This is a genomic window from Agromyces sp. LHK192, from assembly GCF_004006235.1.
In the GTDB taxonomy this organism is placed as follows: Bacteria; Actinomycetota; Actinomycetes; order Actinomycetales; family Microbacteriaceae; genus Agromyces.
In genome coordinates this window covers 169,443-224,624 of sequence record NZ_CP034753.1, presented here as the reverse complement: position 1 = coordinate 224,624, position 55,182 = coordinate 169,443, and the positions used below count along the sequence as shown (strand labels likewise).

Annotated in this window: 57 protein-coding genes (2 of these 57 running past the window's edge); 24 read left to right on the top strand and 33 right to left on the bottom strand. The window is 72.2% G+C overall.

Annotated elements, in window-relative coordinates:
- The 3 genes from ELQ40_RS01075 to ELQ40_RS01065 all read right to left on the bottom strand — a co-directional run.
- Positions 1–848, bottom strand: partial view of an MmgE/PrpD family protein gene (locus tag ELQ40_RS01075; RefSeq protein ID WP_127792008.1) — the 5' portion only. 691 nt of this gene lie to the left of the window's left edge; 848 of the gene's 1,539 nt are visible here — the first part of the coding sequence; the start codon lies at positions 846–848; the stop codon falls past the left edge of the window.
- A gap of 26 nt (positions 849–874) precedes the next feature.
- Complete coding sequence (locus ELQ40_RS01070) at positions 875–1,525, bottom strand: GntR family transcriptional regulator (protein ID WP_127792007.1); 651 nt, start codon at positions 1,523–1,525, stop codon at positions 875–877.
- A 117-nt stretch (positions 1,526–1,642) separates the two neighbouring features.
- On the bottom strand, positions 1,643–2,704 hold the full coding sequence (locus ELQ40_RS01065; protein WP_240665885.1) for an enoyl-CoA hydratase/isomerase family protein: 1,062 nt from the start codon (positions 2,702–2,704) through the stop codon (positions 1,643–1,645).
- Between the two features lie 79 nt (positions 2,705–2,783).
- On the opposite strand from ELQ40_RS01065, the gene ELQ40_RS01060 reads away from it, so the two are divergent.
- Complete coding sequence (locus ELQ40_RS01060; RefSeq protein ID WP_205649402.1) at positions 2,784–3,173, top strand: glyoxalase/bleomycin resistance/extradiol dioxygenase family protein; 390 nt, start codon at positions 2,784–2,786, stop codon at positions 3,171–3,173.
- A 66-nt stretch (positions 3,174–3,239) separates the two neighbouring features.
- Positions 3,240–3,878 carry a LysE family translocator gene (locus ELQ40_RS01055; RefSeq protein WP_127792004.1) on the top strand — a complete coding sequence of 213 codons (639 nt, stop codon included), beginning with the start codon at positions 3,240–3,242 and terminating at the stop codon, positions 3,876–3,878.
- Between the two features lie 30 nt (positions 3,879–3,908).
- Here ELQ40_RS01055 and ELQ40_RS01050 read toward each other — a convergent pair whose 3' ends face one another.
- Positions 3,909–4,445, bottom strand: a complete 537-nt coding sequence (locus tag ELQ40_RS01050; protein WP_127792003.1) for a YbhB/YbcL family Raf kinase inhibitor-like protein — start codon at positions 4,443–4,445, stop codon at positions 3,909–3,911.
- A 131-nt stretch (positions 4,446–4,576) separates the two neighbouring features.
- On the opposite strand from ELQ40_RS01050, the gene ELQ40_RS01045 reads away from it, so the two are divergent.
- Entirely contained in the window at positions 4,577–5,473 is an 897-nt protein-coding gene (locus tag ELQ40_RS01045; protein WP_127792002.1) for a rhodanese-related sulfurtransferase, read from the top strand.
- A 42-nt stretch (positions 5,474–5,515) separates the two neighbouring features.
- Here the strand turns inward: ELQ40_RS01045 and ELQ40_RS01040 are convergent, their stop codons facing one another.
- From ELQ40_RS01040 to ELQ40_RS01030, 3 genes are all read right to left on the bottom strand, one after another.
- Positions 5,516–6,991: an aminobutyraldehyde dehydrogenase gene (locus ELQ40_RS01040; RefSeq protein ID WP_127792001.1), complete on the bottom strand. Its 1,476-nt coding sequence runs from the start codon at positions 6,989–6,991 to the stop codon at positions 5,516–5,518.
- Positions 6,992–7,052: 61 nt separating this feature from the next.
- Entirely contained in the window at positions 7,053–8,477 is a 1,425-nt protein-coding gene (locus ELQ40_RS01035; protein ID WP_240665884.1) for an FAD-binding oxidoreductase, read from the bottom strand.
- Positions 8,474–9,802 (bottom strand): glycosyltransferase, encoded by a 1,329-nt coding sequence (locus ELQ40_RS01030; RefSeq protein WP_127792000.1) that lies wholly within the window; start codon positions 9,800–9,802, stop codon positions 8,474–8,476. Before ELQ40_RS01030 ends, ELQ40_RS01035 begins: the two co-directional genes overlap by 4 nt.
- Before the next feature lie 142 nt (positions 9,803–9,944).
- Between ELQ40_RS01030 and ELQ40_RS01025 the strand changes: the two genes are divergently transcribed.
- Positions 9,945–10,553, top strand: coding sequence for a TetR/AcrR family transcriptional regulator (locus ELQ40_RS01025; RefSeq protein WP_127791999.1), 609 nt, complete (start codon positions 9,945–9,947; stop codon positions 10,551–10,553).
- On the opposite strand, the gene ELQ40_RS01020 is transcribed toward ELQ40_RS01025, so the two are convergent.
- Genes ELQ40_RS01020 through ELQ40_RS01005 form a run of 4 tightly spaced genes read right to left on the bottom strand, consistent with a single transcriptional unit; the run spans position 10,535 to position 14,612 of the window.
- Positions 10,535–11,716 carry an ABC transporter ATP-binding protein gene (locus ELQ40_RS01020; protein WP_127791998.1) on the bottom strand — a complete coding sequence of 394 codons (1,182 nt, stop codon included), beginning with the start codon at positions 11,714–11,716 and terminating at the stop codon, positions 10,535–10,537. The two genes, ELQ40_RS01025 and ELQ40_RS01020, sit on opposite strands and share 19 nt — an antisense overlap.
- Positions 11,713–12,591 carry an ABC transporter permease gene (locus tag ELQ40_RS01015; RefSeq protein ID WP_205649401.1) on the bottom strand — a complete coding sequence of 293 codons (879 nt, stop codon included), beginning with the start codon at positions 12,589–12,591 and terminating at the stop codon, positions 11,713–11,715. Before ELQ40_RS01015 ends, ELQ40_RS01020 begins: the two co-directional genes overlap by 4 nt.
- Positions 12,584–13,486 (bottom strand): ABC transporter permease, encoded by a 903-nt coding sequence (locus ELQ40_RS01010; protein WP_205649400.1) that lies wholly within the window; start codon positions 13,484–13,486, stop codon positions 12,584–12,586. Before ELQ40_RS01010 ends, ELQ40_RS01015 begins: the two co-directional genes overlap by 8 nt.
- A gap of 25 nt (positions 13,487–13,511) precedes the next feature.
- Positions 13,512–14,612 carry a spermidine/putrescine ABC transporter substrate-binding protein gene (locus ELQ40_RS01005; protein WP_127791997.1) on the bottom strand — a complete coding sequence of 367 codons (1,101 nt, stop codon included), beginning with the start codon at positions 14,610–14,612 and terminating at the stop codon, positions 13,512–13,514.
- A gap of 116 nt (positions 14,613–14,728) precedes the next feature.
- Here ELQ40_RS01005 and ELQ40_RS01000 point away from each other — a divergent pair, with 116 nt between their 5' ends.
- Positions 14,729–15,910 (top strand): hypothetical protein, encoded by a 1,182-nt coding sequence (locus ELQ40_RS01000; RefSeq protein WP_127791996.1) that lies wholly within the window; start codon positions 14,729–14,731, stop codon positions 15,908–15,910.
- The gene (locus tag ELQ40_RS00995) at positions 15,874–16,842 is read left to right on the top strand and encodes an SIS domain-containing protein (RefSeq protein ID WP_127791995.1); all 969 of its coding nucleotides are present in this window, start codon (positions 15,874–15,876) and stop codon (positions 16,840–16,842) included. Before ELQ40_RS01000 ends, ELQ40_RS00995 begins: the two co-directional genes overlap by 37 nt.
- Here ELQ40_RS00995 and ELQ40_RS00990 read toward each other — a convergent pair.
- Together ELQ40_RS00990 and ELQ40_RS00985 are read right to left on the bottom strand one after the other, a co-directional pair.
- Positions 16,839–17,405, bottom strand: a complete 567-nt coding sequence (locus ELQ40_RS00990) for a hypothetical protein (protein WP_127791994.1) — start codon at positions 17,403–17,405, stop codon at positions 16,839–16,841. The two genes, ELQ40_RS00995 and ELQ40_RS00990, sit on opposite strands and share 4 nt — an antisense overlap.
- Positions 17,402–18,346 (bottom strand): LssY C-terminal domain-containing protein, encoded by a 945-nt coding sequence (locus ELQ40_RS00985; RefSeq protein ID WP_127791993.1) that lies wholly within the window; start codon positions 18,344–18,346, stop codon positions 17,402–17,404. The genes ELQ40_RS00990 and ELQ40_RS00985 overlap by 4 nt, the downstream gene beginning before the upstream one ends.
- Before the next feature lie 59 nt (positions 18,347–18,405).
- Here ELQ40_RS00985 and ELQ40_RS00980 point away from each other — a divergent pair, with 59 nt between their 5' ends.
- From ELQ40_RS00980 to ELQ40_RS00960, 5 genes are all read left to right on the top strand, one after another.
- Positions 18,406–19,200 (top strand): isocitrate lyase/phosphoenolpyruvate mutase family protein, encoded by a 795-nt coding sequence (locus ELQ40_RS00980; protein WP_127791992.1) that lies wholly within the window; start codon positions 18,406–18,408, stop codon positions 19,198–19,200.
- A gap of 99 nt (positions 19,201–19,299) precedes the next feature.
- Positions 19,300–20,196 carry an ATP-binding cassette domain-containing protein gene (locus tag ELQ40_RS00975; protein ID WP_127791991.1) on the top strand — a complete coding sequence of 299 codons (897 nt, stop codon included), beginning with the start codon at positions 19,300–19,302 and terminating at the stop codon, positions 20,194–20,196.
- The gene (locus ELQ40_RS00970; protein WP_127791990.1) at positions 20,196–21,032 is read left to right on the top strand and encodes an ABC transporter permease subunit; all 837 of its coding nucleotides are present in this window, start codon (positions 20,196–20,198) and stop codon (positions 21,030–21,032) included. The genes ELQ40_RS00975 and ELQ40_RS00970 overlap by 1 nt, the downstream gene beginning before the upstream one ends.
- On the top strand, positions 21,032–22,228 hold the full coding sequence (locus tag ELQ40_RS00965; protein ID WP_127791989.1) for a winged helix DNA-binding domain-containing protein: 1,197 nt from the start codon (positions 21,032–21,034) through the stop codon (positions 22,226–22,228). Before ELQ40_RS00970 ends, ELQ40_RS00965 begins: the two co-directional genes overlap by 1 nt.
- Positions 22,229–22,237: 9 nt before the next feature.
- A complete protein-coding gene (locus tag ELQ40_RS00960; protein WP_127791988.1) occupies positions 22,238–22,627 on the top strand; it encodes a DUF1304 domain-containing protein in 390 nt (129 codons plus the stop codon).
- A 24-nt stretch (positions 22,628–22,651) separates the two neighbouring features.
- On the opposite strand, the gene ELQ40_RS00955 is transcribed toward ELQ40_RS00960, so the two are convergent.
- From ELQ40_RS00955 to ELQ40_RS00895, 13 genes are all read right to left on the bottom strand, one after another.
- Entirely contained in the window at positions 22,652–23,038 is a 387-nt protein-coding gene (locus ELQ40_RS00955) for a hypothetical protein (protein WP_127791987.1), read from the bottom strand.
- 201 nt (positions 23,039–23,239) lie between these two features.
- Complete coding sequence (gene hemL / locus ELQ40_RS00950; RefSeq protein ID WP_127791986.1) at positions 23,240–24,559, bottom strand: glutamate-1-semialdehyde 2,1-aminomutase; 1,320 nt, start codon at positions 24,557–24,559, stop codon at positions 23,240–23,242.
- Positions 24,556–25,551 (bottom strand): porphobilinogen synthase, encoded by a 996-nt coding sequence (gene hemB / locus ELQ40_RS00945; RefSeq protein ID WP_127791985.1) that lies wholly within the window; start codon positions 25,549–25,551, stop codon positions 24,556–24,558. Before hemB ends, hemL begins: the two co-directional genes overlap by 4 nt.
- A gap of 32 nt (positions 25,552–25,583) precedes the next feature.
- Positions 25,584–26,564, bottom strand: coding sequence for a carbohydrate ABC transporter permease (locus ELQ40_RS00940; RefSeq protein WP_240665883.1), 981 nt, complete (start codon positions 26,562–26,564; stop codon positions 25,584–25,586).
- A complete protein-coding gene (locus ELQ40_RS00935) occupies positions 26,554–27,522 on the bottom strand; it encodes a carbohydrate ABC transporter permease (RefSeq protein ID WP_127791984.1) in 969 nt (322 codons plus the stop codon). The genes ELQ40_RS00940 and ELQ40_RS00935 overlap by 11 nt, the downstream gene beginning before the upstream one ends.
- 14 nt (positions 27,523–27,536) lie before the next feature.
- On the bottom strand, positions 27,537–28,820 hold the full coding sequence (locus ELQ40_RS00930; RefSeq protein WP_127791983.1) for an ABC transporter substrate-binding protein: 1,284 nt from the start codon (positions 28,818–28,820) through the stop codon (positions 27,537–27,539).
- Between the two features lie 10 nt (positions 28,821–28,830).
- Positions 28,831–30,468 (bottom strand): FAD-dependent oxidoreductase, encoded by a 1,638-nt coding sequence (locus ELQ40_RS00925; protein WP_205649399.1) that lies wholly within the window; start codon positions 30,466–30,468, stop codon positions 28,831–28,833.
- Entirely contained in the window at positions 30,465–31,526 is a 1,062-nt protein-coding gene (locus ELQ40_RS00920) for a LacI family DNA-binding transcriptional regulator (RefSeq protein ID WP_127791982.1), read from the bottom strand. Before ELQ40_RS00920 ends, ELQ40_RS00925 begins: the two co-directional genes overlap by 4 nt.
- A gap of 185 nt (positions 31,527–31,711) precedes the next feature.
- Complete coding sequence (locus ELQ40_RS00915; protein WP_127795060.1) at positions 31,712–32,509, bottom strand: uroporphyrinogen-III synthase; 798 nt, start codon at positions 32,507–32,509, stop codon at positions 31,712–31,714.
- Between the two features lie 14 nt (positions 32,510–32,523).
- The gene (hemC, locus tag ELQ40_RS00910; protein WP_127791981.1) at positions 32,524–33,537 is read right to left on the bottom strand and encodes a hydroxymethylbilane synthase; all 1,014 of its coding nucleotides are present in this window, start codon (positions 33,535–33,537) and stop codon (positions 32,524–32,526) included.
- Positions 33,480–34,748, bottom strand: coding sequence for a ferrochelatase (locus tag ELQ40_RS00905; RefSeq protein ID WP_127791980.1), 1,269 nt, complete (start codon positions 34,746–34,748; stop codon positions 33,480–33,482). The genes hemC and ELQ40_RS00905 overlap by 58 nt, the downstream gene beginning before the upstream one ends.
- Complete coding sequence (hemQ, locus tag ELQ40_RS00900; protein ID WP_127791979.1) at positions 34,748–35,485, bottom strand: hydrogen peroxide-dependent heme synthase; 738 nt, start codon at positions 35,483–35,485, stop codon at positions 34,748–34,750. Before hemQ ends, ELQ40_RS00905 begins: the two co-directional genes overlap by 1 nt.
- Positions 35,486–35,540: 55 nt before the next feature.
- Positions 35,541–36,056 (bottom strand): MarR family winged helix-turn-helix transcriptional regulator, encoded by a 516-nt coding sequence (locus ELQ40_RS00895; RefSeq protein WP_127791978.1) that lies wholly within the window; start codon positions 36,054–36,056, stop codon positions 35,541–35,543.
- A gap of 142 nt (positions 36,057–36,198) precedes the next feature.
- On the opposite strand from ELQ40_RS00895, the gene idi reads away from it, so the two are divergent.
- Genes idi through ELQ40_RS00860 form a run of 7 tightly spaced genes read left to right on the top strand, consistent with a single transcriptional unit; the run spans position 36,199 to position 42,281 of the window.
- On the top strand, positions 36,199–36,819 hold the full coding sequence (gene idi / locus ELQ40_RS00890) for an isopentenyl-diphosphate Delta-isomerase (protein ID WP_127791977.1): 621 nt from the start codon (positions 36,199–36,201) through the stop codon (positions 36,817–36,819).
- The gene (locus tag ELQ40_RS00885) at positions 36,816–37,952 is read left to right on the top strand and encodes a polyprenyl synthetase family protein (RefSeq protein ID WP_127791976.1); all 1,137 of its coding nucleotides are present in this window, start codon (positions 36,816–36,818) and stop codon (positions 37,950–37,952) included. The genes idi and ELQ40_RS00885 overlap by 4 nt, the downstream gene beginning before the upstream one ends.
- The gene (locus ELQ40_RS18675; RefSeq protein WP_164863434.1) at positions 37,949–38,872 is read left to right on the top strand and encodes a squalene/phytoene synthase family protein; all 924 of its coding nucleotides are present in this window, start codon (positions 37,949–37,951) and stop codon (positions 38,870–38,872) included. Before ELQ40_RS00885 ends, ELQ40_RS18675 begins: the two co-directional genes overlap by 4 nt.
- A 40-nt stretch (positions 38,873–38,912) precedes the next feature.
- Entirely contained in the window at positions 38,913–40,508 is a 1,596-nt protein-coding gene (gene crtI / locus ELQ40_RS18670; RefSeq protein ID WP_205649398.1) for a phytoene desaturase family protein, read from the top strand.
- Positions 40,505–40,924 (top strand): lycopene cyclase domain-containing protein, encoded by a 420-nt coding sequence (locus tag ELQ40_RS00875; RefSeq protein ID WP_127791975.1) that lies wholly within the window; start codon positions 40,505–40,507, stop codon positions 40,922–40,924. Before crtI ends, ELQ40_RS00875 begins: the two co-directional genes overlap by 4 nt.
- Positions 40,921–41,385: a lycopene cyclase domain-containing protein gene (locus ELQ40_RS19010; RefSeq protein WP_240665881.1), complete on the top strand. Its 465-nt coding sequence runs from the start codon at positions 40,921–40,923 to the stop codon at positions 41,383–41,385. The genes ELQ40_RS00875 and ELQ40_RS19010 overlap by 4 nt, the downstream gene beginning before the upstream one ends.
- On the top strand, positions 41,382–42,281 hold the full coding sequence (locus ELQ40_RS00860) for a prenyltransferase (protein WP_127791974.1): 900 nt from the start codon (positions 41,382–41,384) through the stop codon (positions 42,279–42,281). The genes ELQ40_RS19010 and ELQ40_RS00860 overlap by 4 nt, the downstream gene beginning before the upstream one ends.
- Positions 42,282–42,341: 60 nt before the next feature.
- On the opposite strand, the gene ELQ40_RS00855 is transcribed toward ELQ40_RS00860, so the two are convergent.
- From ELQ40_RS00855 to hemE, 6 genes are all read right to left on the bottom strand, one after another.
- The gene (locus tag ELQ40_RS00855) at positions 42,342–43,034 is read right to left on the bottom strand and encodes a GntR family transcriptional regulator (RefSeq protein WP_127791973.1); all 693 of its coding nucleotides are present in this window, start codon (positions 43,032–43,034) and stop codon (positions 42,342–42,344) included.
- Between the two features lie 7 nt (positions 43,035–43,041).
- A complete protein-coding gene (locus tag ELQ40_RS00850; protein WP_240665880.1) occupies positions 43,042–43,362 on the bottom strand; it encodes a hypothetical protein in 321 nt (106 codons plus the stop codon).
- Complete coding sequence (locus ELQ40_RS00845) at positions 43,349–43,747, bottom strand: phage holin family protein (protein WP_127791972.1); 399 nt, start codon at positions 43,745–43,747, stop codon at positions 43,349–43,351. Before ELQ40_RS00845 ends, ELQ40_RS00850 begins: the two co-directional genes overlap by 14 nt.
- Positions 43,748–43,768: 21 nt before the next feature.
- A complete protein-coding gene (locus ELQ40_RS00840; protein ID WP_127791971.1) occupies positions 43,769–44,242 on the bottom strand; it encodes a hypothetical protein in 474 nt (157 codons plus the stop codon).
- A 112-nt stretch (positions 44,243–44,354) separates the two neighbouring features.
- Complete coding sequence (gene hemG / locus ELQ40_RS00835; RefSeq protein WP_240665879.1) at positions 44,355–45,881, bottom strand: protoporphyrinogen oxidase; 1,527 nt, start codon at positions 45,879–45,881, stop codon at positions 44,355–44,357.
- Positions 45,878–47,023, bottom strand: a complete 1,146-nt coding sequence (gene hemE / locus ELQ40_RS00830; protein ID WP_127791970.1) for a uroporphyrinogen decarboxylase — start codon at positions 47,021–47,023, stop codon at positions 45,878–45,880. Before hemE ends, hemG begins: the two co-directional genes overlap by 4 nt.
- 312 nt (positions 47,024–47,335) lie before the next feature.
- Between hemE and ELQ40_RS00825 the strand changes: the two genes are divergently transcribed.
- The 5 genes from ELQ40_RS00825 (at position 47,336) to ELQ40_RS00805 (ending at position 53,573) form a co-directional block, all read left to right on the top strand.
- The gene (locus ELQ40_RS00825; RefSeq protein ID WP_127791969.1) at positions 47,336–49,786 is read left to right on the top strand and encodes an Ig-like domain-containing protein; all 2,451 of its coding nucleotides are present in this window, start codon (positions 47,336–47,338) and stop codon (positions 49,784–49,786) included.
- 190 nt (positions 49,787–49,976) lie between these two features.
- Entirely contained in the window at positions 49,977–50,699 is a 723-nt protein-coding gene (locus ELQ40_RS00820) for a hypothetical protein (RefSeq protein WP_127791968.1), read from the top strand.
- Between the two features lie 67 nt (positions 50,700–50,766).
- Positions 50,767–52,149, top strand: coding sequence for a glutamyl-tRNA reductase (locus ELQ40_RS00815; RefSeq protein WP_127791967.1), 1,383 nt, complete (start codon positions 50,767–50,769; stop codon positions 52,147–52,149).
- Entirely contained in the window at positions 52,146–52,823 is a 678-nt protein-coding gene (locus tag ELQ40_RS00810) for a GNAT family N-acetyltransferase (RefSeq protein WP_127791966.1), read from the top strand. Before ELQ40_RS00815 ends, ELQ40_RS00810 begins: the two co-directional genes overlap by 4 nt.
- Positions 52,824–53,069: 246 nt before the next feature.
- Positions 53,070–53,573, top strand: coding sequence for an FBP domain-containing protein (locus tag ELQ40_RS00805; RefSeq protein ID WP_127791965.1), 504 nt, complete (start codon positions 53,070–53,072; stop codon positions 53,571–53,573).
- A gap of 33 nt (positions 53,574–53,606) precedes the next feature.
- Here ELQ40_RS00805 and ELQ40_RS00800 read toward each other — a convergent pair whose 3' ends face one another.
- Positions 53,607–54,992 (bottom strand): glycine--tRNA ligase, encoded by a 1,386-nt coding sequence (locus ELQ40_RS00800; protein WP_127791964.1) that lies wholly within the window; start codon positions 54,990–54,992, stop codon positions 53,607–53,609.
- A 142-nt stretch (positions 54,993–55,134) separates the two neighbouring features.
- Here ELQ40_RS00800 and ELQ40_RS00795 point away from each other — a divergent pair, with 142 nt between their 5' ends.
- On the top strand, positions 55,135–55,182 hold the 5' portion of the coding sequence (locus tag ELQ40_RS00795; protein WP_164863433.1) for an esterase family protein. 1,260 nt of this gene lie beyond the right edge of the window; the window shows 48 of its 1,308 coding nt (coding positions 1–48); the start codon lies at positions 55,135–55,137; its stop codon lies off the right edge, out of view.

Below are 55,182 nucleotides of genomic sequence, written 5' to 3'. Positions count from 1 at the left end.
CGCTTGGCCTCGCCCGGCTCGGGCAGCGGCACCTCGTAGGCGCCCTCGGGGCCGTCGAGGAGCCAGGCGATGACGCCGTCCTCGCCCTCGTAGATCGGCACGGGGCTGGTCTGGCCGCGCATCGCGCGGTCGACCGCTTCGATCGCCATCTTCCCGGCGAAGGCGGGGGCGTGCGCCTTCCACGTCGAGATCTCGCCCTTGCGGGACTGGCGGGTGGCGGTCGTGGTGTGCAGTGCCTGCCCGATGGCCTGGAAGATCGTCTCCTGGTCGAGGCCGAGCAGCGTGCCGATGCCCGCGGCCGCCGACGGGCCGAGGTGCGCGACGTGGTCGATCTTGTGCTTGTGCAGCGAGATCGCCTTCACGAGGTCGACCTGGATCTCGTAGCCGGTGGCGATGCCGCGGACGACGTCGAGGCCCGTGAGTCCGCGCCCGGCGCCGGCGTGCTGGGCGACCGCGACGATCGGGGGGATGTTGTCGCCGGGGTGCGAGTACTCGGCGGCGAGGAACGTGTCGTGGTAGTCGAGCTCGCGTACTGCGACGCCGTTCGCCCACGCGGCCCACTCGGGCGACGTGCGGCGTGCGGGATCGACGCCGAACACGGTCGCGCCGTCGCCGCCGATCGAGACCGGGTGCGAGAGCGCCTGGCTGCGCGCCGCGACGACGGGCTTGCGGGCGATCGAGGCCGCGGCGACCGCGGCGTTGTCGATGACGCGGTTGACGACCATCTCGACGACCTCGTCGTCGAGCTCGACGGGATCGGTCGCGACCCGGGCGAGCTGCCAGGCGAGCTGGCCCTCTCGAGCGAGGTTCTCGTCGCTGCGGTGCGTGCGCAGGTGGTGGGTCAGCATCGGTTCCCTTTCGTGGTGCGGCTGGTTCAGGCTACGCGCCGGGCCTCGATCGAGGCGAGGGCGTGGCGCAGGCTCATGTGGAGGTGGACGTGGGTGGCGTGGGCCGCCAGGGCCTGATCGCCGGCGACGATCGCCTCGGCGATGAGCAGGTGCTCGGATGCCGCGGCGCGGAGCCGGTCGGGATCGTGGCGGGCGAGACGGCGCACGCGCGACGAGTGCAGGCGCACGCTCCGCAGCGCGGAGCCGAGGTGGTCGTTGCCGACGGCCTCGTCGACGGCGCGGTCGAAGTCGGCGATGACGGCGTAGTACTCGGCGAGGCCGCGCTCGCCGCCGTCGACGAGTTCGCCTGCCGCGCGGAACCGCTCGGCGAGGTCGGCGAATCGCCGGGGTTCGCGTCGGCCGGCGGCGAGCCGCGCCGCCTGTTCCTCGAGCGCCTCGCGGAGTTCGTACAGTTCGGCGATGGAGTCGCTGGAGAGTTCGGCGACGACGAGCATGCGGGCCGACTGCGCGGCGACGAGTCCGTCGGCGACGAGCCGGGCGAGCGCTTCGCGAACCGGGGTGCGCGAGACGCCGAGGCGGGCGGCCTGCTCGACCTCGGCGAGCACGCTGCCCGGCGCGAGGGAGCCGTCGAGGATCTCCTCGCGGAGCACGGCGTAGGCGCGTTCACTCGCTCGCATCAGCCCCACCCCTCGCAACTCGTGTGATTTATGTATACACAGATACGGCACACGCCGCAATTCGGGGGCGATTCCGCGTCGCATGCATACACAAGGCGATCTGGCCGCGCGCCCGGTTCATCCCCGGTCGAACACGCCCGGCTCCACGACCGTATCGAGCACCCGGTCGCCCAGGTCGGCCGGCAGGTCGGCGAGGCTCGCCGGCCGCCACGTGGGATCGCGATCCTTGTCGATGACCTGCGCGCGGATGCCCTCCAACAGGTCGGGCTGCTCGAGGAACCACGACACCGTTCGGAACTCCTGCTCGAGGGCGTCTTCGAGGCTCGCGAGCGTCCGCGCGCGGCGCACCGCCGCGAGCGTGACCGTCAGCGCCGTCGGCGACAGCCCGTCGAGCTCGGATGCAGCCGCGGCCGCGGCCTCGTGCCCGTCGTCGGCGAGCGCGCGCAGCCGAGCGAGGATCTCGGCGACGGTCGGCGCGGAATAGCAGTCGTCGACCCACGAGCGGTCGCGCGCGAGCGCGGAGGCATCCGGCGTCTCGTCGAACAGCAGCGCGATCTCCGACGGCGTCCCCGGGTCGGCACGCTCCCCGAGTGCCTGCAGCAGGTGCGGGAGGCGCTCGGACGGCACGAAGTAGTCGGCGAATCCTGCGTGGATCGCGTCGGCGGCGTCCATCGTGCGCGAGTTGAGCGCGAGGTGCACGCCGAGTTCGCCGGGGGCGTTCGCGAGCAACCACGTGCCGCCGACGTCGGGCGTGAACCCGATGCGGGTCTCGGGCATCGCGAGCCTCGACCGCTCGGTGACGATGCGGATCGACGCGTGCCCGGCCAGGCCGATGCCGCCGCCCATCGTGATGCCGTCCAGGATCGCGACCACCGGCTTCGGGTAGCGCGCGATCGCCCGGTCGAGCCGGTACTCCGTGCGGAAGAACGTCTGCGCGTCGCCGATGCGGCCTTCCGCGATGAAGGAGCGGAGTTCCCGGATGTCGCCGCCGGCGCAGAACCCCCGCTCCCCCGCGCCATCGAGCACGACGAGGCCGACCTCGGAGTCGTGACGCCAGGCCTCGAAGACCTCGGTCAGCGCGACGACCATGTCGTAGCTCAGCGCGTTCAGCGCGTTCGGACGGTTCAGCGTGACGTGGCCGACGCCGTCGGCCACGGTTGCGGAGAGGTGCTCGATCACCCGTCCCACGCTAGCGACCTCGCTCGGGGCGGCGTACCGTCGGAGTGCCGATGGAGTCGCCGTACCGATGGAGGCCGACGTGATCGAGTCCGCATTCCCGATCCTCGAGGTGCCCGACATGGAACGGGCCCTCGCCTTCTACCGCGATGCGTTCGGGGGCGACGTGACCTACGCGTTCCCGCCCGAGGGCGGTGATCCGGTGTACGTGGCGCTCGCCGTCGGCCGGTCGTCCCTCGGGATCGGGCTCGCCGAGTCCCCGCTCCCGCCCGGCAACGTCCTGCTCTGGTTCTACGTCGACGACGTCGACCGGGTGACCGGCGAGCTGGCCGCTCACGGTGCCGAGGTACTCGAGGACCCGGTCGACCAGCCGTGGGGCGAGCGCACGTCGCTGGTGACCGACCCGTTCGGCACGCGGATCCGGCTGGGCGCGCCGGCCGCAGGGTCGGGCGCCGCAGCCGACCCGACGTGACCTGACCCCGACCCGACGTGACCCCGGCCCGACCCCGACGATGCGCGTGGGGGCTAGCATGCACGGATGGTCCCCCTCGAGAACCTCTGGGCATTCGTGATCGCGTCGGTGGTGCTGATCGCCGTCCCCGGTCCGAGCGTGCTGTTCGTGATCGGACGATCGCTCGCGCTCGGGCGCCTCGGTGGACTGCTCAGCGTCGTGGGCAACGCGGCCGGGATGATCCCGCTCGTCGCCGCAGTGGCGCTCGGCGTGGGCGCGATCGTCGCCGAGTCGGTCGTGCTCTTCACCGTCATCAAGTTCGCCGGCGCGGCATACCTGGTCTACCTCGGCATCCAGGCGATCCGTCACCGGGCCGACGCCGCGGCCGCCGTCGAGGGTGGCGCGGCACCGCGATCGCACCTGCGCCAGCTCGCCGAGGGGTTCGTCGTCGGCATCTCGAACCCGAAGACGATCGCGTTCTTCGTGGCCGTGCTGCCGCAGTTCGTCGACTTCCACGCCGGGTCGATCCCCCTGCAGCTCCTCGAACTCGGCATCGTCTTCATCGTGCTGGCGCTCGTGTTCGACTCCGTGTGGGCGCTCGCGGCCAGCTCGGCCCGCGACTGGTTCGGGCGATCGCCGAAGCGCGCCGCCCGCCTCGCGGCCACCGGCGGGGTCATGATGATCGGGCTCGGCGGCGTGCTCGCCCTCACGGGCAACAAGCACTGACTCGCGCTCCCGCTCGACGCACGAAGCGCGTCAGTCGCGAGACGCCGTGGCGGTGAGGATGCCGCGCGCGAGCGCGTGGAAGTAGCACCGGGCGCCGAGGTTGGCCGGAGTGGCATCCGGATCGAGGTCGAGGCTCGGCACGTCGAGCGCGTGCACGACGAACTGATAGCGGTGCGGCCCCGTGCCCCTCGGCGGCGCGGCACCGGTGAAGCCGCGCTCGCCGTCCTCGTTGCGCAGTACGATCGCGTCCTCCGGCAGCGGCGGTCCGGTCGGCGAGCCGGCGCCGGCCTCGAGGCTCGTGACCGACAGCGGCAGGTTCGCGACCGCCCAGTGCCACCAGCCGGAGCCGCTCGGGGCATCCGGGTCGAAGCAGGTGATCGCGAAGCCGCGCGTGCGCTCGGGGAACCCCGACCAGCTCAGCTGCGGAGACCGGTCTGCGCCGCCGGCCGGCACGCTCCACTGCGCCCGCGCGAGCGGGGCGCCCTCCGCGACATCCGTGCTCGTGACCGGGAACGAGTCGACCGGTCGCGCTCGCTGCAGGGCTCCGTACGGGTCGACGTCGAGCATGGCGCTCCTCCTCGGTGTGCGCGGGTCTCGCGGTCAGACTACGACGCGGCCCCCGGACTGGGGGCGACCCGCGCGCGAGTCGGGGCATCCCGACCGTCCCGGCTCCCAGCGCGGCCGCGTAAACTCGCCCGGTGCCGCTCGCCAAGATCCTGCTCTTCTACGCGTTCGCGCCGCTCGCCGATCCCGACGCGATCCGGCTCTGGCAGCGCGACCTCTGCGAGTCCCTCGGCCTGCGCGGACGCATCCTCATCTCGAAGGACGGCGTCAACGGCACCCTCGGCGGAGAGATGTCGGCGCTCAAGCGGTACATCCGGAAGACCCGCGACCACGCCGCGTTGCAGGCCGCGGACTTCAAGTGGAGCGAGGGCACCGGGCTCGACGCCGACGGGCGCAGCCTCGACTTCCCCAAGCTGAGCGTCAAGGTGCGCGACGAGATCGTGAGCTTCGGGGCCCCCGGCGAACTCGCCGTCGACGCGGACGGCGTCGTCGGCGGCGGCGCACGCCTCACGCCCGACGCCCTGCACGACCTCGTCGACGAGCGCGGCGACGAGGTCGTGTTCTTCGACGGCCGCAACGCGCTCGAAGCCGCCATCGGCCGGTTCCGCGACGCGATCGTTCCACCGACCGAGACCACCCGCGACTTCGTCGACCTGCTCGACTCCGGGGCCTACGACCACCTCAAGGGGCGCCCGGTCGTGACCTACTGCACCGGCGGCATCCGCTGCGAGGTGCTGTCGAGCCTCATGGCCTCGCGCGGGTTCGGCGAGGTCTACCAGCTCGAAGGCGGCATCGTGCGGTACGGCGAACGCTACGGCGACGACGGCCTGTGGGACGGCTCGCTCTACGTGTTCGACGGGCGCGGCTCGGTCGACTTCAGCGACCACACGGCCGTGATCGGCCGCTGCGCCGGCTGCGGCGCGCCGACGAAGCGCACCGCGAACTGCCCGGATGCCTCGTGCCGCCGCCAGTTCGTGGCGTGCGAGTCGTGCGACGCGGTGCCCTGCGGGGAGCACGCGGCGGCCGGCTGACCGGGCCGGCGCGCCGCTCGGCACGCCGACCGGGCCGGCGGCTCAGGCCGGTCGGAACCCCGTCGTCTCCGGCGGTGCGGCGTGCCGGATCATCAGGTGGCGCGTGACCGAGTAGTCGAGCAGCGGCTCGATCGACATGTCCTTGCCGAAGCCCGAGCCCTTGACGCCGCCGTGCGGCGCCTCGGACGCGATCGGCAGGTGGTCGTTGACCCAGGTGACACCGACGTCGAGCGACTGGCTGACGCGCAGCGCGCGCGAGACATCGCTCGTCCAGACCGACGACGCGAGCCCGTATGCGCTGTCGTTGGCGAGCGCGATGCCCTCGGCCTCGCCGTCGAACGGCAGCACGACGAGCACCGGGCCGAAGACCTCGCCCTGCACGATCTCCGACGACTGCGCGGCGCCGACCAGCAGGGTGGGTGCGAAGTACGAGCCGACGCGGTCGATCGCGTGACCGCCGACGAGCGCCTCGGCACCCTCCGCCACCGCGCGCGACACGAAGCCCTCGACGCGCGAGCGGTGCGCCTTCGAGACGAGCGGGCCGATGTGGCTCTCGGCGTCCATGGGGTCGCCCGCGACGACCTGCGAGATCGCGTCGCGCAGCGCGGCGACGCCGTCGTCGTAGATCGACCGTTCGAGGTACACCCGGGTCGCGGCCGTGCAGTCCTGTCCCGAGTTGTACGTGGCGCCCATGGTGACCGCGTGGGCCATCGACGCGAGATCGGCGTCGGCGAAGACGACGACCGGGGCCTTGCCGCCGAGTTCGAGGTGCACGCGCTTGACGCCCTCGACCGCCCCGCGCATCACGGCCTTGCCGGTCTGGGTCGACCCGGTCACGCTCACCATGTCGACCTCGCGGTGGGTGACGAGCGCCTGCCCGACCTCGGCGTCGCCCGTGACGACGTTGAGCAGGCCCTCGGGGAGCCCGGCCTGCACGGCCAGCTCGGCCAGGCGGAGGGTGGTCCGCGGCGTGGCCGGCGCGGGCTTCAGGATCACCGCGTTGCCCGCGGCGAGCGCGGGCCCGGCCTTCCAGATCGCCATGATGAGCGGGAAGTTCCACGGTGTGATGCCGGCGACGACGCCGACCGGGCGACGCGTGAGGATCGACGTGTAGCCGTTCGAGAACGACCCCGCGCCGGTGCCGTCGAGCGAGCGGGCGGCGCCCGCGAAGAACCGCAGGTTGTCCACGCCGAAGGGCAGTTCGCCGTCGAACGCGGTGGTCCACGGCTTTCCGGAGTCCTCGACCTCGAGCCTCGCGAGGTGCTCGGCGTCGGCCTCGATCGCGTCGGCGAGCCGCAGCAGCGCGAGCGACCGCTCTCCCGGCGTCTTCGCAGCCCAGTCGGGCTGTGCCGCTCGGGCCGCGGCGGCGGCCTCGCCGACGTCGGCGACGCCCGAGGTGCGGAGCTCGGCGACGACCTGCTCGGTCGCCGGGTTCTCGATCGCCGCGGTCTCGCCGCTGCCGTCGCGGTATCCGCCGATGAACGTGCCGGTGGTGGTCGACGTGCCGGTAGTGGTCATGTGGTGCTGCCTTTCGGATGCGGCGGTGGCCCGCCTGCGGTGCCGGGTACGGATGCCCGGGCTACGAGTTGAAGCCCAAACCGAAGCGGTCGAGGGTCCGGAGCCAGAGATTGCGGCGGCCCTGGTTCGCGTCGGCGGCGAGGATGCTGCGCCGGGTGAACTGGATGATGGGGTTGCGGAACGGCTCCGGCGGGATCGGCATCGGCCTGCGGCGCACGATGTCGTACCGCAGTCGCGAGGTCGGGCGGCCGGCGAGCAGGTCGAGGGCGACGTCGGCCGAGAACCGCGAGGCGCCGACGCCGAGGCCGGTGTGGCCGACGGCGTAGGCGACGGTGCCGCCGATCGCGGTGCCGTACGCGGCCGTGAAGCGGGTCGTCGAGTCGATCGGCCCGGCCCAGCGGTGGGTGAACCGGATGCCCTCGAGCTGCGGGAACGTCTCGAGGAAGTGCCGGGCGAGCAGGGCGTGCGAACCGCCCTGCTGCTCGTACTCCGACCGCACCCTGCCGCCGCGATGGTAGACCGCGTCCCATCCGCCGAAGAGGATCCGGCCGTCGGCGGTCGGGCGGTAGTAGTGGAACTGGTTGCCGGCGTCGGTGAGCCCCTGGCCCTCGATCCACCCGATCGACGCCTGCTGCGCGTCGCTCAGCGGCTCGGTCATGAGCACGTGGTCGTACAGCGGCATCAGGTAGTTCGAGAGCCGCTTGAGGGGTCCCGGGTAGGCGGCCGTCGCGACGATCGCGTGCTTCGCGTCGATCGATCCGCGTTCCGTGCGCACCGTGACCCCGGCGCCGGAGCCCGCGCGGTCGCGTGAGAAGCCGGTCGCGGCCGAGTGCTCGAAGAGGCGCACCCCGCGTCGCTCGAGGTCGGCGGCCATGCCCCACGCCAGCCGCGCGGGGTCGACGAGCACCGTCCCGGTTCGGTCGCGCAGCCCGGCGAGGTAGGTCGGCGAGTGCACGTCGGCCTGTACCTCGTCCTGCGACTGGAACTCGAGGTCGACGCCGTGCCGCGCCCCGAGTTCGCGCGCCGCGCGCAGTCCGTCGACCTGCCACGGCTCGAGGGCGAGCGTCGTCTTGCCCGTCAGCCGGAGGTCGCAGTCGATGCCGGCGTCGCGGATCGTGCCGACCAGCTCGGCGAGGTTGCGGTCGCCCTCCTCCTGGAGCGCCCCGACCTGCTTCGGCCAGACGTGCGTGCCGTGCGTGAGCCCGTGCGTGAGCGATGCGGCGACGAATCCGCCGTTGCGACCCGTCGCGCCGTACGCGACCCGCTCCGCGTCGAGCACGACGACGGATGCCCCGGGCTCGCGCTCGAGGGCTCGCCAGGCGGCCCACAGGCCGGTGAAGCCCGCGCCGACCACGACGAGGTCGGCGGTGTGCCGGCCCTCGAGCCGCGTGCGCGGCTGCGGTGCGTCGGCCTGATCCGTCCAGTACGGGACGGGTGCGGCGTCGGCGAGCGCCGCGGTGGCGGCATCCGTCATGGTGGCGCTCACACGTGCTCCGCGACGCCGACGCGTTCGATGACGTCGGCGGCGGCGGCGACGCCGTTGCGCGAACGGATCTCGACGCCCGCGGCATCGGTCCGGGCGCGGAGCGCCTCGTCGGCGAGCAGGCTCGTCACGGCCCCGCGCAGTTCCTCTGCCGTGAACTCGTACGTGGGCAGGCGCAGGCCGTAGCCCGTCTCGTGCACGCGCTGCGCGTTGTCGTACTGGTCCCAGAAGAGCGGCAGCAGGATCATCGGTTTGCCGAAGTGCAGGGCCTCGGTCGTGGTGTTGTTGCCGCCGTGCGTGATGACGAGGTCGGCGAGCGGGATCAGCTTCGTCTGCGGCAGGAACTCCGCGCCCCACATGTTCTCGGCGAGCTCGAACTCGTCGTGCAGCGGCCCCTTCGAAACGATCACGTTGACGGGCAGCGCGGCGAGCGCATCGATCACGCGGCGCATGAGCGCCACGTCGGCCGAACCGAGCGACCCGAGGCTGAAGTAGACGAGCGGACGCGTGCCGTCGGTGAACGACTCGGGCAGGTCGGCGGGGGCCTGTTCGGTCTCCCGGACGGAGGAGTCGAGGCGGTGCCAGCCCTCGGGCAGCGGGCGCTCGGCGTGGTAGTCGAGCACCTCCGGGTACAGGTAGAGGTTCGCGTCGCCGTGGTGGATGAACTCGAGTTCGGGCAGGGCGGGCGCGCCCTGCTCCTGCACCCAGGCGTCGAAGGCCTCCCAGAGGGGCCGGTGGGTTCGGTCGTACTCGGCGCGGAATGCGGCCCAGCCCTCGCGGTCGTCGGCGGCGAGGCCGGAGAAGACGGGCGCGATGTCGTCGCCGGGCACCTCGAGCGGGTTGCACGAGACGATGCGCACGAACGGCACGCCGGCCGTGACGAGCGCCGGGAACGCGAGGACGTTGTCCTCGATGATCACGTCGGGTTTCGTGCGCTCGATGATGGCCCGCAACTGCGGCTCGCAGTACTTCGCCCCGGCGACGAGTTCCTCCCAGATCGGCAGCACCACGGTCTCGAGCTGCTCGGCCGTCGACTTGCGGAACTCCGGCGAGATGGCCTGGATGTAGTCCTTCCAGAACGCGCCGGCGTCCTGCTCGGCGTCCTCCCCGCCGGCGGCGGCGTCGTCGGATGCCTCGGCGGGCGGCGCGAGGTCGACGAGGTCCTCCTCGAATCCGAGTGCCGCGAGCTTGCCCTCCCACGAACGTTCGGCGGCGAACACGACGCGGTGCCCGCGCTTGCGCAGTTCGTGGCCGATGCCGATGCAGTTGTTCGTGGGCCCATAGGCGCTCTCGGGCATGAACAGGAAGGTGCGGGTTGCTTCGGCCATGAGGGGCTCCGTTCGAGCGAGTTTCTTGAAGGTGAATATAGAGAATTGTTTGCGGGATGCGCTAGATGTTTTCGGGAGAAATCGGCCTAAGATTGCTGCGCAGTGCAGACAATCCGTCCGAGAGGACGACAGGGAGGACGCGATGGCCAGGCCCAAGCGCCAGGAGGAGCGACGCAGCCAGTTGGTGGCGGCCGCCCAGCGTGCGATCGCCGCGCACGGCCCCGACGGCGCCAGGCTCAACCGCGTCGCCGAGGAAGCCGGCCTCACGTCCGGTGCGGTGCTGTACTACTACCCCGACATCGACGAGCTCATGTTCGAGGCCAACCGGGCCGGCATGGAGCGCTTCTACGAGGAGCGCGTCCGCATGCTCGAGTCGCTCGACGACGACCCCGTCGCCCGACTCGTCGCACTCGTGGACTCCGGCCTCCCGCGCGACTCCGACGACACCGAGGTGCGACTGCTGTGCGAGCTCGGGGGCTCGGCCGGACGCAACCCGCTGATGGCGTCGCTGCTGACGACCCTGTTCGACCGTCAGGTCGGCATGTACCAGGTCGTGCTCGAACAGGGCGCCGCGCGCGGACTGTTCACGCTGAGCCAGCCGACGCTGGTGATCGCGCGCAACCTCGTCGCCCTCGAGGACGCCTACGGCTACCGCATGGTCGCCAAGCACCCGACGATCGACCATGTCGCCGCCCGCGAGCTGCTGCTCGCGTACGCGCGGCTGGCGACCGGTCACACGCTCACCGCCTGAGCGCCGGGCGCCGGCTCGGCATCGCCCGGCCCGCCTGCGGACGCATCCGGCTCGCCGGCCGCCGCGACCGGTTCGTCGCGCGCGACGGCGGCGGCTGCGTCGAACCGGAGCACGACCTCGGCGCCGCGGACGAGGGCCGTGGCGCCGGGCGCGGTCGCGAGCACCGGCGCGCCGAGCTCGCGGACGTCGATCGCGATCGTCGAGGCTCCGCCGAGGAAGCTCGTCTCCGCCACGGTGCCGACGAGGCGGGCGGGGTCGGATCCCGCGCCGGCTCGTGCCTCGGGGCGGGCGGGGTCGAACGCGACCGAGGCATCCGTCACGCGGACGTCCTCCGGCCGGATGACGGCGGTCGCCGGCGCATCGGGGGCGAGCTCGTGAGCGGCGGCGACGACACCGATCCCCGCGACATCGACGCCGCCGGGCACCGCCCGGCCGTCGAGCAGGTTGGCGGTGCCGATGAACGAGGCCACGAACCGCGTGGCGGGCTTCGCGTACAGCTCCTGCGGGGTCGCGAGCTGCTCCAGTCTCCCGTCTCGGAGCACCGCGATGCGGTCGGCCATCGACATGGCCTCCTCCTGGTCGTGCGTGACGACGACGAAGGTCAGCCCCACCTCGTGCTGGAGGCGCTTGAGCTCGAGCTGCATCGACGCGCGCACCTGGCGATCGAGCGCCGAGAGCGGCTCGTCGAGCAGGAGGAGCTTGGGCCGCTTCACGATCGCGCGGGCGAGCGCCACGCGCTGCCGCTGCCCGCCCGAGAGCTGACCGGGCCGCCGCTTCGCGAGGTGCGCGAGCCCCACCACGTCCATCACCTCGGCGACGCGCTCGCGGACCTCGGCCTTCGGGAGCCGCTCGGCCTCGAGCCCGTACGCGACGTTCTTCTCGACCGACAGGTGCGGGAACAGCGCATAGCTCTGGAACATGAGGTTCACCGGTCGGCGGTGCGCCGGGAGGGCCAGCAGGTCCTCGCCATCGACCTCGATGCGGCCGGCGGCCGGGTGCTCGAAGCCCGCGATCGACCGCAGCAGCGTCGTCTTGCCGCAGCCCGAGGGGCCCAGCAGCGCGAAGAACTCGTTGTGCGCGATGTCGAGCGAGACGCCGTCGAGGGCGACGGTGTCGCCGTACACGGCGCGCACGCCGTCGACGCGGAGGAGCGGTGCGGTCATCGGGTGGTTCCTGTCAGTCGGGTCAGCCGCTGCGCGGCGATGACGGTCACGATGCTCACGAGGAGCAGCAGGGTCGCAAGGGCGTTGACCTCGGGGGTCACGCCGAACCGGACCATCGAGTAGATGACGATCGGCAGCGTCGGCTGCGTCGGCGCCGTGGTGAAGAAGGCGATCACGAACTCGTCGATCGAGAGGGTGAACGCCAGCAGGGCGCCGGCGACGATCCCGGGGGCGAGCTGCGGCAGCGTCACGCGCGTGAACGTGCGGAAGGGTCCGGCACCGAGGTCGCGGCTCGCCTCCTCGAGGCTCGGGTCGAGGCTCGCCATGCGGGCGAGCACGATCGCGGCGACGAACGCCGTCGCGAACACCGCGTGCGCCAGGATCACCGAGTGCAGCCCGAGCGTCACCGACAGCAGCGAGAAGAAGGTGAGCAGGCCGATGCCGAGCAGCAGGTCGGGCAGGATCGCCGGCGCGATGGCGAAGGCCCGGATGAGCCCGCCGCGGGTGTACTTCTGGATGCCGTAGGCGAGCAGCGTGCCGAGCACCGTCGCGATCGCCGTGGCACCGGTCGCCACGATGAGCGTGTTGCCGAGCCCCTGCATGAGCTGTCCGTCGGCGAAGAGCTCGGGGTACCAGCGCAGCGAGAACCCTCGCCACACGAAGAGGTTCTCGGAGTCGTTGAAGCTCATCACCACGACGATGAGGATCGGCAGGTACAGGAACGCGTACCCGACCCAGAGGGGCACGAGCCCCCAGCGCGGGCGGCGCACCGCTCGCGGGCGCGCCGCGGGCTCCGCAGCGCGGATCGCGGTCGTCGTCGGCGCACCGCCGACCGGGTCCGTCGGCGCCGTCACTGGCGCAGCGGTCTCAGCCACGGCGGCTCCCCTCGTTGAGCCGGCGCGAGACGGCGGACTGCACGAGGATCACGACCACGAGCAGGATCGTCAGCACGAGCGCGAGCGTCGCGCCGAACGGCCAGTCGCGGGCCTCGAAGAACTGGTCGCGCACGAGGTTGCCGATCATGATCGTCTTGCCGCCGCCGATGAGCTCGGGGATCACGAAGTTCGACATCGCCGGCACGAACACGAAGATGCATCCGGTCAGCGCACCCGGAAGCGACAGGGGCAGCGTGACGGTGCGGAACGCCCGCCACGGCGAGGACCCGAGGTTCGTCGCCGCCTCGCGCAACGACGGGTCGAGCTGCTGCAGCGAGGCGTACAACGGCAACACCATGAGCGGCAGGTACATGTAGAGCAGCCCGACGACGATCGCCTGCGGGGTGTAGAGCATCGAGATCGGCTCGCTGGTGAGCCCGAGTCCCTGCAGCCACTGGTTGATCCAGCCGGCGTTGTTGAGCAGGAGGATCCAGGCGTAGGTGCGGATGAGGAAGTTCGTCCAGAACGGCAGCACGATCGCAATGAGGGCGACCGTCCGCCACTTCGGCGAGAGACCGGCGATCGCGTACGCCATCGGATAGCCGATGGCGAGCGCGAGCAGGGTCACCACCAGCGCCAGTCCGATCGACTGGGCGATGATGCCGAGGTAGAGCGGCTCGAACAGCTTGATCCAGTTGTCGAGCGTGAACTCGAACACGATGCCGCCGAAGCGGCCGCGCTCGAAGAACGTGTAGAACGCGAGCAGGCCGACCGGGATCGCCATGAACACGATCAGGAAGAGCATCCCCGGCGCCAGGAACGGCACGGGAGCGAGCCCCCGTCGCGCGCGCTGCGTGCGCGCGACGGGGGCCGCCTCGGAAACGGTGGAGGTCACGACGTGGGGATCCGTTCCGGAGCCGTCAGTTCGTCGCGAGGACTTCGGCGTTCAGGTCGACGTACTTGAGCGAGTCCTCGCCGAGGTCGACGATCACCTCCTGCTCGAACAGCTCGTCGACCGTGATCCCGAGCGTCGGGTACGCCTCGATGATCGACGGGTCGAGGGCCTCCATGGCCGCCTGGTTGGGCACCTTGTAGAGGATGTTCTCGGCGACCCAGGTCTGCACCTCGGGGTCGAGGATGTAGTTGATGAAGGCCATCGCGGCCTCCTTGTTCTTCGACGACTCGAGCACGGTCATGGTGTCGACCCAGAGGTCGGCACCCTCGTCGGGCACCACGAACTTGATCTGCGGGTCCTCGGCGATGCCGTAGTTGCACCAGCCGTCCCACGCCTCGACCATGGCCGCCTCGCCCGAGACGAGCTTCGAGTAGAACGTCGTGTCGTCGTACGCGAGGAGCGTCGACTTCGTCTCGATGAGCTGGGCCTTCGCCTCCTCGAGCTCGGCGTCGTCGGTGGTGTTCACCGAGTGGCCCTGGGCCTTCAGCGCCGGCAGCGCGAGCCAGCGGTCGGTCGAGAGCATCGTGGTCTTGCCGACGAGTTCGGGCTTCGGGTCGAGCAGGTCGTTCCACGACGTCGGGTCGTAGCCGGTCAGGTCGGGTCGGTAGCAGAGGCCGGTGGTGCCCCACGCGTACGGCTCGGAATAGACGTTGCCCTCGTCGTAGGCGAGTTCGAGCGCCTCGGGGTAGAGGTTCTCCTCGTTCGGGATGAGCGACTTGTCGAGCTCGGCGAGCAGGCCCTGCTCGGCGAGCGCCTGGGCGTACTGGCCGGAGACGAACGCGACGTCGATGCCGGGGTCGGCGCTGGCGGTGAGCTTGGCGACGATGTCCTCGTTCGTGGTGTGGTTCACGATCGTGGTCTTGACGCCGGTGGCCTCCTCGAACTGCTCGGCGAGGTCCTCCGGCGAGTAGTCCGCCCAGATCGAGACGGTGAGCGTCTGCTCGCTGAGGTCGGCTTCGGGATCGAGCGCCTCGCCGGATCCGCCGCCCGTGGAGCATGCGGCGGTCATGAGGGCGAGGCTGATCGCGCCGACCGCTGCTGCGGCAGTGCGGCGGGTGGTACGCATGGGTCCTCCTGGGGCTCGGAAAGGTTGAGAGATTGTTACACCGGCCATCAAAGAAACGCAATGGTTCTACGGACGCTCTAGCGGTGAGTTTTCCCAATAGTTACAATCGGCGTTCAATGAATTCGTTGCTGCGCGGGCCGTCGCCCGTCATCGCGGGGCTCCCGCTGGTCGTCGAGGACGGCGCCATCGGCGTCGCCGGCGTTCGCCCCGTGGCGGGCGACGGGGTCGCGCGCGCCCTCGCGCGGCTCGTCGACGACACGGTGGCGGCGGATGCCCGGGAACGCGCGATCGCGGTCGACCAGACCAACACCTCGGTCATCGTCGACGAGCGGCTCGTCGTGAAGATCGTCGGCAGTTGGGCGGCGGCCGACCGCGCGGCCCGCCTCCTCGAACGACTCACCGCGGCGGGTTCGCTCGACGTCGCGCGCACCGTCGGCAGCGTGCGCTGGCGGCATCCCGAACGCGGCGAGTCGACGCTGGCGATCGTGACCGAGTTCCTGCCCGACGCCGAGGACGGCTGGACCTGGGCGGTCGACGACGCGGTCGGCGTACTCGGCGGCGGGTCCGATCCCGGCTGGCCGGCGACCCTCGGCGCCGCCGTCGCACGCGTGCACCTCGCCCTCGCGACGGATGCTGCGGCCGCGGCCGACGACACCCCGACGCGCCGTCGGGCACGTGCCGAAGATGCGCTCGGCCGAGCGGTCGACGCCACCCCGGGGGCCGAGGGGGCACGGCTGCGCAACCGAGCGGTCTCCCTCGCGCGCGACATCCGCTCCCTGTCGGATGCCGCACCCGGGCTCGAGTTCGCGATCCACGGCGACCTGCACGTCGGGCAGGTGCTCCGCTCGCCGGGCGGTGACGGCGCGGGCCCCAGGTACACCGTGATCGACTTCGACGGCGACCCGCAGCTCGACGCCGCCGAACGCGAACGGCCCGACGCCGCAGCGCGCGACGTGGCGCACCTGCTCGTCTCGCTCGACCTCGTCGCCGCGGTCGCGCAGAAGCGGCTGCAACGCGCCGAGCCGGCCGCGTTCGACTGGGCCGACCGGGCTCGCGCCGACCTGCTCGCCGCCTACCTCGCCGAGCTGGGCGGCGCCGGGCGCGCCGACCTGTTCGACGCGGCACTGCTCCCCGGTTTCGAGGCCGAGCAGCTCGTGGCCGAGCTCCGCTACGCTGAACGATTCCTGCCGCGCTGGCGGTACGCGCCCGACGCGGCGATCACCCGCCGCCACCCATCGACCGACGAGCACCCGGAGGACCCGTGGACCCCGCCGCCTTTCGAGCCGACCTCGACCTGATCCCCGACTCGCTCGGCACCCTCGCCGACGCGCTCGACGCCGGCCTCGACGGACTGGACCGGCTCGCGATGCTCGGCGCCGCCCGTGTGCTCGTGCTCGGCATGGGCTCGAGCCGGTACGCCGCCGACGTCGTCGCACGGCGCTACCGCGCGGTCGGCCAGCAGGTGCTCGTCGAGTGGGCGAGCGCCGAACTGCTGCCGCCGGCCGCCCCCGACCTCGTCGTCGTCGCCGTCTCCGCGACCGGCGGCAGCGTCGAGGTGCTGCGCGCGGTCGAGCGGTATCGCGGCACCGGCCGGCTCGTCGCGATCACCAACCGGCCCGACTCCGCGCTCGCGCAGGCGGCCGATGCCGTGGTGCCGCTGCACGCGGGGATCGAGGCATCCGGTGTCGCGTGCCGCACCTTCCGCGCCACGTTCGCCGTGCTCGACGAGGTGCTGGCGGAACTGCTCGGCACCGCGCCCGCCGACCGGTTCGACGCGGCCGCGCTTCGCCGCGCGGCCGGGGCGAACGCGCACCTGCTCGAGGCATCCGGCGAGTGGCTGGCCGACCTCGCCGACCTCGCTGCGGGCCCGATGGGCACGTGGGCGCTCGCCCCCGCCGAACGCCTGTCGAGCGCCCAACAGTCGGCGCTGATGCTGCGCGAGGTTCCGCGCCGATCGGCGTTCGCCTCGGAGACTGGCGACTGGTCGCACGTCGACGTCTACCTCACGAAGACCCAGGACTACCGCGCGATCGTGTTCGGCGGCTCGGCGTGGGACGCGCAGGCGCTCGGGTGGATGGCGCAGCGCGGCTCGCGGTTCGCGGCGATCGGCCGCGACCTGCCCGGCGCGGAGCTCGAGCTGCGCCACCCCGGCGACGACGACGCCTCGGTCGCCGTGCTCGCCGAACTCCTGCCGCTCGAGCTCGTCGCTGCGCGCTGGTTCGCCGCCTAGCGCGAGCCCGGCGCGACCCGCCCTCGCCGCTTCCGCGCCCGCGGCTGCCGCGCATACGCCCGGGCCGGCCGGCTCGACAACGCGAGCATGACGAGGATGTCGAGCGCGAGCGTGACGAGCGTGAAGTCCAGGTGCAGTTCCTGGTCGCCGAGCCACCAGGCCACGAACGATCCGCTGATGCTGAGCGTCGCGAACAGCATCACCACGATGCGCGGCCAGTTGACGCCGAGGTAGATGAGCACGGCGAGCACGACCTCGAACACCAGCACCACGACCCCGGGCACCGCGATGAACAGGAAGGCGACGCCGAGGGTGAAGTCGTCGAGTTCGGCGCCCTCCTCGCCGAGTTCCTCTCGGACCACCTCGTTCCACGACCCCCCGAGCGCGAACAGCCACAGCACGCCGGCGACGATCCGCAGCAGCACCAGCACCGCCCCCACGGTGGTCGCCGCGGGGCGTCGCATCCGCGTCGCCGCGGCCACGTCGGGCACCGCCTCGGCGGCGCCGAGCAGGCGCTCGGCGGGCTCCATCGCCGACCGCTTGCCCACCTCCGAGCCGCTCATCGGGCGACCTCGGCCGTCGCGTCCGCCGCACCGGGCGCCCGTGCGGCTGCGCGCGATCCGTTCGCCGGCGGCACCGTGACGCCGCGGACGTCCACGACCGGCAGGTCGCCGTCGGTGCGGATCGTGTCGCCGCCGCCGTTGCGCGAGTGGTAGCCGGTCGAGAAGTCGCGCAGCACGCGGATCTCGATCAACGCATCCGAGTCGCGCAGGGTGCGCACGATGTGGTCGCGTTCGACATCGGTGTCGGCGTCGATCTTGTGCGTGACCTGCAGGGTGAACAGCGACAGCCCGACCGCCCGGTCGAACGTGCCCGCCGCAAGCCAGTCGACCCGCGCTCCGCCCGGGAGCAGCCAGCCGCCGGGCGTCCGCCAGAACCGCACATGGTGGCGCTTGGCCGGATTGCCCTCGACCTCCTGCTGGAACGCGAAGTCCTGCTTGCGACCGAACAGGAACAGCGGACTCACCGGGGCTTCGTCGTAAGAGCGTCGGGTGACGGTCGACGTGATGATGCGCCAGCTCGTGGCGAGCGTGACCTCGTCGGCGCGGGTCCAGCCAGCGGCCTGCATCGCGGCGAGGAGGCGTGCCTCGTCTCCGGTGACCGCGAGGTTCACGGGATCGCCGAACAGCCCGTCGCTCGTGCGCGTGCGGCCCATGAAGTAGTCGGGCACGTAGATCGTCGTCAGCACCCGATGCAGCCGCGGCAGCACGAGGTAGGCGAGGAGCACCCAGAACAGGACCATCACGAGGATGCCCCACCAGCCGAGCGTGAACGACTCGCTGAAGAGCAGGTAGGCGAGCCACAGCGCGGCGAGGCCGGCGAACACGAAGAAGAACTCGTCGAGCACGGCGTTCACCGAGAACCGGCGACGCGGCACGGGCGGCGGCGACTGCGCCTGCGCCTCCGCCTCGTCGACGGATGCCCCTCCCCCGGGTTCCACCATGCGTGCATGCTACCCGCGGGCCCGCCTCATGACGGCCCGACCCCCTAGGCTCGTTCGTCATGAGCCAGCACGAAGACGACCTGCAGCGTTCCGCCCGCCTCGGCACCGACCTCATCGCCCTGCACCGCGACCCCGAGATCCTCCAGGTCGTGAACGTGTGGGACGTCGTGAGCGCGAAGGTCGTCGCCGGCGTGCCCGGCACGAAGGCCCTCGCGACCGCGGGCCACTCGATCGCGGCGACATTCGGCTACCCCGATGGGGAGATCCCGCTGGACCTCATGCTCGACATGGTCGGTCGCATCGCCGCCGCGGTCGATGTGCCGGTCTCGGCCGACCTCGACGACGGACACGGCGACGCCGGCGAGACGATCCGTCGCGCGATCGGCGTCGGCATCGTCGGCGCGAACATCGAAGACCGGATGCGTCCGTTCGACGAGTCGGTCGCCGTCATGCGCGCGGCCGTCGAAGCCGCCGAGGCCGAGGGGGTGCCGTTCGCGCTCAACGCCCGCACCGACGCGTTCGTGCGGGGCGGCGACCGCCCGATCGAGGAGGTCGTCGCCGACGCCGCCGAGCGCGGCCGCGCGTTCCTCGACGTCGGCGCGACGAGCGTCTTCGTGCCGGGGAACTTCGGCGAGGACGTCGTCGAGGCCCTCGTCGCCGAACTCGGCGAGCAGCGACTGAGCGTCATCGGGTTCCCGCACCTCCCGACGCCCGGGCGGCTCCAGCACCTCGGCGTCGCCCGCATCTCGTACGGCCCGCTGACGCAGCGGCTCGCGCTCGGCACGCTCGAGGACGCCGCGATCCACCTGCTCGCCGGGGGCGCGCTGCCGAGTGGCATCCGCCCGCTGAACTAGGCGCCGCGCTAGGGTGGCCCTTGGCGGCCAGGCCGCCGGGGCCGGGCGGGGGCGCGGCCCGACGCGGCATCGGCTCGCCCCCGGGATGCGGAGCGGTGCATGGCGAGCGGTATCCCCATCGAGATCTCGGGGCTCACGAAGCGGTTCGGCCCGGTCACCGCGGTCGAGGACCTGAGCTTCACGGTGGAACCCGGACGCGTCACCGGGTTCCTCGGGCCCAACGGCGCGGGCAAGACGACGACCCTGCGGACCCTGCTCGGCCTCGTGCGAGCGACGGAGGGGTCCGCGACGTTCGGCGGCACCGCGTACGGCGCCCTCGAACGCCCGCTCGAGACCGTCGGGGCCGCGCTCGACGCGAACTTCCACCCAGGACGCACGGCGCATGCACATCTCGCGGTGTACGCGACCGCTGCGGGCATCGCCGCGTCCCGCGTTCCCGAGGTGCTCGGGACGGTCGGCCTCACCGAGTTCGCCGGGCGCCGCGTCGGCGGCTTCTCGCTCGGCATGCGCCAGCGCCTCTCGCTCGCGTACACGCTGCTCGGCGACCCCGGCGTGCTCGTGCTCGACGAGCCCATCAACGGCCTCGACCCCGAGGGCATCAAGTGGATCCGCGTGTTCCTGCGCAACCTCGCCGCCGAGGGACGCACGGTGCTCGTGAGCTCCCACCTGCTGAGCGAGGTGCAGCAATCGGTCGACGACGTGGTCATCATCTCGAGGGGCCGGCTCGTGAAGACCGGGACGCTGGCGAGCCTGGAGCTCGACGCGGCGCCGCGCACGATCGTCGACTCCCCCGACCGCGACGCACTGCGTGCCGCCCTCGAGACGGCCGGACTCGACGCGACCGAGGGCCGCAACGGGTTCATCGTCGACGAACCCGACCCGGCGAAGGTCGGCCATGCGGCGTTCGTCGGCGGCGTCGAGGTGTCGAGCCTGCATCGCCTGAAATCCGGACTCGAGGAGTCGTTCCTCTCGCTCGTGGGCGGAGGCGAGGAGTGATGCGCGCGATCGCCGCCGAGTTCCAGAAGGTCTTCACCACCCGCATGTGGTGGCTGCTCGCCATCCTGATGTTCGTCTACGTCGCCGCGCTGGCCGGCGGCCTCGGAGCGTTCTTCGGCTGGATCACGGACGACCCCGAGGCTGCGGCGCAGGCGGGCACCACCACCACCGGCCCGGTGCCATCGGGCGCCGACCTCGGCTCGCTGCTCTTCAGCTTCGCCACGTCGATCGGCTACGTGTTCCCGGTGCTGCTGGGCGCGCTCGCGGTGACGGGCGAGTTCCGGCACCAGACGCTGACGCCGACGTTCCTCGCCACCCCGCACCGCAGCACCGTGCTCGGGGCGAAGTTCGTGTCGCAACTCGTGCTCGGCGCCGCGTTCGGCGTCGTCGCGTTCGTCGGCACGGTGGCCGCCGCATCCGGCGCCCTCGCAGCCTGGGGCATCGACGCCGGGCTCGACTCTTCCGACACGTGGGCGCTCATCGGCCGCGGCATCCTCGCGATGGCGCTCTGGGGGGCGATCGGCGTCGGATTGGGCGCCGTCGTTCCCAACCAGGTCGCCGCGATCGTGATCGTCATCGCGTTCACGCAGTTCCTCGAACCGGTGCTGCGGTTCATCGCCGCCCTGTCGGAGCCGACCGCGCAGATCGGCCGGTTCCTGCCCGGGGCGGCGAGCGACGCCCTCGTCGGAGCATCGTTCTACACGCTCGCCGCGTCGGCCGGCGGGTCCGGCGTCGACCCGCTCGAGTGGTGGCAGGGCGGACTCGTGCTCGCCGGCATCGCCGTGGTCCTGACCGTGATCGGCGGCGCGACGACCTGGCGGAGGGACGTGTCGTAGTGGATGCCGCCGAGCTCCGCTCGCGCCGGCTCTTCGCGCAGGGGCTGCGTTCGGGAACGGATGCCCCGGCCGCGGCATCCGGTCCCCCGTCGACCCCCGCCGACGTCGTGCGTCGGTCGCTCGCCGTGCAGGGCCAGGAGTACCTGCCGTCGCAGTGGGGTCTCGCCCAGCGGCTGCCGCTCGCGGACCGGCCCGACGGGGCCTCGGTCGGTGCCGCCATCGACCGCGGTGAGATCCTGCGCACCCACGTCCTGCGCCCGACCTGGCATCACGTCGACCCGGCCGACGCGCGCTGGCTGCTCGAGGCATCCGCTCCTCGTGTCGGCCGCATCCAGGCGACCTACGAACGGCGATACGGCATCGAGGGCGAACGCGCGGCGCGCGCGCTCGACGCGTTCGCCGAAGCCGTCGCCGGTGGACGCCACCGCACGCGCGCTGAACTGGCCGAAGTGCTCGACGGCCAGGGCTGGCCGGGCGGCGCGATGGTGTTCCTGCTCATCCGCGCCGAACTCGACCGCGTGCTCATCTCGGGAGCATCCGTCGGGAAGCAGCGGACCTACGCCGCCTTCGACGAACGCGTGCCGCCGTCGGCGCCGCGCCCACTCGACGACGCACTCGCCGAACTCGCCGAACGATTCCTGCTGACCCGTGGGCCCGCGTCGGCGCGGGACCTGTCGGCCTGGTCGGGGTTCACGCTGCGCGACGTGCGCGCCGCGCTCGCGGACGCGGCCGATCGCACCGGCGGGCGCATCGAACGACTCGCGCTCGACGCCGAGTCCGGGGCCGTCGGCGCCGCTGGTGCGGACGACCTCTGGCACGACGCATCCGTCGCCGCGGCGTGGAGCGCGCGCGAGCGCGACGCCGAGGCATCCGACGACGATCCCGAACGGGTCGACCTGCTCCAGGCGTACGACGAGTACATCATGGGCTACGCCAGCCCTCGCGCGTACCTGCAGCCGCCGGGCATCGAGAGTCCGGTCATCCCCGAGTTCCCGCTGCACGCGATGTTCGCGGGCGGCACGATGATCGGCCGCTGGGCGTGGACCCAGCAGGGTCGGCGCACCACGCTGCGCATCGTGCCGTGGCGCGGGCCGTCCGCCCGAGAACTGGAATCGCGCGACGCGGTGATCGCCGAGGTCGAGGCGTTCCTCGGCGTGCCGGTCGCCGTCGAGGTCGACCCGGTCACGCCGCTGTAGCATCGCGCCATGGCCGTCATCGCCGTCATCGGCACCGTCGTCGTCGCCCTCGCCGCGCTGCTGCACGGGTACATCTTCCTGATGGAGAGCGTCTGGTGGACCCGGCCCTCGACGTGGAAGCGATTCGGCGTCGCCGACCAGTCCGCCGCCGACACGACGCGACCCATGGCGTACAACCAGGGCTTCTACAACCTGTTCCTCGGCATCGGCGCCGCCCTCGGCCTGGTGCTCTTCTGGGCCGGTGCCGCGCCGGTCGGCAAGACGCTCGTGCTCTTCACGACCGCCTGCATGGCGCTCGCGGCCGCGGTGCTGACGACGACCGGCCGCGGATACCTCAGGCCCGCACTCGTACAGGGCACCCTGCCGCTCATCGGGTTCGTGCTCTTCGCGTTCGCCTGAGCGGCGTTCGCCTGGGCGGTCGCGTCAGTCGGACGCCTCCGCGGCATCCGGCCCGTCTGCCGCAGGGTCGACCTTCAGCCGGTCGATCAGTGCACCCGCGTGGTTCGTCGAGATGATGAGCCGCGCGAACTCGCCGCCGGCGAGCTCGAGCACGACGGCCTGCCGCTTGCCCTTCACGATGACGAAGTCGCTGCCCCCGTGGTACTTCCACACGCCGACGGCGACGACGAGCGGCACCTCGGTGCCCCGCCGGCGGATGCCGCGGATCCAGATCCACGGGTCGTCGGTGATGGTGGCGGAGCGGATGTCCTCGCGCTGGATGACGAGATCGTCTCCGCGCAGCGCGAGCGTCTTCTCGGTCGGGGTGAGTTGCACCTCGATCCGGTCGGAGTGGACCCGCAGCTTCGCCATGTCCCCCATCCTGCCTCATCGGCGCGGGCGCAACCTGCACGCCATGCATCCGCATGCACGTAACCGGACGCATTGCCCGGCGCCACGCGCTCTACGCGCGCAAGCCCCGGAGGATCACACGAACCTCGGAGCATCCGCGCTGAATCATCCGAACTCCGCGCGCTCATCCGAACCTGGGCGGGCGGGAGCGGCGAGCGGATGCTAGCGGCGAGCGGATGCCGCGGCGCGCGCGGCCGCGGGCAGCGCGTCGACGATGCGATCGATCGCGAGGTCGTCGTGCGCGGCCGTCACGAACCATGCCTCGAAGACGCTCGGCGGCAGCGAGACGCCCGCGTCGAGCATCGCGTGGAAGAACGGTGCGTAGCGGAACGCCTCTTGGCGCTGCACGCCCGCGTAGTCCGCGACGCCGCCGGAGACCTCCTCGCCGAACACGAAGCTGAACAGGTTGCCCGCGCGCTGCACGGCGTGCGCGACGCCCTCGGCGGCGAGCGCCTCGGACACGGCCTCCGAGACGGCCTCGGCATTGCGGTCGAGCGTGGCGTAGACGGAGGCATCCGCTGCGCGCAGCGTCGCGACGCCGGCCGCGACGGCGACCGGGTTCCCGCTCAGCGTGCCCGCCTGGTAGACGGGGCCGAGCGGCGCGAGCCGGTCCATGACCTCGGCGCGGCCGCCGAGGGCGGCGACGGGCATGCCGCCGCCGATCACCTTCCCGAACGTGAGCAGGTCGGGCGTGTACTCGGATGCCTCGTCGCGGGCCTCGAGCCCCCACCAGCCGGCCTCGGACACCCGGAACCCCGTCAGCACCTCGTCGCTGATGACGAGCGAGCCGTTCGCGCGGGCGAGTTCGACGAGCGCACGGTTGAAGCCCGGCAGCGGCGGCACGACGCCCATGTTCGCCGCCGCGGCCTCGACGATCACGGCGGCGATGCGGTCGCCGTGCTCGGCGAACGCCGCGCGCACGGCGTCGAGGTCGTTGTACGGCAGCACGAGCGTGAGGGCGGCGATGTCGGCGGGCACGCCCGCGGAGCCCGGCAGCGCGAACGTGGCGAGGCCCGACCCGGCCTCGGCGAGCAGGCCGTCGGAGTGCCCGTGGTAGTGCCCGGCGAACTTGACGAGCAGGTCGCGGCCGGTGAACCCGCGGGCCAGGCGGATCGCGCTCATCGTCGCCTCGGTGCCGGTCGACACGAGCCGGAGCTTCTCGACGGGGCCGACGCGCTGCTCGACGAGCTCGGCCAGCTCGGTCTCGGCGGGGGTCGACGCACCGAACGAGAGGCCGCGCGCCGCGGCATCCGTCACCGCCTCGATGACCCGAGCATCGGCGTGCCCGAGGATCGCGGGACCCCACCCGGCGACGAGGTCGACGTACTCGCGCCCCTCGGCGTCGACGACGTACGGTCCGTGCGCCGAGACGAGGAACCGCGGCGTGCCGCCCACCGAGCGGAACGCCCGCACCGGCGAGTTCACCCCGCCGGGGATCGCGGCCTGCGCGCGGGCGAAGAGGTCGGCGTTCGTGGGGGTCATGCGTCGTCTCCGTTGCGGATCCAGCCGGCGAGCTCGGTCGCCCAGTAGGTGAGCACGGCGTCGGCGCCGGCGCGGCGGATGCCGCGGACCGACTCGATGACGGCGCGCTTCCGGTCGATCCACCCGTGGGCCGCGGCGGCTTCGATCATGGCGTACTCGCCCGACACCTGGTACGCCCAGACCGGCACGTCGGATGCCGCGGCCACGTCGGCGAGCACGTCGAGGTAGCTGCCCGCCGGCTTCACCATGACGATGTCGGCACCCTCCTCGATGTCGATGACGGCTTCGCGCAGGCCCTCGCGGCGGTTGCCGGGGTCGAGCTGATAGGTGCGACGGTCGCCCTCGAGCGTCGACTCGACCGCGTCGCGGAAGGGTCCGTAGAACGCGCTCGCGTACTTCGCCGAGTAGGCGAGGATCGCGGTGCGCTCGAACCCGGCGTCGTCGAGCGCCTCGCGCACCGCGGCCACCTGGCCGTCCATCATGCCCGACAGGCCGAGGACCTCGGAGCCCGCGCGGGCCTGCTCGAGGCCCATCGCGACGTAGCGCTCCAGCGTGCGGTCGTTGTCGACACGCCCCACGTCGTCGAGCACCCCGCAGTGGCCGTGGTCGGTGAACTCGTCGAGGCACAGGTCGGTCTGCACCACCAGCCGGCCGGCCGCCGCCTCGACCGCGACCCGGGTCGCGACGTTGAGGATGCCGTCGGGATCGGTGGCCCCGGAGCCGCGCGCATCGCGCCGCTCGGGGACGCCGAACAGCATGACCCCGCCGACGCCGACCGCGGCCGCCTCGTCGATGGCCGTGCGCAGGCTCTCGAGCGAGTGCTGCACGACGCCCGGCATCGACGCGATCGGCAGCGGCTCGGTGATGCCCTCGCGCACGAAGACGGGGAGCACGAGGTCGGCGGCGTGCAGGCGGGTCTCGGAGACCAGGCGGCGCAGGGCCGGGGTCTCGCGCAGACGGCGGGGGCGGACGCGAGGCGCGGAAGTCACCATGACAGCCTACGTCGCGCCGGCTGAGGGCCGCCTCAGCCCTTGAGCCCCGTCTGCGCGAGGCCCTCGACGAACTGCTTCTGTGCGAACACGAACACCACCAGCACGGGCAGCGCGGTGAGCGTCGCGGCGGCCAGCTGCGTGTTCCACATCTCGCCGCCGTAGGCGTCGGTGTATCGGGTCAGCGCCTGCGGCAGCGTGAACAGCTCGGGCGTCTGCAGGTACACGGTCGGCTCGAGGTAGAGGTTCCACACGTGCAGGAACGTGAAGATCGCGACCGCGGCGAGCGCCGACCGGCTCAGCGGCAGCGCGATGCTCCAGAAGATGCGCCAGCGCCCGAGGCCGTCGATGCGGGCCGCCTCCTCGAGCTCGACCGGCAGCGTGATGAAGAACTGCCGCATGATGAAGGTCGCCAGCACGCTCGGGGCGCCGAAGGTGCTGACGAGGATCAGCGGCCAGTGGGTGTCGATCATCCCCCACGCGTTGAACATCTGGAACAGCGGCACGATCGTGACCTCGGACGGGATCAGCAGCCCGGTCAGCACCACCAGGAACAGCACCCCCTGGCCCCGGAACCGGATGCGGGCGAACGCGTACCCGGCCATCGCCGAGCACAGCATCGTGCCCGCGGTCACGAGGATCGCGATGTACATCGAGTTGAAGTACTGCTGCGCGAACGGCTGGGCGGTGAACGCCTCGACGTAGCCGTCGAGCGTCGGGTTCGACGGCCACAGCTCCGGCGGGAACGCGAAGATCTCGTTGATCGGCTTGAGGGACGAGGTGATCATCCACCAGGTCGGGAAGACGAACGGGACCGCGAGCACCGAGAGCGCACCGAAGAAGAGCACCCGCCGCCACGGGCTCCCGGCCGGCCTGCGCCGGCCGACGGGCCGCGGCGCGCGCGGTCGGGCGAGCGCGGCGTCGACCTCGACCACGGGAGGGACGACGACGTCGACCGCGTGCCGGGCGGCGCCCTCGGGACGTTCGGGATTGCGCACCATGGCCTCAGTTCTCATAGAAGACCCACCTCCGACGGAGTTGCCACTGCAGGATCGTCAGCACCAGCACGATCGCGAACAGGAGGAGCGCGAGCGTCGAGCCGTAGCCGAAGTGGTGGAAGTCGAACGCCTGCTGCACCAGGTAGTAGACGAGCACGGTGGTCGAGATCCCCGGCCCTCCCTGCGTGAGCACCGCGATCTGCGCATACACCTGCAGCGACCCGACGATCGTGATGATCGAGGTCAGGAGGATGGTCGGCGAGATCAGCGGGACGGTGATGCGCCAGAACAACTGGCGGTCGGATGCCCCGTCGACGCGCGCGGCCTCCTGCACCTCCTGCGGCACGCCCTGGAGCGCGGCGAGGAAGAGCACCATGTTGAGGCCGACGTTCTTGAACACCTGCACGACGATCACCGCGGCCATCGCCGTCGGGCCCTCGCGCAGCCAGTTCGGGCCGTCGACGCCGATCACCTGGAGCAGTCCGTTGATGCCGCCGTTGTCCTGCAGGAGGAACGACCACACGATGGTCCACGCGACCAGGGACACCACGACCGGCGAGAAGAAGATCGTGCGGAAGACGGTGATCCCGCGCACCCTGCGGTTCAGCATCACGGCGAGGAGAAGGGCGAGGGCGAGGTTGAACACGACCAGGCCGGCGGAGAACACGCCCGTCGCCGACAGCACGGGTGCGAGCTTCGGATCGGCGAGGAGCTTCTCGAAGTTCTCGGTGCCGACGAACCGGAAGGTCCCGGCGAGCACGTTCCACTCGTTGAACGAGTACCAGACGACGAGCGCGAGCGGCACGAGCACGAAGAGCACGATGCCCGCCAATTGGGGCGCGATGAAGAGGTACCCGGTCAGCGCGTCGCGGCGCGCGTACGCCGGCGGTCGCCGTCGGCGCGGCGGCTGCCCGCCGGTTCGGGCGACCCCGGGCCGGGTTGCGGCCCGGCCCGGGATCGTGGTGGCGTCGGCCATGGGGTGGTGCCTTCCTAGCCCAGCAGGGGGTCGATGGCGGTGCAGACGTCGCCGAGGGTGCCCGGGATGTCGGCGTCGGCGACCCAGAGCGCGTCGAGCGCACTGCGCACCTCCTGGCCGATCTCGGCCGAGTCGGTGTGGCTGGGCCGGACGACGCCGGTCTGGATGCCGGGGATCACGACGTCCTCGATCTGCTCGGGCGTGAGCGTCGGGTTGGTCGCAGCGAGCGTCTCGGTGTTCAGCTGCGACTCGCGGGGCGGCGGGAAGTACTGGGCGAGCTGCTCCGAGTTCTCGGGGTTCGTGAAGAACGCGAGGAAGTCGGCAGCGGCCTGGGCGTCGGCGCCGTCGGCGAGGACGCCGATGCCGGCCTGCCCGATCATCGAGTACTCGCCCTCGGGTCCCTCGGGCAGCGGCAGCAGGTTCCACGCGAAGTCGCCCTTCAGCAGCGACGCGCGCGAGATCTGGGTCACCGTGAACGCGGACTCGCCGGCGAAGAAGTCGGCCGTCGTGCCGGGCCCCGGCATCGACTGCTTCGCGAACGCGGCGTCGTGGAGGAACTCGAACGCCTCGACCATCTCGGGCGAGTCGAACGTGCACGTCGCGCCGTCCTCGCTCCAAGGCGCCGCGCCCCAACCCATCCACACCGACGCGAGGTTGTCCCACGTCGTGTAGTCGAAGTCGCGGATGACGAATCCGGCCTTGCCCGTCGACGAGTGCACCGCGGCACCGGCATCCGACACGGCGTCCCAGTTCCAGTCGCCGTTCGCCTGCATCTCTGCGGCGGTCGGCAGGCCGGCCTGCTTCAGCAGGTCGTCGTTCGCGAACATCACGAACGGCGAAGTCGAGAACGGATACGCGACGAGCGATCCGGAGTCGTCGTGCCAGAGCGCGGTGGCGCTCTCCGACAGGTCGTCGAAGCCGTAGTCCGGGTCGGCCGACAGCGTGTCGTCGAGCGGGAGCAGCGCCCCCGACTGGACGAAGTCGGGCGCCGCGTTCTCGAGGATCCATGCGAGGTCGGGCGCGCTCCCGCCCGCGACCTGGGTCGTGAGCGTGGTGGTGTAGTCCTCGAACGGGAGGGGATCGAACGTGATCCCGGTGACCTCGGGGTGGTCCTCCATGTACGCGTCGGCGATCGAGTCGAACAGCGCCAGGTGGTCCTCGTTCGAGGTCCAGACCGTCATGCGCAGTTCGATGTCGGACGCAGGGGTCTCGGGGGCGCTGCCGCCGGAGCAGGCGGCGAGCCCGAGTGCGGTGACCGCGGCGAGCCCGAGGCCCGTCAGCACCTTTGCTGATCTCATGTGCGTTCTCCTAGTAACCGTTGACGTCGGCCGGCCAGTGCAGTTCGACGCCGCTGTTCGTGAGCAGGGACTGGAACTCCTCCAGGAGTCCCGGATTGGTACGGATCGCGCGGGGGCGGGACGCACGATCGAGGCAGAAGGCCGCCAGGCGGCCCGCGGCCTCGCCGATGTTCCACTCCACGGGGTGGAGCCGGAAGGCGCCGTTCGTGATGTGGGTGGTACCGACGTTCTTGCCCGCCGGCAGGAGGTTCTCCAGCCGGCGCGGGATGAGGGCGCCGAGCGGGATCTCGAACGGCCGTGAGGGCAGGTCGAGGTAGTTGTCGCCGCCGGTGGTGGGGTGCAGGTCGATGCGGTACATCCCGACGCCGACGGAGTCCGCGAAGCGCTTGGGCGATGCGTCACCGGATGCCGCGATCGAGAGGTCGAGCTCGGTGACGGTCGTCTCGGCGAGGATGCGCCGGGACTCGCGGATGTACGGGGCCATCGCGAGGCCCTCGGGGCCGTCGGTGAGGTCGCCGCGCAGTCGCAGCCCGGAAAACCCCGTGCCGCCGTCGGCCCGCGGGGCTTCGGTCTGCAGCCAGTAGAGCATCGAGCGCGACTGTTCGCGCGCCTCCGCCTCGCGCTCGGCGCGGACAGCTTCGGTCACGTCGACGATCGGGCCGCCGATGTAGTCGATCATCGGCCAGTTCACGAGGACGACGTCGCTCGGGTAGAACCCGGCGCGGAAGTTGCGCCGCGCGACGATGCGTCGGAAGGTCCAGAGTTCACGGTCGCCGGCGTCCGCACGCTGGTCGGCGACGCGACCCTCGGCGACATCGCGGCCGGAGTCGGCGTTGGGTGAGAAGGTGCGCGTCGTGATCTCGAGTGTGCGGGGGTCGGGTCCGGTGAGCGAGAGCATCGGCGCGCCCCAGTACGGCGGCTGCGCCGTACGCCAGCGGTCGTATCCGGCGGGCCGGTCGATCGTGTGGTCGCCGTCGACGTGGTCGATCACGAAGCACCAACTGAACGCCTGCTGGTTGTCGGGCTGCGCCTCGTCGGGGGCGCTCGGCTCGCCGGTCTCGCGGTTCGATTCGAAGCCCGTGACGTACTCGGCACCGGTGAGCGGCAGCAGGTCGCCGAGCTCGGTCGCGTCGATCACGTAGGCCGCCGAAACGACGACATTGGTGCCGTCGGCCCGCCGCAGCTCGACCGCCTCGACCCGGTCGCCGTCGACGCGCGCCGCGACCGGCACCGCCGGTTGCACGACGGTGAGGCGGCCGGTCGCCCGGTAGGGCGCGAGCATGGCCTCGATCACGGCGACGCCCGCACGCGGCTCGGCGCACACCCGGCCGACGAGGCCGGCACCCGGGTTCAGGTGTCGATCGGCGGCGGCCTCCGGCGTGAGCGGGTAGTGCCGCCGGTAGTGATCGCGGATGCCGTCGCGCAGGGCGCGATAGCGCGCCGTGGCACCGAACGACTCGATCCAGGTGTGCTCGTCCATCGGCACGGCCTGGCTCGTGAGCTGACCGCCGAGCCACGCGTACTCCTCGGTGAGCACCACCGATCGACCGGCCTCGAGGGCCCCCACCGCGGCGGCGACCCCGCCCAGGCCGCCGCCGACGATGAGGACGTCGGCGCGCAGTTCGCGCTCGGGCGCGTGCGCGGTCATTCGGCGCTCCGCGGCGCGACGAGCGTGGAGCCGTCGACGACCGGGCAGTCGAGCGTCTGGCGCAACTCGTCGCCCTCGACCTCGAGCTCGGGGTCGAGCAGGCGCGCGAGGAGGACCGTGGCGGCGGCGGCGAGCTCCGTGCGAGGCGGGCTCAGGCGCGTGTAGTCGCGGGCGTCGTCGCCGCGGCCGGGCTCGGAGAGGACGATGACGCTGAGGTCGCGGGGCACGTCGACGCCGTCGGCCTCGGCGAGCTCGACGAGCCGGCCGGCGTCCTCGAAGGTCTCGAGGACGAGTGCGGTGGCCCCGGATGCGCGGACCTCCGACCAGTCCGCCGCGACGTCGCCGGAGAGGGTGATCATGGTCGGCGCGACGGGCGCCGGGCCGGTGCTTCGCCGGGCGAGTTCGTCGATGACGCCCGAGCGCCGGTCCAGGAGCGACTCGCCCTGCGCGGGGCGGTGCAGGTAGGCGAACGTGCGGTGGCCCAGCTCCCAGGCGCGGCCGACGAGTTCGGCGGCTCCCGAGGCGTAGTCGATGGCGACGTACGGCGCGCCCTCGACGTCACGACGGCCGACCGCGACGAACGGGAAGCCGTCTTCGACGAGGCGGGACAGCTCGGCCGGGTCCATCTCGACCCCGAGCAGGAGGCATCCGTCGGCGAGCCGCCAGCGGTTGCGCTCGTCGAGGAGCCGGCGCCGGCCGTCGACGACCGGCGTCGAGGTCAACAGCAGCAGGTCGCAGCCGAGCTGTTCGGCCGTCTGCTCGATGCCGCTGAGCAGCGGAGCGTAGAAGTCCTGGCTCTCGGTCGGGAACGCCGGCTCGTAGGTGAACACCCCGAGGATGCGGTTGCCGAGGCCGGCGAGGCGTCGGGCCGCCGGGTCGGCGACGTAGCCGGTCTCCTTGAGCACTCGGAGGACGCGGTCGCGGGTCTCCTCCGGGATGCGCGCCTGGCCGTCGGCCTTGTCGTTCAGCACGAGCGAGACGGTCGCCTGGCTCACGCCGGCCAGCTCCGCGATGCGGCGCTGGGTGATCCGGCGCGGCGGGGTCTTGGAAGTCGTCATCGAGATCCTTCGGGTCGTCACCTGCGGTGCTAATCCGCATTAGCAGGGACGATAGCGGATGGTAATGCGGATTAGCAAGTTCGCGGACGAAATCAGCGACGATCCGCGCAGCGGCGGTTCAGCGCGCCGCGCGGCTGCGGCTCAGCGAGTCGCGCCGCCGCGGTTCCGCGGGCCGCGGCTGCGGTTCAGGCGCTCGCGAGTGCCGCGCTGACGACGGCGTCGATCAGCGACTCGGCGCTGCGCTCCTCGGCGATGACGTCGACCCGAAGGCCGACCTTCGCGGCATCCGTCTGCGTCTGCGGGCCGATCGCGGCGACCAGGATGGACTCGGGAATCGGACCGAGCTGCTCCTGCACCTGCTCGGCTACACTGCCCGACGTCACGAGGATGGCGCGCACGTTGCCCGCGCGCACGTCGTCGACGACCTTCTGCGCGACGGGCACGCCCACGGTGCGATAGGCGACGACCGCCTCCACGTGGTGGCCGATGCGAGCGAGCCCGACCGAGAGGATCTGCTTCGCGATCGCCGAGCGCAGGGCCAGCACGCGCAGGCCCTTCTCGCCCTCGGTCGCGGCCTCCCACTCCTCGAGCAGGCCTCGCGCGGAGTTCTCCTCGCTCGGCACGATGTCGGCGCGGTACCCGGCGGCCACGAGGGCGGCGGCGGTCGTCTCCCCGACGGCCGCGACCTTCGTGGACGCCGGGATCTCCGCGCCGTACGACGCGAGGACGTCGACCGTCGTCGCACTCGTCACGGTCAGCCAGTCGAACGCCCCCTCGGCGAGCCGCTTGAGCGCCGCCTCGAGCGCGGGCTGGTCGTCGGTCGGCGCGAAGTCGATCAGCGGTGCGATCACCGGCTTGGCGCCGCGCGCGCGGAGCGCCGCGGCCACGCCGTCGCCCCAGGGGCCGCCGCGGGGAACGAGCACCCGCCAGCCCTGGAGCGGCTTGCCGGCGCCGGACGACGGCAGGTGGATGGCCCCGGTCATGGGTTCGAATTCGGTCACCGCGGCTCCTCGGAAGATGCGAGTTCACCGGCACCGTTGCCGAGGAGTTCAGCGACCACGCGGGCTGCGATGTCGCTCGCCGCCTCCGCCAGGTCTGAGGCGGAGCGGCTTTCAGGGGTCGCGGCGTGCGAACTGGTCAGGCGCCGCGTTCCGTCGGCAGCGTACACGCTCGCCGTCAGGAACAGAAGTTCGTCCTCGAGGAAGGCGGTCGCCCCGATCGGCGCCGAACACCCGGCCTCGAGACCGGCGAGCACGAGCCGCTCGGCCAGCACCGCCGCTCGCGTCGAACGGTGGTCGACCGACTCGAGCGCCTGCTCGAGCAACCGGTCGCCGCGCTCTCGGCGCACCTCGATCGCGAGCGCACCCTGGCCGGGCGCGGTCGGCCAGTCCGACAGGTCGAGCAGGTCGGTGATCGCATCGGAGCGACCGAGCCGCCCGAGACCGGCGGCCGCGAGCAGCACGGCGTCGAGGTCGGCGTCGGGGCCGTGGACCCGGCCGAGGCGGGTGTCGACGTTGCCCCGGATGTCGACCACGTCGAGGTCGGGGCGCGCGGCGCGAACCTGCGCGATGCGCCGCGGCGACCCCGTACCGACGCGGGCGCCCTCGGGCAGCGTCTCGAGCGTGAGCGCGTCGCGCGCGCAGAGCGCGTCGCGGGCGTCCGCCCGCTTGGGCACCGCGCCGAGGCGCAACCCGTCGTGCTCGGCGGTCGGCAGGTCCTTCAGCGAATGCACGACGAGGTCGCACTCGCCCGCCAGCAGCGACTCGCGCAGTGCCGCCGCGAACACGCCTTCGCCGCCGATCTCGCTCAGCGAGGCCCGCGACGTGTCGCCGTGCGTGGTGACCTGCACCAGCTCGATCTCGGCGCCGCCGGCGGCCTTGGCGATGCGGTCGGCGATCCACGACGTCTGCGCGACCGCGAGTGCGCTTCCGCGGGTGCCCACCCGGATGACGCTCACGGCGCCAGTCCCGCCAGTGCGGGCCGGAATCCCAGCCGGACGTTCTCGCAGCATCCGGGGCGGCACACGTCGTACCAGGGCCCGAGGTCGGTCATCGCCGGCCGTTGCGCGGCCGGGGTGCCGTGCACGCGTTCGAGCACGAGGTCGACGAGGCCGGCCACGTAGGCCGGATGCGTGCCGGGCGTGGGCACGCGCACCGCCGCGAGTCCCTGCTCGCCGGCCGTCTCGAGCGCCTCGTTGTCGAGGTCCCAGAGCACCTCCATGTGGTCGCTGACGAAGCCGAGCGGGACGATCACCACAGCCCGTCGGCCGGCGGCGGGCAGCTGGGCGATCGCGTCGTTGATGTCGGGCTCGAGCCACGGCATCGAGGGAGGGCCCGACCGCGACTGGTAGACGAGCTGCCACGGGACATCCGTCGCCCCGGCCTCGCGCATGACGACCTCGGCGACGGCGCGGTGCTGGGCCGCGTACGCGCCGCCCTCGCCGAACCCGCGCTCCGCAGGTCCGGACTTCGAGGCATCGGTCGACGGGATGGAGTGGGTCGCGAAGAGCACCTCGATCCCGGTCGTGCGATCGAGTCCGTCGACGGATGCCTCGAGCTGCGCGATCCCGTCGCGGACGCCCTCGATGAACGGGAGGACGAAGCCGGGGTGGTCGAAGAACTGCCGGACCTTGTCGATCTGGATCTCGTCGCCGAGACCGGTGTCGGCGAGTGCGTCCGCGAAGTCCTCGCGGTACTGCCGGCAGCTCGAGTACGAGCTGTAGGCGCTGGTCGCGATGGCGATCAGCTTCGTGAGGCCCTGGCGCTTCGCCTCCGCGAGCGCGTCGTTGAGGTACGGGTCCCAGTTGCGGTTGCCCCACAGCACGGGCAGGTCGATGCCGCGCGAGGCGAGCTCGGCCTCGAGCGCGGCCTTCAACGCGCGGTTCTGCTCGTTGATCGGGCTGATGCCGCCGAAGTGCCGATAGTGATGGGCGACCTCCTCGAGGCGCTCGTCGGGGATGCCCCGGCCCCCGGTCACGTTCCGGAGGAACGGGATGACGTCGTCCTGGCCTTCGGGGCCGCCGAAGCCGGCCAACAGGATCGCGTCGTAGGCGACGGGTGCCTCGACGTGCTCGGGTCCACCCTGTGCCGCCGCCGTGGCGCCCGGCACGACGGCACCGGGGGCGCACGGCGCGGAGGCCGCGGGCGCCGGCTTGCGACCTCGGTGCGCGTCGGCGCGCGCCGGGGCGTCGGCTCCGGTGGATCCGAGGTTCGACGCGGCCATTACTGGAGCACCTCGACGAGCTCGGCGGTGCCGATCCGGCGGCCGGTGTAGAACGGGATCTCCTCGCGCACGTGCAGGCGGGCGTCGGTCGCCCGGAGGTCGCGCATCAGGTCGACGAGGTCGGTGAGCTCGTCGGCCTCGAGCGGCAGCAGCCACTCGTAGTCGCCGAGCGCGAACGCGGCGACGGTGTTGGCGACGACGCCCCGGAACGCGGCGCCCTTGCGGCCGTGCTCGGCGAGCATGCGGCCTCGCTCGGCGGGGTCGAGCAGGTACCAGTCGTACGAGCGGTTGAACGGGTAGACGGTGAGCCATCCGCGCGGCTCGACGCCGCGGAGGAACCCGGGCACGTGCGACTTGTTGAACTCGGCGTCGCGGTGCACGCCCATCGCGTTCCAGGTCGGGAGCAGCGCCTTCAGCAACCGGGCGCGGCGAAGCTCTCGGAGCGCCCACTGGAGCCCCTCGGCGGTGTCGCCGTGCAACCAGATCATGACGTCGGCGTCGGCGCGCAGTCCCGAGACGTCGTACAGCCCGCGCAGCACCACGCCCTCGTCCTCGATGAGCGAGATGATGCCGTCGAGTTCCTTGACGAAACGAGGCACGTCGTGGCCGTCGAGGTCGTCGGGGCGATTCGGGTCGCGACGGAGCACCGCGAACAGGGTGTAGCCCTCGGGCGACTGCTCGGCTTCGGATTCGGAACGGTTCGCGTCGGCTGCCGCCTCGGCAGCGGGGGAAGACATGCACCCAGTCTCCCCCTTTCCGCCGCTTCGGCCAAAAACCGGTTCGGATGCTCGTTCAGGCGGCGGCCGGATCGTCGCCGGTGGCGGCGAGCCCGTCGAGGAATCGGATGACGACCTCGCGCTCGTCGGCGTCGAGCGCTGCGGCGACGGCGAAGCGCCGGGCGTGCTGGCGTCCGACGGTCTCGCGCGCGTCATGGCGGGTGTGGTCGGTGACCGAGATCGCGAGGGCGCGCCGGTCGGTCGGGTGCGGCGCCCGCTCGACGTGGCCGCCGCGCTCGAGGCGGTCGAGGAGCTTGGTCGTCGCCGCGCTCGAGATGCCCAGGTACTCGGCGAGCGCCCCGGGGGTGGCGATCATCTCCTGGTTGCGGGCGGCGATCAGGAACCGGATGGCGCGCATGTCGGTGTGGTTGAGACGCATGTACCGCTCGGACGCCTCGCTCATGCGGCGAGACGCCTCGTGCCAGCTGCGGAGGCTCTCGAGCACCCTGACGATCTGGTCGACCTCCGTGTCGCTGAGGCCGTCGCGCGGAACCAGGTCGGCGTCGCGATCGACCACCCGCGGATCGAGCATGCGCGCATGGACCGAATCGCGCGTTTGCGCAACCCCCTCGGTCGGGCGCTCCTCGGAATCCATCATGGTCTCAATGCTACCCAATCCGGTATATTTCTTCCTAGGTGAGATACTCACTCGATCAGATTGATGGGAGCCGCCGATGCACACCCCGAGCACCGAGGAGGTCGTCCTGCTCGACGCGGACGACCGACCGATCGGCACCGCCCCCAAGTCGAGCGTCCACGGAGCTGACACCGCCAGGCACCTCGCCTTCTCCTGCCACGTCTTCGGCCCGGACGGACGCATCCTGGTCACGCGGCGCGCACTCGCCAAGCAGGCCTGGCCCGGCGTCTGGACGAACTCGTTCTGCGGACACCCCGGCCCGGCTGAGACCCTCCCGCATGCGATCCGGCGCCGAGGCGACTTCGAACTCGGCCTCACCCTGACCGACCTGGAGCCGGTGCTCCCGTTCTTCCACTACCGGGCGACGGATGCCTCGGGCATCGTGGAGAACGAACTCTGCCCCGTGTACACCGCCACCACGGCGTCGACGCCGCAACCCCACCCCGGAGAGGTCGCGGAATTCTCCTGGGTCGAGCCGGCGGCACTCGCTGAGGCCATCCGCCACGCGCCCTGGGCCTTCAGCCCCTGGCTGGTGCTGCAGGCGCAACTCCTGCCCTTCCTCGGCGGCACCGGGACGCTCGACGCATCCGAACGGGCGAGCTCCGCCGAACCCGCCCCGACGCCGCTCTCCGGGCTTCCGCTCAGGGCCGTCTCATGAGCACCCCGACCCTCACCGCGGCGACGACCGACGACACCTCGGACGCACGCTCGGCCCCCGGCGCCCTCGGGGTCGAGCGTGGCTTCGACGACGACCTGGCCGCCGTCGAGTCCGCCATCGACGAGTACTTCGCCGTCCAGGCCGCCAGGGCGCGAGCGCACGGTGAGGACTACCGGCTGCTCTGGTCGGCGGCGCGCGACGGCGCCGCGGGCGGCAAGCGGATGCGTCCTCGAGCCGTGCTGGCCTCGTTCCGCGCGCTCGCCGCCGAGCGACACGGCCCCATCCCCGACGCGATCGCGGTCGCGGCCGCGTTCGAACTGCTCCACACCGCGTTCCTCATGCACGACGACGTGATCGACCACGACGACACGCGGCGCGGCGCGCCGAACGTCACCGGCCGGTTCTCGACCCTCGCCCGCTCGCGCGGGACGGATCGCACGCGGGCGCACCTCTACGGCGAGGCATCCGCGATCCTCGCCGGCGACCTGCTCATCGCCGCCGCGCACCGTATGGTCGCGGGCGTCGCCACCACGCAGGTCAGGCGCGAGCGGCTGCTCGACCTGTTCGACGAGTGCGTGTTCGCGGCCGCCGCGGGCGAGCACGCCGACGTCCGGTTCTCGATCGACGAGACACCGACGGTCGGCGACATCCTCGCGATGATCGAGCACAAGACGGCGTCCTACACGTTCAGCGCGCCGCTCCAGGCCGGTGCGATCCTCGCGGGCGCCGACGCCCGCGTGATCGACGCGCTCGGCGACCTCGGGCGCGACCTCGGCGTCGCTTTCCAACTCCGCGACGACGTGCTCGGCGTGTTCGGCGAGGAGCGCGTCACCGGCAAGACCGCGATCGGCGACCTCCGCGAGGGCAAGCAGACGCTGCTGATCGCCAGGGCGCGGACGGATGCCGCCTGGGCCGGCGTCGCCGGCGACTTCGGGCGCGCCGACCTCGACGAGCGCGGTGCCGACGCGATCCGTGCGGTGATCGTGTCGAGCGGCGCGCTCGCCCTCGTCGAGGACCTGATCGACGCCAGGCGCCGCGCCGCCGTCGACGTCGCGGAGCAGAGCGGGATGCCGCGGTCGCTCGTCGCCGAGATCGCCGCGCTCGCGCACGCCTGCGGGGAGCGGAACCGATGACCGCGACGACTGGCCTCGCGCTCTACGACGACGTCGCGCACCGCGGTTCCGCGCGCGTCATCTCGGCGTACTCGACCTCGTTCGGCCTCGCGAGCCGGCTGTGCTCCGCGCAGGTGCGCGGCCACGTCGCCGACGTGTACGCGCTCGTCCGCGTCGCCGACGAACTCGTCGACGGGCCGGCGGCCGAAGCCGGACTCGACCCGGCGCAGGTCCGCAGCGAGCTCGATGCGCTCGAGGCCGAGACCGAACGGGCGATCGCCTGCGGGTACAGCTCCAACCTCGTCGTGCACGCGTTCGCGCGCACCGCGCGCGACACGGGATTCGGCGCGGAGCTCACCCGGCCCTTCTTCGCCTCGATGCGCCGCGACCTCGATCCGGTCGACCTCGACGAGGCGGCGTTCGCCACGTACGTCTACGGCTCGGCCGAGGTCGTCGGGCTGATGTGCCTGCGGGCGTTCACGGTCGGCCTCCCGGCCGATGCGGAGCGCGACTCCCGGTGGGAGCGCGGCGCCCGGCACCTCGGCGCCGCCTTCCAGAAGGTGAACTTCCTGCGCGACCTCGCCGAGGACTACGGCGAGCGCGGCCGCAGCTACTTCCCCGGCATCGACCCGGAGCACTTCACCGACGCGGATCGCGACCGGATCCTCGACGACATCGACGCCGACCTCGCCATCGCGGGCGCCGTCATCCCCGAACTCCCGATCGGATGCCGCCGAGCCGTCGCCGCCGCCCACGGACTGTTCGGCGAACTCGCCGCGCGGCTCCGTCGGACGCCGGCGGCCGACCTGCTCGCCGCGCGGGTGCGCGTGCCGGCGCCGCGCAAGCTGTGGGTGCTCGGCCGGGCGGTCGTCAGGCCCTCCGCATCCGGTGGGCGCAGCAGCGTGGCGCCGGCCCCGGCCGGCGCAGGAGCCGCGACATGATCGCGAACGCCGGCGCACCGGTTCCGGCCCCCCGGGGCCGGTGCGTCACAGTCGCCGCATCGTCGTGATCGGCGGCGGCATCGCCGGGCTCGCGACCGCGGGGCTGCTCGCACGCGACGGTCACCGGGTCACGCTGCTCGAGGCGCGCGACGAGCTGGGCGGCCGGGCGGGCCGGTGGGACCGCGCGGGCTTCCGCTTCGACACCGGCCCCTCGTGGTACCTGATGCCCGAGGTGTTCGACCACTTCTTCCGATTGATGGGTTCATCGAGCGCGGAGGAGCTCAACCTCGCCCGGCTCGACCCGGCCTACCGGGTGTTCTTCGAGCACGAGGATGCGCACGTCGACGTGCGCAGCGAGCGCGAGGCATCCGTCGCGCTGTTCGAATCGATCGAGCCCGGCGCAGGCGCGGCGCTCGAACGGCACCTCGACTCGGCCGACGAGACGTACCGCCTCGCGATGGAGCACTTCCTCTACACGGACTTCTCCGCGCCGCGGTCGCTCCTGGTCGCGCCCGTGCTCCGCAGGCTCGGGCGGCTCGCGCGCCTCCTCGGCGAACCGCTCGACCGCTTCGTGGCGCGGTCGTTCCGGGATCGCCGGCTCCGGCAGATCCTCGGGTACCCGGCGGTGTTCCTCGGCAGCTCGCCGAGCGACGCACCGAGCATGTACCACCTGATGAGCCGCTTCGACCTGGCCGACGAGGTCGCCTACCCGATGGGCGGGTTCGGCGAGATCGTGCACGCCGCCGCGCGGCTCGCGCGGGCCGCCGGGGTCGAGATCGTCACCGGCGCCGAGGTCACCGCGATCACGACGCAGGGGCGCCGCGCGACCGGCGTCACATTCCGGCGGTCGACGGAACCGCACGGGGAGCGCGACGTGCAGGAACGCGCGTTGCCTGCAGACCTGGTCGTCTCAGCCGCCGACGTCCACCACACCGAGACCGCCCTGCTGCCACCCCGGCTGCGCAGCCGATCGGATGCCGCATGGGAGCGGCGCAACCCCGGCCCGGGTGCGGTGCTCGTGCTGCTGGGCGTCCGCGGACGGCTCCCGGAGCTCACGCACCACAACCTGCTGTTCACCGAGGACTGGGACGAGAACTTCCGCAAGATCTTCGGCGCGCGGCCGGCGATCCCCGACCCCGCGTCGCTGTACGCGTGCATGCCCAGCGCGACGGATGCCTCGGTCGCCCCGCCCGGTTGCGAGAACCTCTTCCTCCTGGTCCCGGTACCGGCCGACACGTCGATCGGCGCCGGCGGCGAGGACGGGCGGGGCGACGTGCTCGTCGAGCAGGTCGCGGATGCCGCCATCGCGCAGCTGTCCGCGTGGGCGGGCATCCCCGACCTCGCGGACCGGGTCGTCGTGCGACGGACGATCGGACCGGCGGACTTCGAGTCGTGGTTCCACTCGTGGCGCGGCGGCGCGCTCGGGCCCGCGCACACGCTGCGCCAGAGCGCGTTCCTTCGCGGGAGGACGGCGTCGCGCGAGGTCGACGGGCTGTACTTCGCGGGCGCGACCACGATTCCTGGCATCGGGCTGCCGATGTGCCTGATCAGCGCCGAACTGGTCGCGAAGTCGGTGCGCGGAGATCGGTCGACCGGGCCGATGGCCGAACCCGAGCGGTCGAGGGTGGCGGTATGACGCTGCTCTACCTCGCGCTGCTGCTCGCGTCGATCGGCTGCATGGTGCTGCTCGACCGGCGGTTCACGCTGTTCCTGTGGCGCGCGCCGCGGCGCGCGGCGGCGACGCTCGCCATCGGGCTGGCGTTCCTGGTCTGCTGGGACCTGGCCGGGATCGCGATGGGCATCTTCCTGCACACCCCGAACGAGATCACGACCGGGCTCATGCTCGCGCCGCACCTGCCGCTCGAGGAGGTCGTGTTCCTGCTCTTCCTCTGCTACCTGTCGATGGTGCTGTACGAGGGATCGCTCCGGGTGTTCGCGGTTCGGAGTTCGCGCGGGCGCGGCTCGGGGGCGGGCGACTCGCGCGCGGGGAGCCCCCGCTCGGGACCCTCCCGGGAGCACACGTCGGCGCCCGGCCGGGAGGCGGGCTCGTGACCTACGCCGTGCTGTGCGCGCTCTTCATCGCCGCGTCCGCCGCGGTCGCCGCCGTGGCGTGGCGGAATGCCCCCCGCCGGCATGCGCTCGCGCTCGCGGCATCCGCCGGCGTGCTCGTCGTGCTCACGGCGGTGTTCGACACCGTGATGATCGCCGCCGGCCTGTTCGACTACGCCGACGACCTCATCCTCGGCATGCGGCTCGGCCTCGCGCCGATCGAGGACTTCGCCTATCCGATCGCCGCCCTGCTCGTCTGCGTGTCGGTCTGGAACCTGTTCGGCGGCGGCCGGGTGCGCGGCGCCGGATCCGGCGATGCGGTCGGGTCCCGATCGACCGGGTCCGCCGGTTCGACCGGGTCCGCCGGGTCCGCCGGTTCGACCGGGTCCGCCGGTTCGACCGGGTCCGCCGGGTCCGCCGGGTCCGCCGGGTCCGCCGGGTCCGCCGACGGGAGCATCGGATGACCGCCACCGCCCGCGCCGGCGCACGCGACCGCGGACTCGCGCGCGACCTGCTGCTCGCCTCGCGTCCGCTGAGCTGGATCAACACCGCGTTCCCGTTCGCGGCCGCCTACCTGCTCACGACCCGCGAGGTCGACGCGACCCTGGTGATCGGCACGCTGTTCTTCCTCGTCCCCTACAACCTCGCGATGTACGGCATCAACGACGTCTTCGACTACGCCTCCGACGCGAAGAACCCGCGCAAGGGCGGCGTGGAGGGCGCGCTGCTCACGCCCGCTCGGCACCGGACGACCGTCATCGCGGCGATCTCGCTGTGCCTGCCGTTCGTGGTCTGGCTCGTCGCCGTCGGCAGCCCGGGGTCGTGGCTCGTGCTCGCGATCAGCCTCTTCGCGGTCGCTGCGTACTCGGTGCCCGGATTGCGCTTCAAGGAGGTGCCGTTCCTCGACTCGGTCACCTCGAGCGTGCACTTCGTCTCCCCCGCCGTCTACGGGCTGGCGCTGGCCGGGGCCCCGGTCACGGGGCAGCTGGTCGCGCTCCTCGCGGCGTTCTTCGCCTGGGGCGTCGCCAGCCACGCGTTCGGCGCCGTGCAGGACGTCGTTCCCGACCGCGAGGGCGGCATCGCCTCGATCGCGACCGTGCTCGGCGCCCGCGCGACCGTCCGCTTCGCGATCGGCATGTGGGTGCTCGCGGGTCTCCTCGTGCTCACGACCGCCTGGCCCGGCCCGCTGGCCGCCCTGCTCGCAGCCCCGTACGTCGCTGCGGCGTGGCCGTACCGCAGCGTCTCCGACGCCGACTCGGGCCGGGCGAACGGCGGGTGGCGGAAGTTCCTCTGGATCAACTACGCCTGCGGCTTCGTCGTCACGATGCTGCTCATCTGGTTCGCGATGCTCACGGCCTGAGGCCCCGCAGCGCCCGCCCTCGCCGTCGCCATCGCCCGCCGTCCCTGCCGCCGGCCCGGCTCACTCGCCGAGAAGCAGCCGCGTCGAATGGGCGAGGTGCTCGCGGACCGCGTCGGGCCCGCGCTGCTGCACGTCCGCGAGGAACAGGCGGTGCTCCTCGACCAGCCCGGCCAGCCCGTAGTGCGGGCGCACCTGCAGCAGGAACAGCAGCAGTTCGCTGCCGAGTGCCCGGTACGCCTCGACGATGCGTGGGCTGCCGGATGCCGCAACGAGCGCCTGGTGGAACTCCGCGTGGGCGTGCTCCACCTCGAGCCAGTCGACGTCGCCGTCGCCGACACCGGGATCGAACCGGTCGAGCGCCGCCCTCGCGGGGGCGAGGACCTCGTCGGGCCAGACGTCGCCGTATCGAGCCCGTGCGAGGCGCACCGCCTCGCACTCGAGCGCCGCCCGCAGGTCCTGCAGCGCGGCGATCTCGTGGCGGTCGAAGCTCGTCACCCGAACCCCGCGGTACGCCTCCGCGACCGCGAGTCGCTCGGCGACGAGCCGCTGGAACGCCGCGCGCACGGTGTGCCGCGAGCCGCCGAGCCGGGCCGCGATCTGCTCCTCCCGAAGCGGGGTCCCGGTGGCGAGCGCGCCGCGGAGGATCTCGGACCGCAACTCGTCGGCGACCCGGTCGACCGCGGTCGTGGCATCCGACGACGACGCGGACGGTCCGGCCGCAGCCGTCGCGGCATCCGTCGGCGCGTCGTTCACCGTCGGGTCAGGGCTTCGTGGCGTTCCGCACGACGAGCCAGACGACCCCGCCGACGGCGAGCGCGACGCCGACGGTCGCGGCGACCGCGGCGACCGGCTGCTCCTCGGCGAACCGACGGAGCTTCACCTTCGCGCGCGCGGTCGCGCGGTTGACCTGCTTGGGCACGTTCAGCTTGTCTTCGAGGCCGTTGAGCAGGTCGACGAAGTCGGCGCGCGCCAGCTCGACGTTGGCTCGGGCCTGGACCCTCGTGAGGTTGCGGTCGCGGGTCGCCTGCTCGCGCTTCGACACGCGGGGGGCGCCGGGCTGGAGGGGGTCAGCGGCGGTCATAGTCACCCGTTCCCTTCACGGCGTCGATGTCCTTGCGCAGGCTCTCGATCGACTCGAGCGGCTCCGAGCCCCGCTTGAAGTTCAGGATCGCGATGCCCACCATCGCGGCGATGATCAGCAGCAGGATGCCCGAGACGGTCAGCGCTGCGGCCCATGCGGGCATCACGAGCGCGAGGGCGAGGATGCCGGTCGCGATCAGCGTGCCGAGCAGGAACACCGCCACGAATGCGGCGGCGACGAAGAGCCCCGCGCCGATGCCGAAGTGCTTGGCCTTGTAGCTGAGCTCGGCCTTGATCTGGTCGATCTCCGCGCGGACGAGGGCCTGGACCCGGTCCGGGAGTTCGCCGATGAGGGTGAAGAGGGAGCGTTCGTTCGGATCGGCCATGGGTCGTCTCCTCAGCTGATCCTAGGAATCGGATGCCGCGGGCTTGCGGGAACCGGTCGACCGGCTGCTCGAGGTGCGCTTGGTCGTCGACCGCGGGTTGGGCTTCGCGGCCTTGCCCGCGGCATCCTCGGCCTCGTCGACGGCGTCCTCGAGCGCGCCCGCCGCCGAATCGACCGCGGACTTCACGGCGTCGGCGGTCTTCGACACGCTCGACCGTGCCTGGTCGGCGGCCTTGGAGACGTCGCGCTTGGTGGCGCCCGATCGCTTCGTGGCCTGCCCGATCAGGTCCTTCGCCTTGTCGAGCAGCACGTCGCCGGCGTCACCGACTCGCGCAGCGGCGAAGTCCTTCACCGTTTCGACACCCTGCTGCACGACGGGCTGGTTCCAGACGCCCTGCGCTGCGCGCCGGATCTGCTCGTACCGTTCGCGCCCGGCTCGCGTGCCCAGCACGTACCCGACGCCGAGTCCGACGACGAAGAGGATCTTGCCCCTCATGTCCACCCCATTCCCGCCGCCTCCGGCACGGCGACGTCTACCCAGCGTAGACCCCGAAGGCGGCGTCGCAAGGGGGTTGCGACGGCCCGGGCGACCGAATATGCCGCTGCGGCTATGCGCCCTCGCCCGCACGGGCGGCGACGGCCAGGTGCCTGACGCGTTCCGCGGCGGCCCTGGCGTGCGGCACGACCGACGCCAGCCCGGTGCCGGACAGCCAGGAGCCGGTCGCCTCGAGGCCGGGCACGGCGGCGAGCGCCTCCTCGACGGCACGGACCCGGTCGCGCTGGCCCAGCGCGGCGTGCGAGACCGCGTCGCGCCAGACGGTACGACCGGATGCCACGAGCATCGCGGGTGCCAGGGGAACGCCGGTCAGGAGGGCTGCGTCCGCGACGGCGAGCTCCTCGACGGCTCGCTCACCGAGTCCGTCGAGCGGGTTCGCGGCGCCGGCGCGACCGTACGAGAGCCGTACGACCTGGCGCGAGCCGGCGGCCTCGGCCACCCACGCCCACTTGGCACTGGAGTGCGTCAGCGCCTTCGCGGCGACGCCGGGGGCATCGGCGGCGACGAGCACGCCGGTGCCGCGCGGGGCGTCGGCGAGCGCGGGGGCGTCGAGGACCAGCGTGACGATCTCGACGGCGGTCGAGTCGGGCCACTCCGCGACGTCGGCCCAGCCGTCGACCGCGGTGGCGAGCAGCGCTCGCGACGACCGCGCGGGCGTCGCGACGATCGCGTAGGCCGCGTCCACGACGAGCGCCGACTCGCCGACGGCCGCGGTCGCGCGCCATCCCGGCGACTCGTCGGGGCCGGTCGTCGCCGAGGCGTACGCGAGCGACTCCAGCCCGGTGACGTCGGCGCCCGTCACCACCGTGACGCCGAAGCGGTCGAGCTCGGCGAGCAGCGCGTCGACGAGACGGTGCATGCCACCGCGCAGCCCCTGCACCGCACTGCCGGCACGCCTGGTCTCGACGAGTTCGCCGACGCCGCCCGACAGCGAGCCGTTGCGGGACATCGCCTCGTTGAGCCCGGGCGCCACGACGTCGAGGTCGAGGTCCATGGGGTCCGACGAGTAGATCCCCGACGAGATCGGCGTCACCAGCCGGTCGAGCACGAGCCGGCCCATGCGCTGACGCACGAGCGCACCCAGGCTGTGGGCCCGGCCGATCTTGAGGATGGGGCGGACGCGGTCGAGGTAGGCCCGGATCGCGCCGCGCCAGCCGATGATCTCGCGCACGTCGTCGCCGAGCGGGTTCGCCGGGATGCCCAGCATGCCGGTCTTCGGCAGCGGGGCGGCGCGCACGCCGCCGCGGTCGTCGGGCAGGACGAGCCATGCGCCCGACGCATTCGGCGCCACGATGTCGTCGGCCAGGCCGAGTTCGCCGAGGAGCTCGGCGACGGAGCCGCCGCGCGTCGCGAACGACTCCGCACCAGAATCGAGGGTGAGCCCGTCGAGCTCGATACGGCCGACGCAGCCGCCGGGGGCCGACTCGCGCTCGAGAACCGTCACCACGAGCCCGATGCGCGCGCACTCGAGCGCTGCGACGAGGCCCGCGACCCCGCCGCCGACCACGACGACGTCGGCGGTGCGCTCCTCGCGCCCGACCCCCGTGCCGTCGGCGCTCGGGGTTCGTACGTCGCTCACGCGCCGGCCTCGTGCACGAGTTCGACCACGCGGGTCAGCGCGTCGGGGTCGGTCGACGGCGGCACCCCGTGACCGAGGTTGAACACGTGACCGGGGGCCGACCGGCCGCGACGCAGCACGTCGCGCACGGCGTCGTCGAGCACGTCGGCGGGTGCCGCCAGCAGCGCGGGGTCGAGGTTGCCCTGCAGCGCGACTTCCGGCCCGACCCGCTCGGCTGCGACGTCGAGCGGCACCCGGTAGTCGACGCCGACGGCGTCGGCGCCGACGTTGCGCATCGCGCCGAGCAGCTCGCCGGTGCCCACGCCGAAGTGCACGACCGGCACCGAGCGGGTGAGGGCTTCGCCCGAGGCATCCGTCGTCTCGTACGACAGGTCGTGCACGAAGGCGAGCGCCTTCGCGGAGGCCGGTGCGACGTGGCGCTCGTAGTCGGCCAGCGACAGCCCCCCGGCCCACGAGTCGAACAGCTGCGCGGCCGACGTGCCCGCGACGACCTGGGTGCGCAGGAACCGGCCCGTGAGCTCGGCCGTCCAGTCCATGAGCGCGCTCCACGCGCCCGGGTCCGCGTGCATGAGGGTGCGCGCGGCGAGGTGATCCTTCGACGGACCGCCCTCGGCGAGGTAGGCGGCGAGCGTGAACGGCGCACCGGCGAACCCGATCAGCGGCGTGGCGCCCTCGCTGCGACCCGCGGGAGCGGTCGTGTTCAGCTCGGCGATCGTGCGCTGCACGGCTTCGGTGATCGGTGCGGATGCCTCGTCGAGCGCAGCCGGATCGATCGCGGTCAACTCGGCGATCGCCGCCGCGTCACCGTACGCGCGGCCGAACACCGGACCGCGTCCCGGCTCGATCTCGACGTCGACCCCCACGAGCTTCAGCGGGACCACGATGTCGCTGAAGAAGATGCCCGCGTCGACGCCGTGGCGGCGGATCGGCTGCAGCGTGATCTCGGCCGCGAGGGCGGGGTCGAGGCAGGCGTCGAGCATGCGCGTGCCGACGCGCAGTTCGCGGTACTCGGGCAGCGACCGACCCGCCTGGCGCATGAACCACACGGGCGTCGTGTCCGAACGCTGCCCCCGGTAGGCGCGGACGAGGCGCGAATCCGACGTGAGACCTGCGGAGAGCGGATGCTGCGGTGGGAGGATCACCCGCACATTCTCGCAGTCGGCGGCTGGGAGACGCCGCAGACGGCCCCATGCGGTGGCCCCCGAAGTGGGGCACGGAAAGCGCGTTCACCGTGTTCGATGCGCACGTATCGTTGACGGAACCCGACGTTCGGCGTACCCGTCCCCCCGTTTCCGCCGGCCGAGGGTCGCACCATCGCCCCCTCGTCGCTCCCCCGCGGCGACCATCCGAACCCGGCGCGCGCCCGCGCACCAGATCGCCCACGACGGCCGATCGCGCCGGAGAACGCCGCCCGCACCGTCGACGCATGCGTTCACCACCCGAGAAGGAACAGCATGATCAGGAAGACGATCGCCGTCGGCGGCGTCGCGGGCCTCGCGCTCGCAGCCGCCGGCATCGCCCTCCCGGCGCAGGCCGAGACGCTCGCCGAATGGGACTTCAGCCAGACCCGCGCGACCGGGCATTACGAGCGCACCGCCGACGGCCTGCACATCTGGACCGAGGGTGCGACCTCGACGGACAAGGTCGCGGGCTACCTCGGCGTCGACCTGGCGCTGGCCGACGTGACGTCGGGCTCGGTCGACTACACCGCGACCGAGGGCGTCGCCCCCGGTGCGCAGTTCGTCGTCGACGTGACCGGCGACGGCAAGGGCGACGGCATCCTCGTCGGCGAGTCGGTGTACGGCCAGAACTGGTGGCTCACGGGCGGTTCGAGCCAGGCGCTCAAGGACCTCGACCCCTCGGGCGCCGAGAACGGCGGCAACGGCAGCGAGTGGTTCGGCACGCTCGCCCAGTGGTCGGCCGCGGCGCCGAACGCCCGTCTCGTGCAGGTCGGCTTCAGCCTCGGCTCCGGCGTGAAGGGCGACGGCGTCGTCCACGCCGTCGTGGCAGGCTCCCACCGCTACGACTTCGACCCCTACACCGTCGCCACCTGCGACGCCGTCACCACGCTCGCGCCGGTGACCGACGCCGCCCTCGGCGACTGGATCGTCAAGCCCGGCGTCACCCCGACGTGGAAGAACGGCTCGATGAAGCTCACCGCGACGGCGAGCGGCTCGGCCTGGGCGATGGCGAACCTCCCCGCGGACACCCGCCTGGCCGACCTCGCGCGCCTCGCCGCGAACGGCGAGCGTTCGGGCATCTGGTGGGGCGGCATCATCCTCGAGGGCGGCGACCTCACCCAGCAGCTGCACTACGACGACGACGGACGCTTCTGGACCGCCCAGTCCGGCATCTTCCCCGAGGCCTCGCTCAAGGGCGGCTACTACGAGAGCCGCAACCTGGCCGCCGACCTCCAGTCGAACCCGAAGATCGGCAGCATCAAGGTCTACGTCAACGCCGGCGCCAACTCGATCACCCTGACCAGCGTCGACCACGGCTGCTTCACCCAGCCCTTCACCAAGCTGGTCACCGCCCCGATCATCACGAAGCTGCTCGCCGACGGCAGCGTCGTGGCCGGCAAGCAGACGTTCACCGTCGAACTCCAGGACGAGAACATCAGCTACACCTACCTCGAGCTCAACCGCAACGGCACCTGGCTCACGGACAACACCAAGGCCCCGGGTTCGAGCAACTCGGGCCTCAAGCCGAAGCTCGTGATCGACACGGCTGCATACCCCGACGGCGCCTACCAGCTGAAGATCAACGCGATCGACCAGGACGGCCTCTCGGCGAACCGCGTCGTGCCCTTCACGATCGACAACACGAAGCCGGCCGTCACGATCGACTCGCCCGTCGCTGCGGCCCACCTCAAGGGCGTCGTGCCCGTGCAGGTGACCCTGGGCGACGCGAACCTGAAGTCGTACAACCTCCGCCTCGACAACGACGGCCTCGCGTACGCCCACCAGGCGACGAACGGCGCCCAGCCCGCGTTCTCGTGGGACACGAAGACCGTCGCCGATGGTGAGCACACGCTGCTCGCGACCGCGACCGACCTCGCCGGCAACAAGTCGACCACCACCATCAAGGTCGTCGTCGACAACACCCGGCCGACGTTCACCATCGTCGACCCGGCCGAGGGTGCTGCGTTCGCCGCGAGCGAGGGCGTCGTCGTCAACGCGCAGGTCGCCGACGCGTTCGGCCTCGACAAGCCCGTCGTGAACCTGTACCAGGACGGCAAGCTCCTGAAGTCCCTCGGCGCGCAGGCGACGGGCGGCGCAGCCGGGTGGAGCGGCTCGTGGGCCCTGCCCGCCGGCCTCGCCGACGGCACCTACACGCTGAAGGCCGGAGTGAACGACCTCGCCGGCAACAACCGCACCGTCACCCGCACCATCGTGATCGACTCCTCGCTGTCCGAGGGCGGCGACGGCGGCGAGGGCGACGGCGAGGGCGAGCCCGCACCGGCACCCGCGCCGTACCTCGCGATCGACACCGTGAACACCGTGCCGGGCGGCACCGTGCAGGTCACCGGCGCGAACTTCGGCGACGGCGAAGAGGTCGAACTCGAACTCCACTCGACGCCGGTCGCGCTCGGGACCGTGACCGCCGGCGCCGACGGCTCGATCGCATTCACCGCGACGATCCCGACCACGACCCCGACCGGCTCGCACCACGTCGTCGCGGTGCTCGCCGACGGCAGCACGATCGAGGTTCCGATCGAGGTCTCGGCGGCACCCGTCGCGACCGCCGGCTCGGCCACGGCGTCGACGGGCAACGCCGCTGCCGGCCTCGCGTCGACCGGCTTCGACGGTCTCACCGCGTCGGTCATCGCCCTCGCGACGATGCTGCTCGGCGGCGCCGCGATCGCGGTGACGATGCTCCGTCGCCGCGCCGCAGCCCGCGACTGATCCACGCCGGTCGGATCCGACCGCGACCGAGGCCCGTCATCCCCTGGGGTGGCGGGCCTCGGTCGTACCGGGGGCGCCGCGTGTCCCCCTTCCGGAGGACACGCCGTTCGCGCTAACATCGGCGAGGTCGTGCCCCCACACGACGACGCGCCAACGGCGGCGCGCCTCCGATCCCCCTCCGGAGTCCGACGTGCCCATCTCATCCGCCCGCGTCCGCATCTCGCTGATCCTGATCGTGGCCGCTGTCGCGGCCCTCGTCATCGGCGTACTCGCCGTGCTCCCGCCCGAGGTCGATCGCGTGATCGCGATGCTGCCGCCGGTCCCCGTGTCGGGCGCTCTCGCCGCGCAGGTGTTCGCCGTGGTGTGCGCGACCGGGCTCGTCATCGCCGGCATCCGCCGCCTCGCCGGACGGGGCGCAGCTCGCGGGCGCCGGCGGGCCCTCGAGTCCGCCAACCCCACGGCCGACGTCTCGACCGGGGTCCGCCACTCGGCGATGCGCGCCGCGCTGGTCGAGCTCGGTGCCCGCGTTCACCTGCCCGCCCGATTCTCGGTCGTCGCCGACGAACGCGGTCTCTCGCTCTGGACGGGCGGTCGCCGACCACGGCGCGTGCACGAGATCCACTGGCGCGAGGTGCGCGCCATCCGCAGCGACTCGACCGTCGCCGGGTCCACGGTGGTTCCGGTCGCGCTCCTCCGGATCCGTCGCGACGGGTCGAGCCTGGAGGTGCCGGTGATCCTCGCCGGAGAGCGGGCGAGTTCGTTCGCGCTCACGGACGCGCCGTTCTTCGCGACCGTCCGTTCCTGGAAGGCGAAGCACCGTGCAGCACTGGCGGCCGAGGGCCTCGAGCTGCCGCCGTTGACCGCGCCGATCCCCGTCATCACGGCCGACATGCTGGCGGGCGCGGTGCGTTGAAACCGCCTCAGGCGGTTCAGCGTCAGCACTGAGCAACAGATCAGCCCGATGTCGGTAGAATCGGCGAGTGCTCATCTGCCTCACCGCGAGTCACAAGAACGCCGGGTTCGACATGCTCGAGCGGCTTTCTGCGACGGCTGAAGACGCCGGGCGCCGCATGATCGCGGGCCACCCGGCGGTGCTGGGCGCCGTCGTCGTGGCGACCTGCAACCGGTTCGAGGCCTATCTCGACCTGGACGCGCTCGATGGCGATTCCCCCGTCGACGCGGTCCACGGAGCGATCCGGTCGGTGGGCGAGGTGTCCGGGCTCGCCGCCGAGGAACTGCGCTCCACGTTCGGGTTCGCCCACGGCAACGCGGTCGCCTCGCACCTCTTCTCGGTCGCCGCGGGCCTCGAGTCCGTCGTCGTCGGCGAAGGCGAGATCGCCGGACAGGTGCGCCGCTCGCTCGAGCAGGCCCGGAACGAGGGCACGACCACCCCCGAACTCGAGCGCCTGTTCCAGCGCGCCTCGCAGACCTCCCGCAAGATCAAGAACCGCACCGGCATCGGCTCCGAGGGCCGCTCGCTCGTGCGACTCTCGCTCGACCTCGCCTCCAGCCGGGTGACCGACTGGACGCAGGCGAAGGTGCTCCTCGTCGGCACCGGCCGATACGCCGGTGCCTCCCTCGCAGCCCTCCGCGACCGCGGTGCGACCGACATCTCGGTCTACTCGGCCACCGGACGCGGCGAGAAGTTCGCCGCGTCGCACGACGTCACCGCCGTGCCGCACGACGGCTTCGCCCGCGCGGCTGCCGACGCCGACGTCGTCATCGCATGCACGCTCGCCGACCACCACGTCGTCCACCCCGCACTGATCGCCCAGGGTCGCGAGTCGCTCGCGACGGACACCGCCCCGGTACGCACCCTGGCGGGCGCGATCGTCCCCAAGGCCGAGCGCCGCCAGCTCATCATCGACCTGGGCCTGCCCCGCAACGTCGACCCGGCCGTCGTCGAGATCGCCGGGGTCGAACTGCTCGACCTCGAGACGATCAAGATCCACGCCCCGATGGAGGAGTTCGCCGCCACCGACGCGGCACGCGACCTGGTGCACCGAGCGGCTCGGAACTTCAGCGCCGTCGGCGAGGAACTCGACCTCGCTCCGACCGTCGTCGCGCTGCGCAAGCACGTGTTCGACGTGCTCGACGCCGAGATCGAACGCGCCCGCTCGCGCGGCGACGACGACGGCACCACCGAGGCCGCCCTCCGCCACATGGCCGGCGTGCTGCTGCACACGCCCATGGTCCGCTCTCGCGCGTACGCGCGCGCGGGCGAGCAGCGCGCGTTCATCGACGCGGCAGAGGCGATCTTCGGTGTCGTCGCCGGCCCGGTGGATGCCGCCGCGACCGAGCAGGGTGCGAACGGGAACCAGGCCATCGAAGCCGGCGACCAGGCGACGAGCCGGAGCGCGTGACCGAGGTCGACCATCGGGCATCGCCACCCGACCTCCGCCTCCCGTTCGATGTCGACCGCCCGACACCGTTGCGCCTCGAGACCGGGCGCCTGGTGCTGAGGCCGCTCGAGACATCCGACGCCGCCGACGTCTGGGAGTACCAGCGACTGCCCGAGGTGCTTCGATACATCCCTTGGCCCGAGCGCTCCCGCGAGGACGCCTGGCAGCACACGGCGAAACGCGCCGGCATGCGCAGGCTGGCCGAGGCGGGCGACGGCTGCATCCTCGCGATGGAGCTGGTCGGCGAGCCATCCGTCGGACGCGGCGAACCGGGCGGCCGCGTGACGCACGACGGCCCGGCCCGGAACCGGGTGATCGGCGACATCATGCTCCGCGTCGCCGACGTCGAGCACGCACAACTCGAGGTCGGTTGGGTCGTGCACCCGGCGTTCCAGGGACGCGGGCTCGCGACCGAGGCGGCCGAGGCGGCACTCGGGTTCGCGTTCGACACGCTCCGACCGCACCGCGTGCTGGCCAACCTCGACGCCCGGAACGCGGCATCCGCCCACCTCTGCGAACGGCTCGGGATGCGGCACGAGGCGACGATCCTCGAAGAGCAGTTCAACGACGGTGCGTGGGAGGACACCGCGATCTACGGCATCCTCGATCGCGAGTGGGCCGCCCGGCTGGGCTGAGTGCGTCCGGCGACGACTCCGGGCGTCCGGCCCCCGCACAGGCTCGACGCGTAGGCTCGATTCCGTGCAACCACTCTGCTCGATGCCCGCTGGGCGACAGGAGGTCGTCGGCGTCCACGCCGACTTGAGATGACCGCGCCTAGGGCCGCGCCGACGCGGCCCGGTTCAGCGACCCCGATCACGGGGCATCCACTCCCCCGACCGAACAGACCCAGGTGGGCGGCGACGCCCGCCGGAGAGACATCCATGCACCCCATCGACGAAACCGTCATCCGCGCCTCGTTCGTGAACGCCTCCAAGCGTGAACGCGCCTCCCTCAACCTTCCCGAGCACCTCCCGGACCTCGACTGGGACGCCGTCGACTTCCTCGGCTGGATCGACCGGAAGCTGCCGCAGCAGGCCTACGTCGTCGTCGAGATCGACGGCGAGCCGGTCGGCGCCCTCCTGCGTCGTGCCGACGGCCGGACCCGCACCCGACCGCAGTGCTCGTGGTGCGAGGACGTGCACCTGCCGAACGACGTCGTGTTCTACACCGCGAAGCGGTCGGGCGATGCCGGTCGACGCGGCGACACGATCGGCACCCTCGTCTGCGCCGCGTTCGAATGCTCCCGCAACGTCCGCAAGCTGCCGACGCTCGCCTACACGGGGTTCGACCGGGAGGCCGCCCGGCAGCGTCGGATCGAGGCGCTCCGCGAGCACGTCACGGCGTTCGTCCGGGACGTCCGCGACGGCGGCACGTCACGCGCCTGAACGCCGATCGCGAGCCGGCGCGCTCGGGTGCTCCTACGCGCCGACGAGCCGGCTCGCGAGGTATCCCTCGATCTCGGCGAGCGGCACCCGCTCCTGCTGCATCGTGTCGCGGTCGCGCACCGTCACGGCGTCGTCCTCGAGCGAGTCGAAGTCGACCGTGATGCAGTACGGCGTGCCGATCTCGTCCTGTCGGCGGTAGCGGCGGCCGATGGCGCCGGCATCGTCGAAGTCGACGTTCCAGCTCCGACGCAGCTTCGCGGCGAGGTCGCGCGCGAGCGGCGACAGCTTCTCGTTGCGGCTGAGCGGCAGCACCGCGGCCTTCACCGGCGCGAGGCGCGGGTCGAGCCTCAGGACCGTCCGGCTGTCGGTGCCGCCCTTCGCGTTCGGCACCTGCTCGACGTGGTACGCGTCGACGAGGAACGCCATGAGGGCGCGGGTCAGGCCGAACGCGGGCTCGATGACGTACGGCACCCAGCGCTCGTTCTTCGCTTGGTCGAAGTACGACAGGTCCTTGCCCGAGTGCTTCGAGTGGGTCGAGAGGTCGAAGTCGGTGCGGTTCGCGACGCCCATGAGCTCGCCCCACTCGCCGCTCGCGAAGCCGAACCGGTACTCGATGTCGATGGTGCGCTTCGAGTAGTGGGAGAGCTTCTCCTTCGGGTGCTCGAAGAAGCGGATGTTGTCGGTGTCGATGCCGAGGTCGACGAACCAGTCCCAGCAGTGCTGGATCCAGTAGTCGAACCATTCCTCGTCGGTGCCGGGCTCGACGAAGTACTCCATCTCCATCTGCTCGAACTCGCGCGTGCGGAAGATGAAGTTGCCGGGAGTGATCTCGTTGCGGAACGACTTGCCGATCTGCCCGATGCCGAACGGCGGCTTCATGCGCGCGGTCTGCAGCACGTTGGCGAAGTTCACGAAGATGCCCTGCGCGGTCTCGGGGCGCAGGTAGTGCAGGCCCGACTCGTCGTCGACGACGCCGAGGTAGGTCTTCAGCAGGCCCGAGAAGGCGCGCGGCTCGGTCCACTGGCCGCGGGTGCCGCAGTTGGTGCAGACGATCTCGGCGAGGCCGCCCTCGGGCGCGCGGCCCTTCTTCTCCTCGAACGCCTCGATCAGGTGGTCCTCGCGGAACCGCTTGTGGCAGTGCAGGCACTCGACGAGCGGGTCGGAGAACACCTCGACGTGGCCGGAGGCCTCCCACACCTGCTTGGGCAGGATGACGCTCGAGTCGAGCCCGACGATGTCGTCGCGGCTCTGCACCATGTAGCGCCACCACTGGCGCTTGATGTTCTCCTTGAGCTCGACGCCGAGGGGGCCGTAGTCCCACGCCGAACGGGAGCCGCCGTAGATCTCACCCGCCTGGAAGACGAAGCCGCGGTGCTGGGCGAGGGTGATGACGGAATCGAGACGGCTGGCTGCGGCCATGGTGGCTCCAATGGGGCATTCGGTGTGGAAGGTCGCGACGTGCGCAGACGTCCACCATCCTACGGGCGAGATCGTCGCGTCGCTCTCGTGCGCCCGGTCACGCGGCCGCTATCTTGAGGAACATCCGGGGGGAGGCGGAAGCATGTGGGACTGGTTCCTGGACCTGAACGTCGCGAACGAGCCGTTCCTG

Excerpts from the sequence above, each read along its gene's own strand:
- ELQ40_RS01070 (WP_127792007.1), bottom strand. The coding sequence starts at position 1,525 with ATGCGAGCGAGTGAACGCGCCTACGCCGTGCTCCGCGAGGAGATCCTC.
- ELQ40_RS01055 (WP_127792004.1), top strand. The coding sequence starts at position 3,240 with ATGGTCCCCCTCGAGAACCTCTGGGCATTCGTGATCGCGTCGGTGGTG.
- ELQ40_RS01050 (WP_127792003.1), bottom strand. The coding sequence starts at position 4,445 with ATGCTCGACGTCGACCCGTACGGAGCCCTGCAGCGAGCGCGACCGGTC.
- ELQ40_RS01040 (WP_127792001.1), bottom strand. The coding sequence starts at position 6,991 with ATGACCACTACCGGCACGTCGACCACCACCGGCACGTTCATCGGCGGA.
- ELQ40_RS01030 (WP_127792000.1), bottom strand. The coding sequence starts at position 9,802 with ATGGCCGAAGCAACCCGCACCTTCCTGTTCATGCCCGAGAGCGCCTAT.
- ELQ40_RS01025 (WP_127791999.1), top strand. The coding sequence starts at position 9,945 with ATGGCCAGGCCCAAGCGCCAGGAGGAGCGACGCAGCCAGTTGGTGGCG.
- ELQ40_RS01020 (WP_127791998.1), bottom strand. The coding sequence starts at position 11,716 with ATGACCGCACCGCTCCTCCGCGTCGACGGCGTGCGCGCCGTGTACGGC.
- ELQ40_RS01005 (WP_127791997.1), bottom strand. The coding sequence starts at position 14,612 with ATGCGTACCACCCGCCGCACTGCCGCAGCAGCGGTCGGCGCGATCAGC.
- ELQ40_RS01000 (WP_127791996.1), top strand. The coding sequence starts at position 14,729 with ATGAATTCGTTGCTGCGCGGGCCGTCGCCCGTCATCGCGGGGCTCCCG.
- ELQ40_RS00990 (WP_127791994.1), bottom strand. The coding sequence starts at position 17,405 with ATGAGCGGCTCGGAGGTGGGCAAGCGGTCGGCGATGGAGCCCGCCGAG.
- ELQ40_RS00985 (WP_127791993.1), bottom strand. The coding sequence starts at position 18,346 with ATGGTGGAACCCGGGGGAGGGGCATCCGTCGACGAGGCGGAGGCGCAG.
- ELQ40_RS00980 (WP_127791992.1), top strand. The coding sequence starts at position 18,406 with ATGAGCCAGCACGAAGACGACCTGCAGCGTTCCGCCCGCCTCGGCACC.
- ELQ40_RS00975 (WP_127791991.1), top strand. The coding sequence starts at position 19,300 with ATGGCGAGCGGTATCCCCATCGAGATCTCGGGGCTCACGAAGCGGTTC.
- ELQ40_RS00970 (WP_127791990.1), top strand. The coding sequence starts at position 20,196 with ATGCGCGCGATCGCCGCCGAGTTCCAGAAGGTCTTCACCACCCGCATG.
- ELQ40_RS00960 (WP_127791988.1), top strand. The coding sequence starts at position 22,238 with ATGGCCGTCATCGCCGTCATCGGCACCGTCGTCGTCGCCCTCGCCGCG.
- ELQ40_RS00955 (WP_127791987.1), bottom strand. The coding sequence starts at position 23,038 with ATGGCGAAGCTGCGGGTCCACTCCGACCGGATCGAGGTGCAACTCACC.
- hemL (WP_127791986.1), bottom strand. The coding sequence starts at position 24,559 with ATGACCCCCACGAACGCCGACCTCTTCGCCCGCGCGCAGGCCGCGATC.
- hemB (WP_127791985.1), bottom strand. The coding sequence starts at position 25,551 with ATGGTGACTTCCGCGCCTCGCGTCCGCCCCCGCCGTCTGCGCGAGACC.
- ELQ40_RS00940 (WP_240665883.1), bottom strand. The coding sequence starts at position 26,564 with ATGAGAACTGAGGCCATGGTGCGCAATCCCGAACGTCCCGAGGGCGCC.
- ELQ40_RS00935 (WP_127791984.1), bottom strand. The coding sequence starts at position 27,522 with ATGGCCGACGCCACCACGATCCCGGGCCGGGCCGCAACCCGGCCCGGG.
- ELQ40_RS00930 (WP_127791983.1), bottom strand. The coding sequence starts at position 28,820 with ATGAGATCAGCAAAGGTGCTGACGGGCCTCGGGCTCGCCGCGGTCACC.
- ELQ40_RS00925 (WP_205649399.1), bottom strand. The coding sequence starts at position 30,468 with ATGACCGCGCACGCGCCCGAGCGCGAACTGCGCGCCGACGTCCTCATC.
- ELQ40_RS00920 (WP_127791982.1), bottom strand. The coding sequence starts at position 31,526 with ATGACGACTTCCAAGACCCCGCCGCGCCGGATCACCCAGCGCCGCATC.
- ELQ40_RS00915 (WP_127795060.1), bottom strand. The coding sequence starts at position 32,509 with ATGACCGGGGCCATCCACCTGCCGTCGTCCGGCGCCGGCAAGCCGCTC.
- hemC (WP_127791981.1), bottom strand. The coding sequence starts at position 33,537 with ATGCTGCGAGAACGTCCGGCTGGGATTCCGGCCCGCACTGGCGGGACT.
- ELQ40_RS00905 (WP_127791980.1), bottom strand. The coding sequence starts at position 34,748 with ATGGCCGCGTCGAACCTCGGATCCACCGGAGCCGACGCCCCGGCGCGC.
- hemQ (WP_127791979.1), bottom strand. The coding sequence starts at position 35,485 with ATGTCTTCCCCCGCTGCCGAGGCGGCAGCCGACGCGAACCGTTCCGAA.
- ELQ40_RS00895 (WP_127791978.1), bottom strand. The coding sequence starts at position 36,056 with ATGCTCGATCCGCGGGTGGTCGATCGCGACGCCGACCTGGTTCCGCGC.
- idi (WP_127791977.1), top strand. The coding sequence starts at position 36,199 with ATGCACACCCCGAGCACCGAGGAGGTCGTCCTGCTCGACGCGGACGAC.
- ELQ40_RS00885 (WP_127791976.1), top strand. The coding sequence starts at position 36,816 with ATGAGCACCCCGACCCTCACCGCGGCGACGACCGACGACACCTCGGAC.
- ELQ40_RS18675 (WP_164863434.1), top strand. The coding sequence starts at position 37,949 with ATGACCGCGACGACTGGCCTCGCGCTCTACGACGACGTCGCGCACCGC.
- ELQ40_RS00875 (WP_127791975.1), top strand. The coding sequence starts at position 40,505 with ATGACGCTGCTCTACCTCGCGCTGCTGCTCGCGTCGATCGGCTGCATG.
- ELQ40_RS00860 (WP_127791974.1), top strand. The coding sequence starts at position 41,382 with ATGACCGCCACCGCCCGCGCCGGCGCACGCGACCGCGGACTCGCGCGC.
- ELQ40_RS00850 (WP_240665880.1), bottom strand. The coding sequence starts at position 43,362 with ATGACCGCCGCTGACCCCCTCCAGCCCGGCGCCCCCCGCGTGTCGAAG.
- ELQ40_RS00845 (WP_127791972.1), bottom strand. The coding sequence starts at position 43,747 with ATGGCCGATCCGAACGAACGCTCCCTCTTCACCCTCATCGGCGAACTC.
- ELQ40_RS00840 (WP_127791971.1), bottom strand. The coding sequence starts at position 44,242 with ATGAGGGGCAAGATCCTCTTCGTCGTCGGACTCGGCGTCGGGTACGTG.
- ELQ40_RS00825 (WP_127791969.1), top strand. The coding sequence starts at position 47,336 with ATGATCAGGAAGACGATCGCCGTCGGCGGCGTCGCGGGCCTCGCGCTC.
- ELQ40_RS00805 (WP_127791965.1), top strand. The coding sequence starts at position 53,070 with ATGCACCCCATCGACGAAACCGTCATCCGCGCCTCGTTCGTGAACGCC.
- ELQ40_RS00800 (WP_127791964.1), bottom strand. The coding sequence starts at position 54,992 with ATGGCCGCAGCCAGCCGTCTCGATTCCGTCATCACCCTCGCCCAGCAC.